We start from the raw sequence: 57,671 nt of genomic DNA, 5'->3' as shown, positions 1-57,671 counted from the left end.
GCGAGCAGCTCGTACCAGCGCGACGGGACCTCGAAGTCCTCGGTCGCGTCGCGCGGGTTGAGCAGGAACTCGAACCGCACCATGTCGTGCGCGATCGGTAGGCAGGTGACCGGGTTCGGCGGGATCGCCTTGGTGAACGCGTCGTTCTCCGGCACGGCGGGGCTCGTCGTGAACGGCGCGATGTCCAGGATCAGGGAGCGGTGCGTGCCGTGCAGGTCCTCGACCTCCGGGCTGACCAGTCCGCGCAGCGTCGAGCGGGCGCCGTCGCAGCCGACGACGAACCGTGCGGTCAGCGTGCGCTCCGCACCGGTGCGCTCGTTGCGGACCGCGACGTCGACCCCGGACGAGGTCTGCGTGACCGACACGGCGCGCCAGCCGAGCAGCGACGCGAAGTACGGCGAGGCGTGCAGACGTCCGCGCAGCAGGTTCTCGAAGTCCGGCTGGAAGAACTGGTAGTCGCCGTACCAGCCCTGGTCGGTCGGCTCGGGCCGCCACGGCATGTAGCGCACGAGCTGGTGGTGGGCGTCGTAGATCTGGTAGCCGCCGTCGGTGTGGCACAGGAACTCCGGCTCCAGGTGTGCCGCCCCGAGCGTCTGCATGATGCGGACCGTCTCGTCGTCGACGTGCGTGGCGCGCGGGTGCGCGACGGCGAGGCGGTAGGGATCGACGAGTGCGACGTGGACCCCCTTGCCCGCGAGCAGGGTCGCGGTCGCCAGGCCCGCGGGCCCGGCTCCGATGACGATGACGTCGGCCGTGTCGGACATCGTTGTCTTCCTCTCGGTCATCCGGAGAGCTCGACGCGGGCGATCCGCCCACGGACCTTCTTCTGCGGCAGTGCCTCGGTCAGCAGCGCGAGCTCCGGGTCGGTGCTGCGTGAGGCGGAGATGAACAACGACGTCCCGTCGAGACAGCAGGAGATCGCGAACTCGCCGGGGGTCGGCACGCGGTCGAGCACCCGCGACCCGTCGACCCGGACGAACTCCTCGCCCGCCGTCGCGGCCACCCAGACCGACCCGTCGGGGGCCGGCCAGATCCCGTCCGGCCGGTGGTCCGGTCCGAGCGACGCCGCGAGATCGGCCCACGTGCGGGGGTTCTCCAGACGGCCGTCCGCGACGATGTCGAACGCCGTCAGCCGGGTCGCGTGCGTCTCGGCGGCGATCAGCACGTCGCCGACGACGGCGAGCCCGTTCGGGAACCGCAGGCCCTCGGCGGCCACCCGGGCCGACCCGTCGGGATCGATCACGAGGATCCGCCCGACCGGGTCGCCGCTGTGCGGGTTCGGGCCCATGTCATCGAGGTAGAGCCGCCCGTCGGGCGTGCCGGTCATGTCCCCGACCGCCTCCCGGACGAGACCGGTGAGATCGGCGTGGGGCTCGAACCCGTCGTCGGAGAGCACGTCGATGCGCTTGTCGTGCCAGCGTGCGACGGCCAGGCGGCCGTCGGGCAGGACCCAGCTGCCGTTGACCGGCCGGTCCAGCGTCCTGCGGAACACCCCCGCGTCGCCGACCTGCAGGAGCTGCCCCGCCTGGGTGTCGGAGCTCCACACGGTGCCCGCGCTGCAGCGCAGGGCCTCACCCCACACGGTGTCGTCGCACAGCGTCGTCGTCCTCACACCGGGAACTCTGACCCGACGCACTTTCGCGTGTCAACCAAACTTTGAAAAGTTGTGACGATCGGCTTCCTATGGTTAGAGTTTCTACTATGGTGAAGCGGGGGTCCAGTTCCGGGACACGTGCCGACGAGCTGTACGAGCGGCTGCGGTCGGACATCTTCATGGGCCGTCTCGAACCGGGGCGGCGGCTGAAGTTTCCGGACCTGTGCGCCGAGTACGGCACGAGCGTCGGCCCGGTGCGCGAGGCGTTGACGCGGCTCACGGGCGAGCGGCTCGTCATGCTGCAGGCGCATCTCGGGTACACGGTCACGCCGCTGTCCGCGGACGAGCTGACCGACCTGACCGCCGCCCGCGTCGAGGTCGAGGGGTTGGCCTTCCGGAGGGCGATCCTCTTCGGCGACGAGCGGTGGGAGTCGGATGTCGTTGCGGCACATCACCTCCTGGCGATCCGTGAGCGTGAGGTGGCCACCACCGGCGTCCGGGGTGACCCCTGGTTCGTCGCGCACGAGGCGTTCCATGCGGTGTTGCTGGCCGGGGGTGGCAACCGCAGGCTGATCGAGATCAGCCGGGAGCTGCGGGCCGAGACGGAGCTCTACCGGCGGTGGGCCGCGCCGCTGATGGAGGAGAACCAGCGCGACCCGGCGGCGGAGCACAAGGCTCTGACCGACGCCGCCGTCGCCCGCGACGCGGACCTCGGGGTCGAGCTGCTGCGCGACCACATCGCCTTCTCCACCCAGATGCTGCTCGCCGGGCTCCTGCCCGACGGCGTGCCGGCGGAGGCCGACGACCGCCGCAGCTGACGGCGAGCAGCTGCACCACCACCCCGGTGGGCCGCGCGATCCGCCCGACCCACCGCGATGCCCCCTGCCCATCGGCCGACGAAGGAGTTGCCATGAAGCTGACCGTGGATCGGGACCGCTGCGAGGGGTACGGGCTCTGCGCCGAGGCGGCGCCGGATCTGATGCATCTCGACGACGACGGTGAGCTCGTCCTCGACTCCGACGACGTGCCCCCCGAGTCGTCCGTCACCGCGGAGGCGGCGGTCCGGGTGTGCCCGGTCGCCGCGCTGAAGGCGCGCTGATGCGTCGCCGCCCGAACCGCATCGTCGTCGTCGGAGCCTCGTTGGCCGGCACCACCGTCGTCGACACGCTCCGCAGGCACGGATACACGGGTTCGCTCACGTTGATCGGCGCCGAGTCCCACCCGGCCTACAACCGCCCCGCGCTCTCCAAGGGGGTGCTGGCCGGCGACGAGGACGTCGCCCTGCCGCCGTTGTCGTGCGAGGTCGACGAGCGGATCGGCACCGCGGCCGTCGGCCTCGACCCGGACCGGCGCGAGGTCGTGCTCGACGGCGGCGAGCGGGTCGGCTACGACGGGCTCGCCGTCACCACGGGCGCGCGGGCCCGCCGCCTCGCGGATCTCGGCGCCGCCGAGGACGGCGTGCGCGAGATGACGTTCCGTGACCTCGACGACGCCCGTCTGCTGTTCGGGCTGCTCGCCACCCGACCGCACATCGTGATCGTCGGCGCCGGGATCCTCGGCATGGAGCTCGCCTCCGCGAGCGTCGACAGGGGTGCGACCGTCACGGTCGTCGACCGCCAGCCACCGCTACGCAGCCAGCTCGGGCCGCATCTCGCGGGCCTGCTGACCCGCGCCGCGCAGCGGCGGCAGGTGCGGTTCGCCCACCATCGCGGCGGCGTGCGGCTCCTGCGCTCGTCCGGACCACCGGTCGTCGAACTCGCGGACGGGCGCCGGTTCGAGGGCGACCACGTCCTGTCCGCGGTCGGCTGCGCCGCGGAGACCGGCTGGCTGGCCGGATCCGGCCTCGACGGGGAGCGAGGGCTCACGGTCGACAGCCGCTGCCGGGTGCGGCAGGACATCGTCGCGGCCGGGGACGTCGCCGCCTTCCCGTCCGCGGACGGTCCACGTCGGACGCCGTGGTGGACCAGCGCGCTCGAGCAGGCCCGCACCGCGGCGATGGCGCTGCTCGACGGGGACGACACTCCCCCGCTCGTCCCCTCGCCCTACTTCTGGACCGACCAGTTCGGCGTGCGGGTGCGGGTCTGCGGCGCCCTACCCGCCGACGGCGAACCCGCCGTCGCCCGCGACGACCCGCCGTCGGACGGCGTACTTCTCCGGTGGCCGGGAACCGCCGCCGCCGTGAACAAGCGCATCCCCATCGGGCGCTTGCGCGCCCTCACCGAACCGACCACCACATCGACGGAGACCCAGCGATGACGCTCACGCACGCACCGCAGTCCGATGTAGACCTGTTCACCGACGACATCCTGATGGACCCCTACCCGGCCTACCGCGACCTCCGCGACCGGGGAGGCGCCGTCCACCTCGGACAGCTCGACGCGTGGGCCCTCCCCCGCTACGCCACCGTCCGGCAGGCGCTCGGCGACTGGGAGACGTTCTCGTCGTCCGGGGTCGCGCTCAACGACACCGTGAACCAGATGCTCGTCGGCACCGTGCTCGCCGCCGACCCGCCCGAACACGACACGCTGCGCGCCGTCCTGTCCGACCGGCTCGGCCCGCGCGCCGTCCGCCCGCTGCACACCGACATCGCCCACCGCGCCGCCCTGCTCGTCGACGAGCTCGTCGAGCGCGGATCGTTCGACGCCGTCACCGACCTGGCCGTCGCGTTCCCGTTCTCCGTCGTGTTCGACCTCATCGGCCTGCCCGACGAGGCCCGGCCGAACATGCTGCGCTGGGCCGACGCCACGTTCACCGTCCTGGGCCCGATGAACGCCCGCGCCGCGGACGGACTCGGCTCGCTCGGCGAGATGTTCCACTGGCTCGGCACCCTGCAGGCGGCCGATCTCAAGGAGGGAAGCATGGGGCGCGACATCTTCCGCGCCGCCGACGACGGCCGCATCCGCCACGAGTCCTGCATCCCGCTGCTGTCGGCCTACGCGGCCGCCGGCCTCGACACCACGATCAACGCCATCGCGAACGCCGTCCACCTGTTCGCCACCCACGCCGACCAGTGGGACCTCGTCCGCGCCGACACCACCCTCGTCCCGGGCGCCGTCAACGAGGTCCTCCGCTACGACGCACCCGTCCAGGTCTTCGGCCGCCGGACCACCACCGACTCCGACGTCGACGGCGTACACATCCCGGCCGACTCACAGGTCCTGCTGCTGTTCGGGTCGGGCAACCGCGACGAACGCCAGTACCCCGACCCCGACCGGTTCGACATCACCCGCAACCCCGTCGACCACCTGTCCTTCGGCTACGGCACGCACGCATGCGCGGGACAGGCGCTCGCGCGCGTCGAAGCCCAATCCGTGATCACCGCGCTGGCCGCACGCGTGAGCAGGTTCGACATCGGCTCGCCCGTCCGGCACCTCAACAACTGTGTCCGCGGGCTCGAGAGCCTGCCGATCACGGGACTCGATCCCGGCCGCGTCGGGACAGCCGGAGCCAGCGGATCCCTGTGACCAGGTGAACGGCCAGCGACGAGGATGCTGACCGCGACGAGCACGTGTTCAGCGGTCTCGACGGCGGCGATCACGCTCGGCGTTTCGCTCGTGCGCCCGCGCCGCTGACGTCCGGCGCCCGCCCTCTGCATCCTTCGATGGCATCGGGCCGGTTCGATCGTCCGCCGCTCGAACGCGACCCGCTCCGGCCAGCAGTGTTCTCGCCATGACGATCACCGAGAACACCCGCGGAACGGAGCGCTCCGGCGGCCTGTTCGGTCCCGTGCGGCGCTACCCGATGGGCAGCTTCGTCGTCCTCGCCCTGGCCATGAGCTGGCTGGCGTGGGTGCCCTACATCCTGTCCGAGCAGGGGCTGGGGCTCTGGGCGTACCGGTTCCCGGAGCTGCTCGGCTCCAGCCAGCTGCTCGGCGTGCTGCCCGGCGCCTACCTGGGCCCGATCGGGGCGGCGCTGTTCGTGACCGCCGTCGCCGACGGGCGGCCCGGGCTGCGGCGCTGGCTCGGCCGGATGTGGCGCTGGCGGGTGCGGTGGCACTGGTACGCGATCACGCTGCTCGGCGTCCCCGCGGCGATGCTCGCCACCGGCTTCGCGTACTCCGGCGGGCAGGTCAACGCGCCGTCGCTGATGGCGATCGCCGTCTACGTCCCGGCCCTGGTCATGCAGATGCTGACCACCGGTCTCGCCGAGGAGCCGGGCTGGCGCGACTTCGCGCTGCCCCGCCTGCAGCGCCGCTTCGGACCGCTGCTCGGGACGATGATCCTGGGCCCGGTCTGGGCGCTGTGGCACGCGCCGCTGTTCCTCACCGAGTGGGGCGGCTGGCCGGACGCGACGTGGGTCCGCCCGGTCGGTTTCGTGATCTTCTGTCTGGCGTTCAACGTCGTCATGACGTGGGTGTTCAACCGGACCGGGGAGAGCCTGCCGCTGGCCATGATGGCGCACGTCAGCGTGAACAACTTCGCGTCGGTGCTGTGGTCGGAGATGTTCCCGTCGCTGGACGCGGACAACGCGATGGCCGCGATGGCCTCCGGCGCTCTGATCGCCGCCGTCGCGATCATGGTCGGGACCCGCGGGCGGCTCGGCTACTCCCCGCGCACGGTCTGACCCGCCGACCCGTCGGCCCAGGAGCCGGGTGCCTGCCTCAGGCACCCGGCTCCGGCACGGACACGACGTGGTTCTGGTAGGCCCACACGACCGCCTGCAGCCGGGACGCCACCCCGAGCTTGGGCAGCATCCGCGCGAGGTGCGACTTCACCGTCGACACCTCGACGACGAGGGCGCGGGCGATGTCCTCGTTGGACATCCCCTGCGCGAGCAGCAGCAGGATCTCGTGCTCACGGCGGGTGAGCAGCTCCTCGGCGCGACGGCCGGTGACCGGCTGCAGGCGGCGCCGCTGCACGAACTCGCGCAGCACCCGGCGGGTCAGCGCCTGGTCGATCGTGCCCTGCCCGGCCGCGACCTGACGGACCGCCGCGACGATCACCTCCGGTTCGGCGTCCTTGAGCAGGAAGCCCGATGCGCCGGCCTCCAGGGCGCCGAACACGTAGTCGTCGAGATCGAACGTGGTCAGCACGAGCACCGGCACGACGACGGCGGCGTCCGGCGCGCACAGCTCCCGCGCCACGTCGATACCGGTCCGCCCGGGCATCCGGATGTCCAGGCAGGCGACGTCCGGCGCGAGGGCCCGCGCCATCGCCAGCGCCTCGTCGCCGTCGGCCGCGACGCCGACCACGTCGACGTCGGGCTCTGCGCCCAGCAGCGCGGACAGGCCCGACCGGACGAGGTGCTGGTCGTCGGCGATGAGCACACGGATCATGCGAGGCCTTCCGGGAGCGGTCCGCCGACCCTAGCCGGGGCGTCGGTGAGCGGGACCGTCAGCCGTACCTCCCAGCCACCGTCCGGAGTGGACCCGTAGGTCAGCTCGGCGCCCACCAGCCGGGCCCGCTCCCGCATCCCGATCAGCCCGAAGCCGCCGCCCGGCCCGGCGTCCGGATCGGCACTCGGTCCGTTGTGGACCGTGATCGCGAGCCGGTCGTCGCCGAGCCGCTCGATCCGCACCGCGCAGCGCGCGCCGGGCGCGTGCGAGCGGGCGTTGGCCAGCGACTCCTGCACCATCCGGTGCGCGACCAGCCCGGCGAGCGGGCCGGGTTCGGGGATCTCGTCCGGCGCGGACAGCTCGACGCCGCCGCCCACCGTGCGGTACGTGCGCACCAGGGCGGCGACGTTCTCGACGGGCCCGTCGGCGTCGGCGTCCTCGCGGAGCAGCCCGACGAGGCGGCGCAGGTCGTCGAGGACCGCGCGGCTCTGCTCGCGGACCTGCTGCGCGGAGCGCTTCGCGGCCTCCGGGTCGGTGTCGACCTGCCGCCCGATCGCGGCCGCCATCAGCGCGATCCCGGACATGTGGTGCGCGGCGATGTCGTGCAGCTCCCGGGAGAGCGCCGTGCGCTGGCGCGATATCGCGGCGGCCAGCAGCGCCTCCTGCTCGCCGAGCACGGCCCGCACCTCCTGGCGCCGGGCCTCCTCGGCGTCCCGCCGCGCGGCCACCACCAGGCCGAACAGCAGCGGCAGGCCGACGACGAGTGCCGCCTGTGCCACCGCCGCGATGGCGAGTCCGACCGAGGCAGCGGACCCCGATCCGACCTGGTTGACCAACGTCGCCACGGCCACCAGCAGCGCGGTGCCGGCGAGGGCGGGCCACAGCCGTCGAAGATCACGGGCGAGAACGGCGAGGAACACGCCGGGCAGGACCGCGACGGCGGTCAGGCTGAACGCGGGCCCCGGCGCCAGCAGCGCGAGCGGCAGCAACAGCGCGGTCAGCCCCGGCAGCAGCACGAGGGGCAGGCGGCGCACCCACGCCACGGCGACCGCCTGCCCCAGCACGACGACGGCGACCGCCGTCCACCCGGGACTCCCCGGCCGGGGCAGGGCGGCCGCCTCCGGGTCGGGGCCGGCCAGCACCGGGAGCAGCAGCAGGAGCCCGACCGCGACCAGTCCGGACACCACCGCCGTCACCGGGTTCGGGGGTCGGTGCACGCTCGCCCCTCCTCGTCGCTCGTCCGTCGCGGCCCGCGTCGTGTCCGCCCGTCGACGATGCCCCGGGCACGTGCCGCGCCGCCTGCATCGAAGGATGGCATCGGCGCCGCTGCACCGTTCGGTGCCACCGGACCGACCACCCAGGGCCAGGTCGAGAGAAGCCGAAGCGATGGGGTTGGGCTTGCCCGGGCGATTGCCGCAGCCGGTCACGCCCGTGCCCGACCGCGAGCAGAGGCTCGAAGGCAACAGCGACCGGGAGATCCGCCGACTTCTCAAGAGATATGAGGCGCGCGAGCCCTACCGGATGCTGAACTCCACCGCGGCCCGAGCCGAGCCAGCCGATACCGGCGAGCAGCGCCGTCGACACTGTCGACCCGGGTGTACGAACGCGATCGAGGTCCGCCCGGGGCTCTCGCCAGGATCCATGACGGACCCGTCGCAGCGATCCCGCGCGAGTGCCGGGACGCGGTCGTGACAGCTGCCCGCACGCCGGGCATCCGGCCGACGACGGCGAGCACCCCTTTTCGATCCTGCGGGGTGACTCGTCATAAGAGCAGCCCCCACTCGAGCGCCCACGGCACGAAGGCCACCCCGGACGCGGCCAGCAAGGACAGTCGGGCCCGGTCGGTCGGGCCGACCGACTGCCGGGCCCGCCAGAGACCGGCCAGCAGCCAGATCGTGGCCGCCACGACAGCTGCGGCCAGCACCTGCATCACCGACCAGACGACGGCGCGTCCCGCCAGCACCGGACCCACGTCCTGCGTGCCGATGATGCCGACGAAGCCGTAGGTGAGCGGACCGAGTACGGCCAGTGGACCCGCTACGCCCAGCAGCCGTGCCGGTGCCCGCAGCGGCGGTCGGGTCCGGCCCCGGAATCGGCGCAATGCCGCGATCAGCAGGTAGGCGAGTGCGGCGAGCAGCATCAGGGCCGGCGCGGTGAGCTGCAGCCACAGCGGCGTCGGGGTGACGGGTGTGCTGGGCCTTGCTTGCCGGGGCGCCGGGTCGTCGGGGCCGGGCTCTCTGGAGGTCACCCAGGTGCCGACCATGTCCGGGTAGGGAGCGGCGAACTCCGCGCCCTCATCGAAGCCGTCGGTGGTGGTGCGCCCGTCGTGTTGACCGCCGGCCAGGGTACGCAGCGTGACGTTCGCGTTGCCGTTGCCGCGTACGGCGCGGGCCAGGATTGCCGCGCTCTCCGCGGGTGGGCTGGACGTGTCGTGCTCGCCCCAGATCGCGAGCACAGGGATCTGGATGCGCGCCAACCGCGGGACAGGGTCGAAGTACGGTTCGGCGAAGCCGCCCGCTGTCGTCAGTAGCCCGTATATCGCCGCCGGGAGACGATCGGCCAGCGATCCGCCGGCGCCGGCGTACCGGATCGACTCTCCGGTCGACCACACCTGCTGCTGCAGCGGCGGGACGCCCGAGGCTCCCAGCAGGACGAGGAAGGCGACGTCGGAGGACCGGCTGGCGGCGTCCTCGCCCACCCAGGTGCCTTCTGAGTGGCCCCATAGGCCCACCTGAGTGGGATCGACGTCGGTCCTACCGCGCAGCAGTCGCACTCCGGCGAGGGCGTCGTTGGCGAGGACGGTGTAGTCGCGTTCGGTCAGGGAGTAGCCGCGTGTGCGCTTGTCGTAGATGAGCGTGACGACGCCGGCACGCGCAAACGCCTCGGCCTCGGCGCGGTGGTCGTCGCGGGGACCTGGACCGGCTCCGGTGACGAGAACGATGCCCGGACGGCGGCCGCCTCCGGCGGGGGCGAGCACCGTCCCGGACAGCTCGACGCCGTCGCCCCGGAACGTCACCTCGCTCTCGGTCAGCACGGGTGCGGCGGCGGCAGGCGACGTCGGAGTTCCCGCCGCGAGACCTGCGATGAGCAGGGTGAGGACTATCAGACGGACGGCGGAACGGCGGCGGGAGGACACCGTCGGACGGTCGAACCCGGGGCACGGGCCCGCGTCGGTGTCAGCGCGCGGTGGTCGGGGCATGCTTGCTCCTGTGGTTCTGGTGCCACGTTCGGGGCAGCTGGTCGAGCTGACCGGGAACCGGTACCCGGGCCGGCTCCGCGTGCAGCTCTGTGCTGGCCGACCAGCCGTTCCCGCCCAGCCGTCTCCCCCAGCGCCGAGGACGACACGATCCCTGTCCACCGATGGGCTCAGCGCGTCCGGCACAGCTCCGGTCGCGGCCCGATTCAGGTGTCCGCGCGGGTCAGCGTCACGTGGGTGACGCCGCTCGGTGAGGAAGTGGTCTCGACCGTGTAGTCCTTCTCGAGGCCCTCGAGTCCGGTCCACAGGCGGACGCCACGGCCCAGCAGGATCGGGACCACGACGAAGTGGGCGTGGTCGACCAGCCCGGCGGCGAGGAAGTCGCGCACCACGGACGGGCCGCCGCCGATACGGACGTCCCTACCGTCCGCGGCCTCCCGCGCGGCGCTGAGCGCATCGGCGGGCGGGGCGTCGAGGAAGTGGTACGTCGTGCCGCCGTCCATCTCGATCGGCGGACGGGGGTGGTGGGTGAGGACGAAGACGGGGGTGTGGAACGGCGGGTTGGGTCCCCACGCACCCGTCCATCCCGGGTCGTCCTGCCAGCCGGGGTGACCCCACTTGCCGGCGCCCATGATCTCGGCGCCGATCCCCGGGTCGTGCCGCTGGACGAAGGCGTCGTCGACGCCGCCGCTGCCGCCGGGCTGCCACCACCCGGTGGCGAACATCCACCGGTGCAGCCGGTCGCCGGCGTGCCCGAAATGCAGCTCGCGGCTCTGACCTTCTCCTGTGCCGAAGCCGTCGAGGGAGACGGCGAAGTTGTGGATACGGACCTGTGACATGGCTGGTGCTCCTCGCGTGATCGAGTCGGGTCGGACCGTGTCGAACGTCGGTCGTGTAGCAGCGGGCGGCGGAGCCGATGCGGGTGCGGCCGGTGCCGTAGACATGGCAGAGGTCAGGCCCGCACCATCGCCGCGGTCGTCGGGACGAAGGTGTGCGCACGAGTGACTCGGTGGTGCTCCTCGATGTCAGTACGTCGCGGCAGGGCGTGGGTCCCAGCCGGAGACGAACCAGTGCACGGTCCCGGTGGCGGGGTCGTAGGACCGGCGCTGGAGCGTGCCGATGTTGCCCCCGTAGACGTGGATCCCGATGGTGGGTTCGTCACCGACGGCCGCGACGGAATGGACGTCGTCGTCGGTCGTGCAGCAGACCGTTACCTGTCCGCGTCGCCACACCTGCTCGCCGGTCGGGGTGAGGGGCGTTCCTCGTTCGTCCGCCGTGGGCTTGACGTAGCGGGACTCGTGTTCGGCGCCGGAGTAGATTCCCGCGACGCCCCATGTCTCGTGCGAGTGCACGGGGGTGCGCTGACCGGCTTTCCAGACGACGGCGGCCACGCACCAGCTGTCGTCGGGAGCCACGTGGAGCGGATAGTTGAGGTGGCGCTCGTCCGACGTCCGGGTGAGCTCCAGCGGAAGCAGGTAGCCGCTGGCCAGCAGCGCGGACAATCGATCGGCGACGCGCTGGGTGATCTCGTGCTCGTCGCGGGTGGCGCTGACCACGAGGCCCACGTCGTCGATGAAGGCATGCAGAGCGTCGGGGGTGGCGACTCCAGCGGCGGCGTTGATCATCGTGAACCTCGTGGTACCTGGTCGGCTGCAGGCCGCTCGTCGTCGAGCGAACGGGTTCGGGTGTCGTCCGCGGCCTCGGGTGGTTCCGCGCCGGACGCGGTCCCGGCCGCGGTCCGGTACGTCAGGTGCGTGACCGAGCTCGCGGCCCGTGATTTCACTTGCCGCAGTGTCAACGGCGGGACGCCCTCGAACAGCCGCGCTCCGGCGCCCAAGGTGATCGGCACGATGTGCAGCCGCAGTTCGTCGACCAGTCCGGCCGCGAGATACTGGTTGATGGTGGCTGCGCCGCCCAGGATCGACACGTCGCCGTCGCCGGCGGCTGTGCGGGCCTGGGCCAGGGCCGACTCGATGCCGTCGGTGACGAACTGATAGGTGGTGCCGCCCTCCATCGGCTGCGGCTCACGAGCGTGGTGGGTGAGCACGAAGACGGGGACGTGGAACACGGGGTTGTCTCCCCACCAGCCGTTCCACCGGCGATCCCATGCTCCTCGTACCGGGCCGAACATGTTCCGCCCCATGATGACCGCGCTGTACGCGGCCAGTTCGTCGACCTCGGCTCGGCTCTCTCCGGGATTCTCGAAGATCCAGGCGTGCAGCCTGTCCCCGAAGCCGTCGCCACCGTCGTCGCCGAAGGGGCGTCCCTCGGTCTGGTCAGGCCCGGCCACGTACCCGTCGACCGAGATCGTGATGTTGCAGATCACCCTGCTCGTGCGCCTGGTCATGTCGCCTTCCTCGTGGTGTCTGCGGACCTCTGGTCAGGGAACGTCGGCTCGCCCCGATCGGCCGACACGGTGGACGGCTCCGCCGCCGCGGGTGTGGTCCGGGGCAGGAACGACGCCGCAATCAGAGCCAGGACCAGCAGCGCCAGTGCCCATCCGAAGGTCGACGCGTACGCGTCGGCCAAGGAAGTGGCGAGCAGGTCCGGCGCCGAGCTGGCAACCGGCGACGTGGTCCCGGGCCGGGCCGATGCCAGCCGGATCGAGATCTCGTGGGACAGGATCACCGACAGCGTCGCGGAGCCGATCGCCGCGGCGCTCTGCTGGATGATGGTCAGGCTCGTCGACCCGCGGGCGATGTCCTGGGGTCGCAAGGTCTTGAGTGCGATCGACATGTTCGGCATCCCGACCATGCCCACCGCGAGACCCAGCACGAACAGCGCTGCGCCGATCGTCCAGTACGGGGTGGTGTCGCTGAGCTGCGTGAGCGTCGCGACCACACCGATGACCAGCACGATGCCGAGCGGCACGAGCCGGGCGGCGTGGCCGCGGTCGACGAGGCGGCCCGCGATCGACATCATGATCATGACGCCGATTCCCTGCGGCACGATGAGCAGGCCCGCCTGCAGCGCGTCCTGCCCCCGCACCTGCTGGAAGTACAGCGGGAACAGCAGCATGGAACCGAACAGCGCGATCATGAACAGCACCATCGTCGCCGTGGCGACCGAGAAGCTCCGGTTACGGAACAGCTTCAGGTCGATCAGCGCGTTCGGCGTGCGCGCCGCGTGCACCAGGAACCCGATCACCAGGACGGCGCCGGCGCCCGCGGGCAGGAACACCTGCGGGTGCGTGACGCCCTGGTGCGCGGGCACCTGCGCGAGGCCGTAGATCAGGGCGGCCAGGCCCGGGGAGAGCAGGAACAGGCCGAGCACGTCGAGCCTCTCCGCCGGCCGCGGCTCGGCCGCGGGAAGGATGCGCGCACCGAGGACCAGCGTCAGGATCCCGACCGGGATGTTGATGAAGAAGATCGCGCGCCACGACACGTCGTCGACGAGCCAGCCGCCGATCACGGGGCCGGCGATCGGGGCGAGTTGCATCGCGATCCCGAGTACGGCCATCACCCGGCCGATCCGCGCGGGACCGGACGCCCCGACCAGGATCGTCGTGCTCAGCGGGAGCAGCATGCCGCCACCGAGACCCTGCAGGACCCGAAACATGATCAAGGACTCGGCCGACCAGGCGGTGCCGGCCAACGCGGAGCCGGTGACGAACAGGAACACCGCGGTGAGGTAGACCCGTTTGGCGCCGAACCGATCCGCGGCCCATCCGGACAGCGGTATCACGGTGGCGAGCGCCAGCGTGTAGCCGGTCACCACCCACTGCATCGTGGCGAGTGAGGTGTCGAATTCGATGATCAGCTGGTCCAACGCGACATTGACCACGGTGATGTCGAGCATCGCCATCATCGCGCCGAGCACGACCACGCCGCCGATCGCGAGGATTCTCCGGTCGAGTTTCTCCGACAGGGTCGTCGCATTACCAGCGTTTGTCGCAGTGACGGATCGAGTCACAGCACTTCCTTAACCGGGCCGCTGAGGGCCCACCCGACTTCCCTTGCTCTGAGTAGGTCGGCGATCCTGCGGCATACCCGGGGTCTTGTGGCAAGCCCCCCAGTGCGCTATACGTTGAGATTGGCAAGTTGGGTGGTAGTGCAGGCCTGACGCCGACAACCCCGGTCCGCCACCAGATTCGGCCTCATGAATGTGGGGCGATTCTTCGTCTCCTCACCGGCACCGGTTTGCCGTCGGGGTCGAGCATGACCGTGTGGCTCCACCCGTTGCGCGGCGGGCGCTCACCGCGGTGCAGGGGTGAAGAGGGCTCGTACGGCGGCTTCGTCGCCGTCGATCTCGACCAGTCCACGGGTGTCGTCGAAGTCGAGCACGCCCGCTGCCAGCCCGAAGACGATCGGGGCGTCAGTGCGCATGACGGCATCGAGACTGCGACCGTCATGCGGACTCACCTCTGCGCCCGAGCGTGTCGTCCGGACCTGGACCAGCACATCGTCGACCGCGATCCCCACCGTCGATGACCGGCGCGAGGTTGCCGTGCCGGCGAGTAGGGCTGAGAGAGGAAGGACGAGCCATTCGGCGCGGAAGTGATCGCCGCTCGGCCCGCGCGTCATGAGCGGCGTGGACCAGCGGATGAGGCCCTCGACCGGCTCCCGCAGCTGGGCGCCCCACGGGGTGAGCGCGTAGACGACGGCGTTGCCCTCCTGGGCCAGTCGTCGCTCGATGACTCCGGCGGCCCCCAGGTCGCGCAGCCGGTCAGCGAGCAGGTTGGTGGCCACGCCGGGTAGCCCTTCGAGCAGCTCGCGGTAGCGGGCGGGAGCCATCAGCAGCTGGCGGACGATCAGAAGGTTCCACCGGTCGCCCACGACATCAAGCGCCCGGGCCAGGCCGCAGTAGTGGCCGTAGCTTCGACTCATCCCATCACTTTACAATCTCAAGTACACCTGACAATATCCAGCCGATGGAGCGGAACGAGGGGAAGCCATGACAGACACGGGGAGACCCGCATGGGTCGACGACCAGCTGTTCCCGTTCGAGAGCCGCTTCGTCACCCTCGACGGACACACGGTGCATTACGTGGACGAAGGATCGGGGCCGACGCTGCTGTTGCTGCACGGCAACCCGACATGGTCGTTCGACTATCGAGACGTGATCCACGCGCTGCGCGACGAGTTCCGCTGCGTCGCGCTGGACTACCCGGGCTTCGGGCTGTCCTCGGCCGGGCCGGGCTACCGCTATCTCCCCGAGGAGCATGCCGGCGTGGTCGTGGAGTTCCTCGATCGCGTGGGCCTGTCTGATGTGACCCTCGTTGCGCACGACTGGGGAGGCCCGATCGGCTTGTACGCGGCCGAGCAGCGACCGGAGGCGTTCGCACGTCTCGTCGTGGCCAACACCTGGGCGTGGCCCCTCAACGGCGACCTGGTCGTCGAACTGGTGTCTCGCCTCATGGGGGGACCGGTCGGGCGTGAGCTGATCCGGCGGTTCAACCTGTTCGTCAACGCGATGATCCCCGTCGGGCACCGGCTGCGAACCCCGAGCTCCGCCGAGATGGCGCACTACCGAAACGCACTCGCCACCCACGAGCGGCGCGAGGCATCAGCTGTATTCCCCCGGCGCATCACCGCCAGCCGCGCGTTTCTCGCTGGTATCGAGGCCGGGCTCAAAGATCTCGGAGCCCTGCCGACACTCATCGTGTGGGGCGACGCCGACTTCGCTTTTCGCGCCAAGGAAAGACAGCGATGGGAGCAGATCTTTGCCGACCACCACACCGTGATCATCGAAGGCGCCGGCCACTTCGTGCAGTCCGACGCGCCCGAGCAGTTCGCGGCGGCGATCCGTGGCTGGCGGTCGGCACCGGACAGGCGGCGAACAGCTCCGGCACGCGAGGAGAGCCAGCGCACAACGCCAAGCGAAACGCCGAGGCGGCCGTAGTGGTCTACGACGTGGATCTCGCTCACCGGGTCTTCTCCTCGCGACCACCGACGCGCGACCGATGGACATGACAGGTCGAGCGATCCAAGCACCGCGAGAAACAAGCCCGCCACGGAAGCGGATCAATGACCGACAGCTCGTACCCTCGGCAGGGCGCGGAACCTGATGCGCAGGAACAGGTTGAGATATGCCCGGCCACAGCACACACCGCTGACCGACCCGAGGCCCTCGCTCAGACCCGTGCGGCATTGCGCGACGTCGTCCCCCGCCTCGTCACACTTGTGCGCCGCATCCCCGACCCCAACTTGGCGTCGATCGGTACGTGGACGGCGGGCGATGTCGCGGCTCACCTGTCCCATTCCTTTCACGCCGACACCGACGCCCTCGCCGGAAGGCCGGTTCCGGAAGCCGTTGTGACGAAAGCGGGCATAGCCGAGGCGACCGCCAAGATTCTGACCGAGGACCGCGAACGGGACCCAGCCGTACTCGCGGATCGCATCGCCACGCTCGCGGAGGGGTTCGACGACGTCACGTCGCGGTCGCGGACGGCCGCGGTCGAGTGGCTGCAAGGCATCCGCCTGCCACCTTCGGCGGTTGCCGGTCACCTGCTCAATGAATGCCTCATCCACGGCCACGACATCGCCACAGCCACGGGGCGACCGTGGCCGATACAGCGTCCCCACGCCCTACTCGCGATCGAGGGCTTCGTGCTTCCACTGATCGCCGCCCTACCGCCCACCGCGTTCGTGAACCAGGAGAAGGCGGGATCCGTCCGAGCGCGCATCGAGCTGCGCCTTCGGGGAGGACAACGCACGGTGATGGTCCTCGATGGCGGTTGCTTGACGCTCGACGCGCCTGGCGCACCGGACGTCGACGCCTCCATCTCCGCCGACCCAGCGGCTTTCCAGCTGCTGTTCATCGGCCGGCGAGGAGTATGCAAACCGATCCTGGAAGGCAAGCTCGCCGCGTGGGGTAAGCGGCCGTGGAAACTCACCCGCCTGCTCAGCGTGATGAGCCCCCCATAACCTGTTCGACCACCACGGTCGGCCTCGCCGAGCACGCGGACAGATGCGTGAAGCGACCATCGCCGTGGTCACCGGCGGCGGCCATCCCGGGTGCGGGTGCGACTGCACCGCCGATGTCGGGCTTCGAACGTCAGCGTGGCGCCGATTTCTCTCCGGATTCTCCGAGATAGGCGCGTCGCTCTTCTGTGCTCCTGAACAGCCGGTCCATATGTGCGTCGATCGCGGCGAGCGCGTCCTGGGGCTCGATGACGTCGAGTTCGATCAGGGAGGTGAAGCCGGTGAGGGCGAGGAGCAGGTTGGTCTCGGTCGCCGGGTCGCGGTCGGGGTCGATGTGCCCGTCGGCGATCGCCTGGCGGACCAACTGCTCGACGAGGGCCCGCCCCTGGACGAGGCCGTGGCGCGCCTGCTCGTGCACGGCCTCGTCGTGCAGTGCCTCCAGGACGTAGGCGGCGCTCATGCGGCTGGTCGCGCGGGCGTCGGCGTGCAGGGGGAGCATCTCCGCGAGGGTCAGTCGCAGTACGTCGCGGGGGTGCGGACGGTCACCGAGCTTGTCGAGCCCCTGGCGTATGCGGTGCGAGGTCTGCTCGGACGCGAGATCCATGGCGAACGAGAGCATGGCGGTCCGGGACGGGAAGTAGTGCTGCAGCTGCCCGAGCGACATGTCCGCCTCCTGCGCCACCGTGCGCATCGTCAGCTGTGTGACGCCACGCTGGTCCACCACCCGCCACAGTGCGCGGGCGATCGCTTCGCGGCGTCCGTGGTGATCGACCTGCTTCGGCATCGCCGGTCCCTCTCCCTCACACCCCGGGGGCTGATCCAACACGGTTGACATAATACACCTGACCCATAATCCTGGGTCCGCTCGACGGAAGGAGTCCTCATGCCCGAACAGCCGAGGGTGCGGACCACGGACGGCGTGGTGGGCGTCGCCGGCGGCGGGGGCACGCGGTGTTCCGCGGCATCCCCTACGCCAGCCCCCGGTCGGGGCGCTCCGCTTCGCCGCGCCCGCGCCGCCGACCACATGGTCCGGAACGTCGTAACGCGGGGACCACGCGTGAGGTGTCCGAGGAACGCTGAGTCGCGACAACGGGGATTGCAGTGGACGAGGTAGTGAGGACGAGATCCGGTGCGGTGAGGGGTGTGCCGGACGCCGGTGTGGTGGCGTTTCTGGGGGTCCCCTATGCAGCGCCACTGCACGGGGCGTTGCGGTTCCAGGCTCCGCGACCGGCACCCGAGTGGGCCGATGTGCGGGACGCACGCGAGTTCGGGGTGTGGGTTCCGCAGCAGGCGATCCCGCCTGCCGTCTCCGGGGCCACCACCGGTGAGCTCGCAGATCTGCGCAGTGCGTCCGGTCCGGAGTGCCTGACGCTCAACGTCTGGACTCCGCGATCACGACACGATGCCGGCGGTGACGGGTTGCCGGTCCTAGTGTGGGTGCACGGCGGAGGTTTCGTCGGCGGCTCGGCGAACACCCCCGGCTTCGACGGCACACAGCTGGCGCGGGCCGGTGTTGTGCTGGTATCGGTGAACTACCGGGTCGGCTACGAAGGATTCGGCTGGGTGCGCGACGCCCCCTGGAACCGCGGGGTGCTCGACCAGCTCGCCGCGCTGCGGTGGGTGCAGGACAACATCGCCGCGTTCGGCGGGGACCCGGGCCGGGTGACGGTGTTCGGCCAGTCCGCAGGCGCAACCTCGATCGCCACGCTCATCGCCGGAGGCCGCGCGGACGGAGTGTTCCACCGCGGCATCGTCCAGAGCCCCGGCAACGTGTTCGTCCCGCCGGAAGAAGCGCGCGCCGTCTCCACGATGATCACCGAGGAGCTCGGTGTCCGCCCGGCTGCCGAAGCCCTCGCCGCCGTCCCCGCTGAGGCGATCCACGACGTGCAGTGGAACCCGGTGGCGGTGATGTCCGCGGATCCGGACGCCTGGACCTATCCGAACAGCCCCTTCGGCGTGGTCCTCGACGGCGAGTTGCTCGACGAGTTGCCGTGGAGGGCGATACGGCGGGGCGGCGGTCGCTCGATCGACCTGATCTGCGGCTGCACCGCGGCTGAGGCCCGCATGTTCACCGCGAACCTGGACCCGGCCGACGCCGATCCGCCCGGCGTGGCCCGTGGTGTCGGCCTGGATCCCGCCGCGGTGGACGCCTACCGACACACCCGACCTGGTATCACCGACAGCGACCTGTCCACGTTGGTGCTCTCCGACGCGTTCTTCCGGCTGCCCGCGCACCGGTCTGCCCGTGCCCACGCCGAGGCCGGCGGTCGCACGTTCTTCTATGAGTTCGCCTGGGTCGGTGATCCGGTGTTGGGCGCCTACCACGGACTCGACCAGTCGTTCGTGTTCGGTCTCCCGACCGGCCCGCTCGGCTGGGACCTCGGCGCGCAACCCGGTGAGTTCGACACGTTGTCCGCGGCGATGCGGTCGGCCTGGACGCAGTTCGCCGCCACCGGGGATCCGGGCTGGCCGCGATACCGGCCCGACGAGTGGCTCACCCGGATCTGGGACGTCCCGCCGACCGTCGGCGCGGACCCGACCGCCGCCTCGGCGGAGATCTGGCAGCGACACCACCGCACAACGGCGTCCCAGCGGTGAGGAGGTGCAGGCCCACATGACCGCGGTGAACGCGACCGTACTGGCCGGACCGGGGGCCGCCGAGCCGCCAGCGGTGTTCGTGCACGGCGTGCTCTCGTGGGGCACCGACGACCGCTACGGGTTCGGCAACCAACGCCCACTGGCCACGCACCGCCGGCTGATCCTGATGGACCGCCGCGGCCACGGCGAAAGCCCGGACCTCGAGGGCCCGTACCGGACCGACTACGCGGTCGACGCCGAGGACATCGTCGCGCTTCTCGGTGACGGCGCCCACCTCGTCGGACACTCCTACGGAGGGGTCGCCGCGATGCTCGCCGCCTGCACCCGGCCCGATCTCGTCCGATCCCTGTGCCTGATCCAACCTGGGGCGCTGCGTGTTGCCGAGGACGAACCGGTAGTGCGAGACATGCTCACCCGTGCCCGCGCCTCCACCGCGACACTCCCCGATGATCTCACCGCCGCGGACTACCTGCGCCTGTCCACCGAGCCGCTCGGGATGCCCATACCGCCGGCGGACCCCGAGCGGCTGCGTGTGGCCTGGACATCCATGGGCGAGCGGTGGCGCTGACCGCGTTGCTGATCTCGGTGGTCGTGGTGGCGATGCGCCGGTCCAGGTGCCGGACCTCGGCGATGAGCTCGGCCACCAGCCGACGCAGTATGCGCGGCCCCGTCTCCCGGGGCCGGACAGTGCGCAGTAGACGAGCGGCCTGCTCGGCGTCCAGCTGGCGGGGCGCCCCGGCAGGTAGGAGGCGGGTGAGCAGCTGGCGTCGCGATCACGCGGAACCTCGATCTCGACCGGGCCGATCTCGGTGAGCACGGTCTTCGTGCGGGTTCCGTTGCGCGAGTTCGCCCCGTCCCGGCCGGCGGGGTCGTGCGCCTCATAGCCCAGGTGTCCGCTCATCTCCGCTTCAAGCGCAGTCTCGAGCACCGTCTAGGTCAGCTCCGCGAGCATCCCGCCCGGCCCGACAAGCTCGACGCCTTGTTCGCGGGCGGTGTCGATGAGCTGCTGGGCGAGTTGCTGCTGGTCAATCCGATCCGGCACAGGCTCGATCGTCTCGGTCATGGCTGCTCCTCCCCGCCGAGCCGCACTCGGCGTGTCGGACCAGTTACGCCGAAGATCGGACAGTCCTGCGGCGTCGTCAGACCTGGCGTGTGGCGTGGTCGGGGGCAAGGTACGCGGTCCAGCCTTGCGGCCGGCCGCGTCGTGCGCTGCCCTCGTGGGGGCCGTCGCAGGGTGACTTCCCTGGCCTCAGCACCACCACTTGCGGGCGCAGTAGCCGCCGGTCAGAGCGCCGTCGGGCATGTTGTAGTCGTCATCGTCGTTGTCGTACGAGTAGCTGTTTCCGTCCGAGCTCGTGGTCGACGGGTAGGGGTCGCCGCACTCGCGGCCAGACGGCGGGTTCGCCGAGTACTTCGTGTCGAGGGCGTAGAGCCGCGCGACGTAGTCGGGCGAGGCGTCGTTGCGGCCCTGGTAGACCCCGGTGTGGTCGTTCTGGACCATGTACTCGCCGAAGTCCTCGTGGTTCGACCCGAACTGCACGTAGCGCAGCTGCCGCCCGTACGGGTCGGTGTCGACTCCGGCCTGGCTGGTGACGGTGACGGGCCCGTCGTAGGTGCTCGTGAGCTTCAGCCGGGCGTCGGAAGTGGCGAGGTCGCCGCCGTAGGTGCCTGCCTCGCAGGAGTCGATCCCGAGGACGCGGATGGTGCGTCCGTCGCTGGTCTTGAAGGTGTCGCCGTCGACGACCTCGCTCACGGTTAGCGGCTCGCCGGCGAACGGCGGTGCCGCGTCGGCTGTGGCACGCGAGTAGTCGGCTGCCGGGGTCGTCGGCGTGTAGGACGGTGAGCTCGCCGAGTAGCTGGGCGCGCTGGCCGTCGTGCTTGGTGCGGCTGCCGGGGTCGGCTCGTCGTCGTTGTTGCCGGCGCAGGCTGCAAAGAAGATGCCGATCACGACGGCGCCGCCGATCAGGCTGCTGCCTTTGGACATGGCGAGGTGACCTCTCGTCGAGGTGGTAGGTGGGGGATGTGGCTGCGGACGTCCGTGACGTCCGAGTTGCCCGGGTTATCGCAGCCGGCGCGGGCCTGTTACGAGTAGCGCCCGCTGCTCCGTTCGCTCTCATCAGATTCGAGGAACGCAGCGCTGCGGTGTCGGTTCCGGGGCCGAGCTCGGCGACTCGCGGGCGGAGTGACTCGATTGGAACGCGAAGCATCTGCCGGACACAATCGCGGGGTCGGGCGGCTCGTGGTGCTCACCGCCGTCATCGGTCGCGGATACGGCGTCTCAGCATGGGCGACGTTCACTGACCCGGCGGTCCACCACACCCTGGCCAGCGGCGTTCAGCCACGCGCTGCGGTTCTACCTCGCCCACGTACCGGCGAGGCACCGGCCCACTCAAGCGGCAGGCGTAGCAAGCCGTCGCTAGTGGCACGATAGTGGCACGAAATGGTTCAGCCCCGGCACTAGACCGGGGCTGAACTGCGAAAACGCGTGTGGGCGATACTGGGATCGAACCAGTGACCTCTTCGGTGTGAAGCAACAAGAGCGAGCCCACTGCCAGAGCGAACATGCAGTTCAAGAAGTTGAAAGGCTCCACCGAGGTCCGGTCATGTCCGGAACAGTTCGTCTCGATTGTCACTCAGTTCGACACGCACGTGGCCCCCGAGGCTTGTTGCTGTAGCAACAGAGCACGACGCCGGGGTAGCGACCGAGGCGTGACGACGCGACGTCCGGGTTCGCGACGAGTGCCGCCGCGAGCGTGCCGGTGCCGTCCACCGCCTACCACGCCTTCCTAAGCCCAGCGCCAGCTCCGCGTCCCTGGTGACGGCCTCCGCGAGCCGGTACAGATCCTGCCACCCTGGGCGATCCGGTCGCCGACCCGATCGGGCACTTCGCGAACGCGGGCGACGCGAGCTTCCCTGTGTCTGTCAGCGCTGGAGGTAGCGACCGCGCAGCTCGGCGCGGGCCGCCGTAACCACGGCCCGGTCGCGTCGCCGCGGCGCTTGGCGCGCAAGCTGACCGAGTCGACTGAAGCGGTCCAGCATCAACCCGACGCGATGCCGCCGGCGCGGAGCGGCGTTTCGACCACACCGTCGACGCAGGCGTGGTCAGAGCGTGGCTGGGTGTCGGCGGACGGCGATGATCCGAACTTATCCGGCGACCTTGTCCTGTCTCCACTCGGACAGTCGCTGCCGAGTCGTCGACCATGGCTGTCATCTCCTTCCGTCCGCTCGGCAACGTCCGGTCGACCGGACGGCAACGTCGACACCGTCCCCCATCGACCTCACCCGAATCGCAGGCGGCTGCGCGTCACGATGCGGTCGCCGGGAGGGAACCCCGAGAGGAAAGCCGGCGGATCGATCCCGGAACGCCCCCGTTCCGGACGAAAGACCCGTTGGGTGGGTAAGGCGGATGCATCGCTTCCGCCATATCTCGCTGCCGCGTTCTGCGTGTCGAACCGACAACCGCGTCCATCATTCGCTACATCGGATCTCAAACGTGCCCTTGGTAAGAGACCGGACGTACGACTCCGCGCCAGCCAGGAGGCGGAGATGCTCTTCACCGCAGCGTCGCTTAGATAGCCCTGGTTGTACGAGGACTGTCCGGAACCGCGGGCGAAGCTGAGGCGCTCGCTCGTGCAGCGTCACCAGCGTGTCGATGTCGCCGACCTCGAAGGGGGTCCGCCCGGTCCGTTGTGCGTAGCGCTCCGCTCGACGCTGTAGGTGGCGGAGCAGAGGGATCGCGCCATGCTGGCGCCAGCGAGCGCCGCGAACGGCTTGGCCACAGAGCTCGTACAGATCGGCGAGACGCGCGCCGGGCTGAGGTGCGGACGAGTACTTGCAGTGGACGAGAGTGACATCGAACCATTCGCCGTTGACGGCCAGGCCGACGAGGTCGGCAGCTTCGCCCGCGCGGTCATCATCGACGAGAACCGCAAAGGTGTGGTGGAGCTGCAGGTACCGGGACATCTGCGCCTGGATCGAATCGGGTCGGCGCTCGACGCCCTGCGATTCCACCGTGATTGTCGTGCCCGCCCAGTCGTGGGAGATGAGCTTGTCCGGGTCGAACGGCAAGAGATCGATTCGCGGGGCGAGCATCCGACCCTGGTCGGTCACGAGGTGGTCGCGCTCGAAGAACAGGGTCGGCCGGTGATTATTGATCCACTCGCCCAACGGCTGTGGAGAGCGCCCGGTCACTCGGCCGTCGCCCGCTCCGTTGGGGCGATACTTCAGGCCGTTCTCCTGGGTGAAGTCCGCTCGGTACGGGATCTGCCAGTGATCACTCACGAGGGAGAAGAGCAGCGGCCCCTCCCTGCCGTGGTCGTCGACGTTGAAGCCGATGTCTATCAACGGGGCCGACTGGCCGTCGTATGTGACTGTCGGCCCCTCGGACACGCCGAGATAGAGCTCCCACGGCCACTCCAGGCCGAGCAGGACGAGGTTGGGCCGCTGGTCGATGTCGACCGGGATGATGAACCCCGCCTGGATGGACTCGAGGTCGAGGTCGGAGTCGAGCAGCTTCTCCGTCTGTTCGTGGCACCAGTCGACCCAGGCCTTCAGCGAGTCCGCAGTGCGGACCGACCAGAACCGGCCCGAAAGCGAGGCACTGATACTGACGCGTTCGCCCGCGTCGAAGGCGTTGGTGGCGATGTGGGTCTGGCTGCGGGTCCCGCGTTCGTGATCGTCGATCGCCTCACTGACGTCGCTACCGACGTGCATAGAGAACCGGTTGAAGTGATCGCGGACGTCGAGCAGGCCGACATTGGTCGGTGTGAGCCGATCGAGCCCGCCGAACACCCGGAACGTGTTCGGTCCGTTGATCGGTGTGGTGTCACCGCCCAGGACTGAGGCCGCGAGCTCGGCATAGTTCCCCGCGTTGCCGGAGCCGTGGATGCACAGAACTCTCGACTCTGGCTGGAAGTAGAGGATCACGAGTTCGTAGCTGGTCTCACAGATCTCGGGCAGCTCTGCCCATCGGACGTCGGTGCGGTGCTCGACGATGAACCACGCCACCGTGTTGTTGGCGCCGACGGTGATGCGCTCGCCGAGGACCCGTTCCGCGCCGTACGTCTGCACGGCACGGTCAGGATCCCAGGATGCGCTCGGGGCGCGATGGGCGATGGCACTCATCTTGGGGGCAAGCAGCCCGGCCGGGACCTCATCCGGGGCGTCGGCAAAGGACGCGTCGAACTCCTGCTGATCTTGCACCCTGCGCCCCATGTCCTCGGTGAGGTCGCGTAGCAGCAGATTCCAGTCGGCGTCCTCCCGCAGAAGCGCGCGCAACGGAGTGGTCGCGAGAGTCGGGTCACGGACGATGAACACGCTCGGTGTGCCGATGGCCGGATCGTCTACGCCACGTGTGAACCGCCCGATGAACTGGATCATCGGGCCGAGGCTCTTCTTTGTGTCGTGGATGGCCGCGATCTTCAGGGAAGGCATGTCGAAGCCCTCCCCGAGCATGTTCACGCAGACCACGACCCTGCTGGTTCGCTCGGCGAGAGCCTTCATCACCGCGCGGCGCGGACGAGGTCGTACGCGATCATGCAGGAGCTGAGGGTGGTGCCGGGAAGCGACTCGCTCGTAGACCTTGTGAAGGGCCTTGGCCCGGTCGACGCTGCCGGCGCGGACCATCAGGATGTGGTCGCGGCCAGCGGCGAGGTCCTGCTCGAGGCGCTCGACGGCGAGCAGCGCGATCGCCTCGTCCGCGCCGGTCAGGCTGAGCACGGCGCGATGGTCGATGCGGGTGAAGTAACCGTCGCGTTGAGCTTCGCGGAGCGGGAACCGGAAGATGACCCGTCCGGGTAGAGGGCGGCCGTCCTCGCGTGCCGGGGTGGCGGTGAATAGCAGGACCGGCCGATCGGCGAAGCCCTCCACAACTGTGGCCCAGGTCGGTGCGGGTGCGTGGTGTGCCTCGTCCACGAACAGATGGGTGGCCCGCTCGATGATCACCGCTCGGGCCTGGTCGCTGCACGCGCGGAGGACGGCGGGAGTGGCGATGACGACGTTGGCTGTATCCATAAGTTGCGCGGCATCGTCGGGCTCGCTCAGGCCGTGCTCGAGGGCAGCTACCTGGGGTCGCAGCGCGTGTGGCGCGACGATGTGTTCGCGCTGCAGGATGCCGAGGCGCAGGAACTTGCTGGTGATCTGGCGCCGAAGAGCCACGCTGGGGACCAAGACGAGCAGTCTCGGAACGCGCTGTGCGATTGCCGTCGCGATCATGGTCTCGGTCTTGCCGGTGCCGGTCGGCATAACCACGATGGCGGGGTCGCCGGTGCCGGAGGCCCAATGGCCCATGATCGCGTGCAGGGCGCCGATCTGCGGCCGGCGCAGACTGTGCTGCTCATCCCAGTGCTGGAACCCGATGGCATCGCGATAGGAGTTGACCACGGCATCGGGCGGAATGGGCTCGGTCGGACCGATCCATCGAGCAATGGGCCTGGTCTGATCGAGAACGGGAACCTGGGCGGTTAGTACACTCGGGTCGATTCGCGCCCGTGTCGCGGGCCATGTGCCCGCAGGCCCCGTCACGTAGAGGTTCTCAGCGTCTTCGACGAGCTCCAGCCGCCCCTCGGGCACGAGCAACTGACGAATCGCAGTGCTGGCAACGGTCTCGGGTCGGGCCCAGACGTTCGAGGTCTGCACCTGCATTAGCGCTCGTGCTCCATTGCTGTCATCTCCGCGGACGAGCCATCGGCTCTGATCCCCGCTGCGACCGACCTCCACCCAGCCCCGACGAGGACACCGAGCTCGATCCGGACAGTCTCTCGCTCACGCCGCATAGCGCGGAGCCATGCTCTCCATCTGGTCGATGACCAGCCGGATCGCGCCTGGCTGCTTGTCGGGCGGGTACCGGTACTTCACCAGCAGCCGCTTGATCGACGAGCGCAGCTTGGCGCGGACGTCGTCGCGGACGGTCCAGTCGGTCTTGACATCACGTTGCATGACGGCCACCAGCTCGCGGGCGATCTGGGCGAGCACGTCCGGGCCCTGCACGTCGACCGCGGACTCGTTGGTGCTCACCGCGTCGTAGAAGGCCAGCTCGTCCTCGGACAACGGCGGGTCGAACGACTTGCCGCGGTCATCCTCGGCCGCCACCTCGTTCGCCAGTTCGACGAGTCGCGCGATGACCTCGGCGGAGGTGAGCTGCTCGTTCGTGTACCGGTTCATCAGATCGCTGATGCGCTCCGAGAACGCCCGCTGGCGGACCAGGTTGTGCCGCGCCACCTTCGCCGACTCCGCGGTGAGCAGGTTGCGCAGCGCCTCGATCGCCAGGTGCGTCTGGTCCGCCTCCTGCGCCTTCGCCAGGAAGTCCGGCCCGAGGTTGGATAGCGTCGGCGTCGGCAACCCGGCCGCGGCGTAGATGTCGACGATGTCGCCGGTGGCGGTGGACGACGCGACGAGCCCGGACAGCAGCCGCGCGATCTCCTCCGGAACCGGTTCGCCGGCGGCCTGGCGCTCCTGCGCGTCCAGCTTCGCCATCCAGACCCGGACCTCGCCGTAGAACAGCACCTCGTCGCGCAGATCAGCCAGGTCGTCGCCTGCGAGCGCCCACCCGCGGGCCAGCTCTCCGGTCAACCGGCGGAAGCGCCGAGCCAGGGTCTCCTCGCCCTCGCCGGGCCGGTTGCCGGGGGTCGACGGCGAGCGCAGGTGGTTGGTCAGGCCCGCCGCCGCCTTGACCAGGCTCGCGTCGCTTCGGTCCCACATCGTCCGCCACGGATAACCCGCGCACAGCGAGTCGATCCGACCGATCAGCTCCCGGACCAGCGCGACGGCCTCCTCGACGTCGCGTCCGACGGGCCTGCGCTCCTGATCGGTTGCCGTGTACTGGGCGAGCGCGCTGGTGAGGTTGTCGATCAGAGGGGCGTATCCGACGAGCAGCCCGTCCTGCTTGCCGCGGAACGTGCGGTTCACCCGTGCGAGGGTCTGCATGAGCAGCGCCCCCTTCAGCGGCCGGTCCAGGTACAGCGTGTGCAGCGGCGGCGCGTCGAACCCGGTCAGCAGCATGTCCTTGACGATGACGATCTGCAGCGGATCCTCGGCGTCCTTCAGCCGGTTCTTGATGGCCTTGTTCTGGCCCTCGCGGCGGACGTGCGCCTTGACCGGCTGCTGGTCGGAGGCGGACCCGGAGTACACGACCTTGATCACACCGCGGTCTATGGCGTCGTCGTGCCAGTCGGGCCGCAGCGCGACGATCTCGTCGTAGAGCCGCGCGCAGATCTCCCGGGTGCCGCAGACGACGAGCGCCTTGCCCGGCGACGACACGTCCTCCGCCGAGAGGTACGGGCGCATCGCATCCGAGCGGTGGGCCCAGTGATCGACGAGGTCGCGGGCCAGCGTCTTGAGACGCTCCGGGGCTCCGTAGACGGCGTTGATGACCGCGACGGACCGCTCGACCCGGTCGCGCTCGACGTCGTCGAGACCGGCGGTGGCCTCGTCGGCCGCCCGGTCGAGCTCCTCCTCGGCGAGGGCGCGCTGCACACCGATGAGGCGGGGGGCGAACCGCACGGGGACGGTCGCGCCGTCGTCGACGGCGCGGGTGAGGTCGTAGGTGTCGATGACATCGCCGAACACCTCGACGGTGTCGCGTCCGGCCATCGAGAGCGGTGTGCCGGTGAACGCGATGAACGTCGCGCGCGGAAGCGCCTGGCGGATGTGCCGGGCGAACCCGTAGGTCTTCTCGTAGTGGCTGCGGTGGGCCTCGTCGACGATGACGACGACGTTCGGGCGGTCGGACAGCGTCGGATGGTCACGACCCGCCTTGCGTTCGGCCTCGGTCAGGCCGAACTTCTGCAAGGTGGTGAAGAAGATGCCGCCGGTGTTCTTCTCCCCGAGCCGCGTGCGCAGCTCGTCGCGCGTGTTCACCTGCACCGGGCTCTCGCCCAGCAGCTCGGAGCGCTGGAACGTGTCGAAGAGCTGCGTGTCGAGCTCGGTTCGGTCGGTGACCACGACGAGCGTCGGGTTCTTCAGCGCCGGGTGGTGCGCGACGAGGTGGGCGTAGAGCTCCATCTCCATTGACTTGCCCGAGCCCTGGGTGTGCCAGACGACGCCGCCCTTGCCGTTGCTGCGCGCGGCGTCGACCGTCGTACCGACCGCCTTGGTGACGGCGAAGTACTGATGCGGTTTCGCGACCCGCTTCTGGTAGCCCCCGGCACCGGCGTCGAACGCGACGAAATTGCGCAGCAGCTGCAGGAACCGCTCCGGATTCCCGATCCCGTCGGCGAGGTACTCGAGCTCCACACCAAGGCTCTGGTCGTCGACGTCGGTCGTCGTGTCGAGCGGCTCCCCGTCCTCGCCGACGTTCCACGGCGAGTAGTGGTTGAGCGGCGTGAACGGCGTGCCGTACCGCGCTGTGAGGCCGTCGCTAACGACGGTGAGCACACAGAAGCGGAACGCGGTGGGGAACTCGTCGAGGTAGGTCGCGAGCTGGCCGTGCGCCTTGCTGAGCGTGGCGTTCGGGTCGCCGGCGTTCTTCAGCTCGATGACGATCACCGGCATGCCGTTGAGGTAGAGCACAACGTCGAAGCGCCGCTCGTGGTCGGTCGACCGGACCGTGACCTGGTTGACGACGAGGAACTCGTTGTCCTCCTCGCGGTGGCTGACCAGCCGGATGGTCGGGCTCTGCTCGATACCCTCGGCGTCGACGTAGCTGATCGCGTTGTACCCGTCGACCAACACCCCGTGGATGCGACGGTTCTCGGTGATGGCGTCCTGCGAGGTCGGAGAGAGGATCTCGGCGAGGGCCTGCTCCACGTACCCGTCCGGCACGTCGGGGTTGAGATCGCGCATCGCCATGAGCATCCGCGCGGGCAACGCGATGTCGGTCCACGTCTCCCGCCCGCGATCGGCACCGGGCGCGATGTCGGTTCCGTGCAACGGCCGCCAACCCTGCCCAGCGAACTGCTCGAGCGCGATCTGCTCCCACTGCGCCTCGTTGAGCACCTACACCACCTCCTCCACGACCTTCTCGGCGTCCTTTACCGGCACCTTGCCCGACATCAGCAGCGGCAACAGTTCGTCTCGCGTCCGTGCCAGTTGCAACGACTCCCGCTCCGCGGCAAGCGCTCGGTTCCACAGCGAGGTCATTGCTACGTCCAAGACCTCGACATTCTCACCTGGCGGAACCGGGACCGGCTCATCGAGATGGTGGCGTTGAATGTGACCCATCGTTGTCGCCTTGTCTGCTGCGACGGCCTTGAACTCGGCAAGCTTCGTCCGCACCGCGTAGTCAACAAGCCACAGAGGACGACCAGCCTCAGGCACTACCTTGAAGATATGCTGGTTGACAATGGCCTCCTCCCGGTACCAGCGCGCCACCGTGAGCGATCCCGACCACGCGAAGAGCAGGTCGCCGGGACGCGTCAGATGATCGTCGACCACCTCGATGTCGTTGTAGACGGTTGACCCCCCGACGCCCGAGTTGAGCTCCGCGATACGAACCACCACGCGCCCGGTGCCTGTGGCGTTCTTAGTAAAGGCCCGGCCGTTGACGAAGCGCGCCAGAGCCGACAACGGCGATACGGTTCCCCCGACCGATGCGGCGGTGACCGAGGCCAGACGAAGGGCGTCCGCTGCCGCGACGACGCGGACGTTCACGGTGATCTTGTCATCGAGCGCGCCGATGACATCTGTGATCGCTGTCCGCACATCAGCAGGCGGCATCGGAATCTTCGCTCGCTTGATATCAGCGAGATTGAGCGTCGCCTGAACTGTCGTGTTGAGAACGCCAGAGAAATAGTCGCGCATCTTGGCGGACTCGAACACGAGCCGGAGCCACTGGGCCGAGACTCCGGACGGACGAAGCACGGCGATAGCGCGCGCAACGTTCCAGCCCTCGAGTGCGGGCGGAACCACAGCGGTTTCTCCGACCGAACCCACTACCGAGAGGAGAAGCTCGCCACCTCGCAATCGAGTGCGCGAATGTCGCTCGGAAATTTCCCGTGCAACCTTCAGTGTACCGATGCCGTCGATCCGGCCACCGGAGAGATCCTTGACTCGTACGATCGGTACGCCGGACGGATCGTCGCGGCCCGGCTGGACGATTCCATACGACAGAGCGCCATCCTCGAGGAGATCTCCGAGGGAGGCTGTCGGCCAACCTCCGCTCACGACAGGCGCTCCAGCTGCTCGCGCACGACCGTGTCCAGCCGCGCAGACTCGTCGAGGGTCTCGCACAGCTCTTTCTTCAACCGGTCGATCTTCGCGTCGGTCGGCTCGCCGTCGTCGGTCACCTCGGCGGCGCCGACATAGCGGCCCGGGGTCAACGCGTAGTCCGCGACCTTGATCTCGGCGACCGGGACCGACTTGCAGAAGCCAGGGATGTCCTCGTACGCCTCGGCTGACGGCGCGCCGCGCCAGGCGCGGAACGTGTCGCCGATCCGGACGATGTCCTCATCCGAGAACGCGCGCTCGGCGCGGTCGACCATGTACCCCATCTCGCGGGCGTCGATGAACAGCACCTGGCCGGAGCGGTCGGTCGCGCCCCACTTTGCACCGCTCTTACCCCGCGTGAAGAACCACAGACAGACGGGGATGCCGGTGCTGCGGAACAGCTGGGTCGGCAGCGCGACCATGCAGGAGACGAGGTCGGCGGTGACGATCCGGGCGCGGATGTCGCCCTCGCCATTGGACTGTGACGACATCGATCCGTTCGCCATGACGACGCCGGCCTTCCCGCCGGGCGCGAGCTTATACAGGATGTGCTGGATCCACGCGTAGTTAGCGTTCTTCGCCGGGGGCACTCCGAAGCGCCAGCGGTCGTCGTCGGTGTCGCGCGTCCAGTCCTTGATGTTGAACGGCGGGTTGGCCATCACGAAGTCCATCGCCGTGTTCGGGTGCTGGTCGCGGGCGAACGTGTCGCCGGCGACCGAGCCCAGTCCGCTGTGGTCGATCCCGTGGATGGCGAGGTTCATCTTGGCCATCCGCCATGTCTCGGCGATCGCTTCCTGGCCGTAGACGTGGATGTTGGTCGGGTCGCCGTCGTGGCGACGGATGAACCGTTCGGTCTGCACGAACATCCCGCCCGATCCGCAGCACGGGTCGTACACCCGGCCCGAGGTCGGCTCCAGCACGTCGACGAGCGTCTTCACCACCGACGGCGGGGTGAAGTACTCGCCGCCACGGCGGCCCTCGGCTCGGGCGAAGTTACCGAGGAAGTACTCGTAGACCTCGCCCATGAGGTCCCGCGCGCGGTGCTCGCCCTGGCGGCTGAACCGGGCGCTGTTGAACAGGTCGATCAGCTCGCCGAGGCGACGCTGGTCGATCCCGTCCCGGTTGTACCGGACAACGAGCGTGCCCTTCAGGCTCTCGTTCGCCTTCGTGACGGCGTCCATCGCCGCGTCGACGAGCTCGCCGATCGACCGCTTCGGCTCGTTGCCATCGGCGGGCTTGCCCTTCGCGTTCTCGGCGAGGTAGCTCCACTGGGCCTCGGGCGGCACGACGAACACTCCGTATCCCTGGTACTCCTCGGGATCGTCGATCAGGTCGGCGATCTGGTCGTCGTCCAGGCCGTCGACGGTGAGGTCGGCGCGGATCGCCTCGCGACGCTCCTCGTAGGCGTCCGAGACGTATTTGAGGAACACCAGACCGAGGATCACGTCCTTGTACTGGTGCGCCGACAGCGAGCCGCGCAACTTGTCGGCCGCCTTCCACAGCGTGTCCTCCAGCTCCTTCATGGTGGACGGCGCCGTGGGGGCCTTCTTCGTGCGTGGGGGCACGTCAACCTGCTTCCGTTCGGGTGAGGGTCGGGTCGAGCGTCACCGCGCCGGCGGCTACGCCCTCGATCAGGCTCGTGACGAGATCGCGCGCGGCGTCGGTGTGTCGCCGCAGCTCGTCCTGATGTGTCGCGATGGCGGCGAGCGCCTCGTCGAGCGCGTCCGCATCGGCCGCAGACAGCAACGGCAGGCTCCACGTCGTCCATGCCGTCCCCGCCGGGGTGAGGGTGTTGACGACGGCGGCGAGCACGTGCGGCCCGACGGGGGCGCCGGGCTGGAGGCGCAGGATCCGGCTCGGCGCCGCGACGAGCGCTCCACCGGACCCATCGACCCGCGCGGTCGGCGAGGGTCGTTCGAGGAAGACGACATCGCCCGGCTCGGTGCGGTGGGCGCGTCGATAGAGACGGGCCGCGTCGAAGGGGTCGAGTCGAACGTGGTCGGCCGCGCTGTCCGCAGCGAGAATCGCGACGGTGCCCGCCGGATCGGCGTGGGCGAGATCGACACGCGTCCCGTGCTTCACGAGGAGCTGTCCGTCCGACACCAACTCGGCGAGCGACCGCCGACGCAACGTGATGGTGGTCGGGGCGGCCGCGACGGCGACGTCGCATCCCGCGAGGGGGCGGCTCGTCGTGAGCGTCGCGGCGTGGACCCGGTCCAGATGACAGGACGGCGGCCCGCTGCCGAGTCGCACTGCTGTGACGCCGCGGGGCACGACCGCCGCCTGGGCCAGCACCGCGGTGAGATCGCGCCGGCGGGCGTAGCGCGGGGCGCGGCTCCCCCGGGTCGCGTCGGTAGCGGGCTCGAGCAGGGCTGCCGTGATGTCGGCGGCGAGATCATCGAGGTCGATCGCCGCGCCTTCCAGGTCCGCGAGCGACACGAACTCGTTGCGGCGCGCTCCGTGCAGCACCCACAGCGCCAGGCTCTGCCGGTGTGCGCTCCTCCACAGGCCTCGGGGCAGCCGGATCGCGGCGGCGAGGACCCGGCCGGACAGGGTGTCGGTGCGGTCCCGGCTCGCGGCGCCGACGAGCGGGTCACACAGCGTTCCGGCGGCGCCCACCACGACGCCGACGTCCGACGAGCCCAGACCGAGCACGAGATCATCGGCCGAGCGCAGCGCCTCGGCCTCGGACATCCCGATCACCGAGAGGACGTGCACCGTAGGGGCGTCGGCGGGACTGTCCCGGACGGCGATCTCCTCGATTTGCGCCCGGCGCCGCAGAGCCCGGTTCTGATCCGGTGCGAGCACGACGCCGGCGAATCCCGCGGCGAGCGTCCGGAACATCGACGCCTCGGCCGGGGGCACGAGAACCACGCCCTCACCGCCGAGCGCATCGCGCGCTGCCCCGGCGGCCGCGGCTACGATGTCGGCAAGGTCCTCCCCGACACCGCGTCGACCCGGGTGCCGATGAAGTCGGCTCGACTCCAGACGGGCGAGCGCATCGGACGGGCCGAACGACGCCGCGACGAGGTCGTCGACGTATCCCGCCATGGCTTCGGTGATAATCAACTCGCGAACCTCGCTGAGCAGGAGATCGTCACCAGGGTCGACGCGGCGCGCGAGGTCGGCCAGGTCGGCCGCCGAGCGGCCGTCGACGTCCTCCCCGGTCGCGGCGTGCAGGGCCAGCAGGGCCACGACGTCCTCGGCGTCGACGCCGTCCGGCACCGAGAGCGCAGGAGCATCCTGCTCAGCCTCGACGTTGTTCCCCCGTCCGGTGGCCTGCAGATACGCAACGATCTCGTCGCGGTCGAAGTGCTCCGCGCCGTCAGCCGAGGACATCGGCTCGGGGAACGGGACGACACGTCCGCGGACCCGCGGGCGCCTACGCCACATCGTCACCACGTGCCGGCGAACGTGCGCCAGGTCGGCGATGTCCTGCAACGTGACCGTCGCGCGCTGCGCCACCATGGTGCACCTCCCTCCCACAATCTGCGCTTGAGATTAGAGCAGCGCGTTCCTGCGGGAAAGGTGGGTCGCTGAGAAGCCCCCTTCTCAGCGAACGGGATCGACCGCAGGACCGCATCGCCGCATCGTTCCTCGCATCGGTCGGCCAACCGGGCCGGCCAGGAGCCAGCGAGGAAGCACATGACCGCGCACTTCGATGCCGATGGTCCCGCATTGATCGTCGAGCACCTGACCATGAACGACCCGAACGTCCTGACGGAGGCGCGCCACTGGCCGACCGGCCGTCGCGGTGCCGCCGTGCCCACTGCGGAAATGGCCGACCGGGACCTGACCGCCTTCGTCAACCAGGCCCTCGTCGTCGGTTCCCAGGCGATCGCCACCGCCGGCGGGGCGCAGGAGGCGTACCGGCTCGACGCACTCGTGGCCGACGTCGGCGAGCGCACCAGCCGGCTCTCGCGCGAGACCGAGCGGGCGACCGGCGCGGCCGTCCAGCAGGCCACTGCGACCATCGAGGCCTCAACCGCCGCCGCGCGCAAGACGTTCGACGAGATCGCCGCGCAGTCCAGGCGCACCTTCACCGAGTCCGTCGAGACCGCAGGCACGGCGTTGCGCGGGGACCTGGCTCGACTGCTGGGCGGCGAGAACCCCGAGCTGCTGGCCCGACTCGGGCCGGTCCTCGAGAAGTTCGGCCGCGACCTGGAGGCCCGTGCCACCGCGCAGACCGGTGAGCTTGTCGCGACGGCCGCCCGGGCGTTCGACCCCGCCGACCCGGCCTCCCCTGCCGCTCAGCAGGCCCGCGCTCTCGCCGAGCAGCAGGAGCGGCTCGCCGCGACGCTGACCGCCGACTCCCAGGCGCTGACCCAGAAGGTCGACGCTCTCGCCGAGGCCGTGAAGGTGGCCCAGGCGGCGTCCAGCGCGCGGGCGGCCGTGGTCAGCACCAGCTCGCTCAAGGGCGACGAGTTCGAGGAGGAGCTGCAGGTACTGCTCGCCGAGCTGGCCGCGGGATTCGGCGACGAGTACCGCGTCACCGCCCGCAAGGCCGGCCGGTTCCCGAACAACAAGAAGGGCGACGGCGTCCTCGCCGTCAACGGCGGCGACGTCCGCGTCGCGGTGGAGATGTCCGACTCCCAACGCAACGGCTGGAGCGACTACCTTCGCGACACGGAACAGAACCGCGACGCCGTCGCGTCCCTCGGCATCGTGCGATCCCCCGAGCAGCTCGGCGGGCACAGCCTGCTCAGCCTCGGCCCGCGCCGCCTCGTGATGGCCTTCGACCCCGGCAGTGGGTCGGCGGACCTGCTGCGTACGGTCCTCCAGCTGCTGCGCCTGGCCGCCCTCGCGGCGGCGAGCCGGCAGCAGGACGGCGACGTCCGCGTCGCCGACGAGAAGATCGCCTCCGCGCTCGCGGCACTGGTCCGGATCGACGAGATCACCAAGTCGGTCGGCCTGATCCAGCGGCACGCCAAGACCATCGGCGGCGAGTCCGACGAGCTGCGCACCGAGATCTCGCGCCTGCTCACCCAGGCCCGCGCGGCGCTCGGCGCCCACACCTCGGGTGCCGACGATGCCGCGGCCTGACGACGCCGCCGCGGTGCTCCGGCTCGCCCTACCCGGGCCGGACCTCGACCTCGCCGTCGACCCGAACTCCGTTCTGCTGACCCCGCACGCGGTCCAGCGCTATCGCGAGCGGATCGAGGGCGTGCCGGCTCGGCTGGCCGTCCGCAGGCTTCGCAGGCTCATCTCCACGGCGCACTGGCAGTCACGGCCCACGTACGGGCCGCCGGTGGTACTGCGCCCTGACGTGATCTACGGATTCAGTGAGACCTGCCCAGACGCTTGCCTACTCCTGCGCGACAAGGTGCTCGTGACGGTCCTGGTGCGTGATCGTCGCACGCGACCGACACGGTCGCCGACCCACGCTCGCGGCACCGCGTGCCGTGGCGTGGGCCACGGTGACAGGCCCCGCCGTACCGACCGGGCCGGGTCGTCACCCGAAAGCGTCGAAGATCGTCGCCAGTGACTGGCCGGCCTCGCTCATCCGCTCCAACCGGCCCGAGTCGAGCCCGACCAGCGAGTCGACCATGTCGTGCGAGCGGCTGGCGCTGTAGCCGATCGGGTGTTCCGGCTCATGCGCCAGTCGCCAGTCACCGCCCGGCGCGAGGCCCTCGTTCCGCCGACCACCGGACGCCGGCGCGGCACGCAGGACGACCCCGGCCCGGCCGCGGTACCGGTCCGCGGCCAGCAGGAGCCGGGGCACGCGCGGGTCCTGCAGCGGGTCGTCGAGCCCGTGGACATGCAGCTCCGTTCGAATCCGACTCGGGTCGCGCATGCGCACGAAACGCAGCTCGGCCAGCCCGAGCTGGTCGGCCATCACCTCGCACCACAGGTCGTCGTCGATGAAGGTGGCGGCGCGGAGCAGGCCGTCGGTCATCCCGGCCGGGGTGGGTGCGGGTATCGGGTCGTCGCCGCGCGCCGTGGCGGCGTGCCGCGCCGCGTTCTCGGTGAGCTGCGGCAGGTTCCGCTCGACGGCCGAGGCCAACGCGGCCTGGTGGCGGACGACCCGCGTGCGCCAGCCGGCGCCAGGCCGGACGCCGAGCCAGCACATCCATGCTGCGGTCTCGCGGACCTGCCGATCGAGCCCCCCGACCCGTGCGTCGGCCTCGGCCCGGGCGAAACGGTCGAGGTAGCCGTCGCGGCGACCGGTCCCGCAGAACGTTGCCAACAGCGACCACCACAGCTCGTCGACGTCATGTGCGGTCAGCTCGACGGCGTACGGTCGCTCGGCCGCGGCGAGACGCAGCTGTCCCAGCACGTTCGCGAGTACCGTGAAGTTGCCCTCGGGGGCGGCCGGGTCGACCCAGGCGAGCCGGGGGTCGGCCACCGCGGACACCCAGCGGCGCAGGACGTTGCGCGCCCGTATGCGCAGCCGCGCGCGGGGGCTCCACCGCACTCCGAGTTCCGGCGACGGGTCGCCGTCAGGCCGTTCGTCGGAGCCCGAGCGATGCCGCGGACCGAGCTCCGGCCGGAGACGCAGCCGTAGCTTTTCCAGGAGGTCGTCCAGCTCGCCCGGGTGGCGGCCAGGACCGGCCAGACCGGGGTACCGGGACGCGCGGGGGTCGGCGGCGAGCTGCTCGCGTAAGAGCCGGTCCCAGAAGTCGTCGTCCCCCGGTGCGCCAGACCCGTCAGGGACGCCGCCCACGGTCGGGCCGTCGGCTAGCTCGGCGGCATCCATTACCAGCTCGCGGTGTAGCTGCAGCAGCGCCTGTCCCAGGTCACTGTCCAGGTCGCCGTCGGTCAGCTCGAGCGGCGCGCTGCGCCGCCCGGCATCGCCCCCGTCGCACAGCTGCGCGGCGAGCGCGACCGGATCGTCCACGACGACGGCGTCCGAGATCGGCGAACCCTCACGGTCGGCGAGCCGGACGAGGCGCGAGGCAACCGGTTCACCGGTGACGACCCGACCGTCGGCGCCGGTCCCGAGCGAGTACGTGCCGATCCGGTCCACGAGTGACCAGCTCTGCTCGGGACGGGGGTCGCTCACGACAACCACCCGCCCGTCATCGAGCGCCTCGGCGCGCACGAGGCGCACCGGCCGGGACGAGGCGTCCTCGTCGTCCGGGTCAGCGGTCAGGGCATCCACCAGATCGGGATCGCACTCGGCGACCGCGACGCCGGGAGGCACGAAACAGCCACGCAGGACGTCCGCCGGCAGCGATGCCAACACTCCCAGCTCGACGTTGCCGCGGTCGCGCGCCGGGGTCAGCAGCCCGGCGCGGGACACGTTCGCCGACCCGCTCAGCAGCCAGCCCCGGTCACCCTGCACGACGCCGACGAGCTTGGCGTGCGTGAACCGGTCCGGGTCGAGCATCCGGAAGCGGGCGTCGGTGCCGGCCACGGCCCTTCGCAGCGCCGGTCCGTCCACACTGGTCGTCGCAGCGACGTACACGACGGTCCGACGCGGCGCGAACCGCTGGACGAGCGTGGCGAGCGCAGTGGCCCCAGGGTCGTGGAACGGCGCCGCGACGACGAGCTCGTCCACCGCGGTGTCACCGACCGCGTCGGCCAGCTGATCCAGCAGTGGGACGTCGAGGTCGTGCGCGAGCCGGGGTGCGGCCGGGTCGGCGGGGACGGCCACGGGCGATGGCAGCCGCCGTTCTAGGTCGCCGAAGCGCTCCGAGACCACCGGGTCGTCGAGATCACGGACCAGCTGCCGCATCCAATTGCGCCATAATGCGATCGCGCGGTCCCCGCCAGGGGTACCGGAGCGGAACGCGGTGAACACCTCGCGGCCCTCGTCGAGCCCGCGCAGCGACAGGTTCCCGCTCCCGACCATTAGCGTCGCCCGCGCACTGGTGACCGCGAGGTAGGACTTCGGGTGGAAGCTCGGGCCGTGTCCACGGGCACCACGCAGCAACCACCGCCGGTTCACCGCGGCCAGCGTGTCCGTGCGGTCCGCCGGGATCCGGGCCAGCGTCCGGCCCAGCGTGCGGTGATCCGCCAGCACGGTCAGGTTCAGCGGCGGCTGGCCGAGGCGGGGCAGGAGGAACTCGTTCACCAGCGCGAGGTCGACGTTGTACGTGGTCGCCCACAGCGCCGAGACGGGTCGGGTGAACAGCTCGGCGACCGGTCGGTAGACGGGCGCGCCCGCCGGCTCCTCGCTCACGTCAGGACCTCGTCCACGAGCGCGGCACCGCGGGCGGTCAGCCGCGGTACATCGCCGTCCTCCCACAGTCCGAGGTCACGAGTGAGCCTGCGAAGCGGGCTGTGCCGAACGGAGGCGGTCGGGAACCGGCCGCGCCCGTGGTCGACGAACCGTAGCAAGCCCTCCTCCCACCGGAAGCGGAAGGTGAAGTCCGGCAGCTTCGAGTAAGCGATCACCTCGTGGCGCTCGATCACGAACCGGCTGAGCAGCCACCAGAGCAGCTCGTCGGCCGTCGCACCCTCGTCGACCAGGCGCCGGACACCGGTCAGCGCCGTGTCGACCGGCCGCTGCCACGCCGAGTCGCTCTCCAGCACCTCCGTCCATCCGGGACCGGTGCGGGCGGTGACGCGGCCGGCCAGCTCCAGGATCACGACCAGGCCGGAGGCGGCCGAGTCCAGGCGGCGCGTGGCCTGCCGCAGGTCCTCCAGGTCGGCGTCGGCGACGGCCACCGGTCGGTCGTCCGCAACCGGGAGCGGCGGGGGATCGGCGGCCAGTTCGCTTGCCGGCATGGCGGGGTCCACCAGAGGCGGACCGGCGAGCAGTTCCGGCACCAGACCGCGCACCGTCCCGGCGTCGAGTCCGAGCCCGTCGGTGCGGCTGCGGGCCAGACCGCGACGGCAGAAGTCCGTCCAAAGCGAGCAGAGCGCCTCCTGCCACACATCCTTGGCCATCACGGCCGCCCACTGCCCGGCTACCCACCGGTGCTCCGCGCCGCGCTCGCCGGACGCACCGGCGGCGGCGCGCCTGTACGCGGACTCGGTGCGGGCGACATCCGGTTCGGAGCGCAGCAGCGTGAGGAAGTGCGCGACGCTGCGCCGCCGCTGATCCAGCTCCCCCGCTGGCTGCGGCGCGCCATCGTCGTCGGTGAACAGCGCGTCGTGGATCGCCTGCCGCTCTCCCGGCCGGGTGTCCAGCCTGCACAGGCAGGCATGCTCGGCGTACTCCTCAACGACGGCCTGCGGCAGCGGCACCTCCGTCCCCAGGTGGTGCTGCACGTAGGCGGTGTCCGCGACCGCGGACCGGAACCCTTCGGCCAGCCGCCGGGCACGCGCGGAGTCAGTGCGTAGCACGTCGACGGTCGTCGGGCGATCGCCGAGCTCGGTCCCGGCGCGCGCGACGAGGCCCAGAGTGGCCATTGGCGACCGGTAATACAGTCCGTACCCGCCCAGTGGGCTCTGCACCGACTCCCCGCGACCGATCTCGCCGTCGTCCATGGTCGCCTGCCGGAGCCGGGTCAGCCCGACGGGGCTGGAGCCACATCGCCGCGGGCACCGTTGAACCGCCAGCCCGAGGTCCCACTCGCAGCGCTTGACGAACGTCGACAGGTTCGCCGTCGTCGCCGGGAGCTTTCGCCGGGCGTACTCATCGAGCAGGAACGCGTGGAACGACATGTAGCGGGCGGTGTCCGAAAGCTCGAGGATCCCGGGCAGCAACGACGGCATAAGCCGGTCCTGGGTCATCGACTGCAAACCCAGCGGATCCTGGCCGGCGTTCAGCTGCAGCGTGCGGGCGATCCATCGCGGTTGGGCGGACTCCATCGGCCAGTCCATGACCCGACGATAGTGACGGGCGGCCAGAACACCCCGGCGCGGGGCATGAACTTCTGCCGATGCCCGCGTCCGTGGTTATCCACAGGCTGACCGCGCGTCTCGCTGGTCCGTTGCGTGGTCGGCCACGCTGCTCGTCGTGCGATCGAGCTCCGGCTTCTCCTGCCCCTTGTCGCGACAACAGCACGGCCACGGGGTTCCGCATCATCGGCGTCGGTGCCGTCCGCACCGTCCACCTGGCCCGCCGGAGACTCCCATGGCTGTAAGGCGATCCGCACGCCCCGACGGTTCGTCACGGCACGACGCCGTACCCAAGGCACTCTATTCGGTCGACGAGGCGGCGGTCTTGTTGTCGCAGAGCAGGAGTCGACTGTACGAACTGCTGCGCAGCGGCCGACTACGATCCGTCCACGAGGGCCGAACCCGGCTCATCCCCGCCGGGGCGATCAACGCCTATGTCGAGCTCCTCGAACACGAAGCCGCTGCCGAGCCGCATCCGGGGCCTCGACGGTGACAGCCCGGAGACGGCACCGCTCTCGTCGGCGAGAGTCGAGCGGATCCGGGCCGGCTCCAGCATGACTGCGCGGCGTAGCCGCGGCGACGGCGGCCTGCACTGGGACGAAACCCGGCAACGTTGGATCGCCTCGGTGACCGTGGGTTACACCGCAGCGGGCAAGCGGATCGTGCGCCGAGGCTCCGGCCGGACCAAGACCGCCGCCAAGGACAAACTGCGCGAGATCCGGCGGGCCACCGAGGACGGTCACACCGTCGGTGCGCACGGCTACACCGTCAAACAGGCCGTCGAGGACTGGCTCACCTACGGGCTGACCAACCTCGCGGCCAGCACCGTGGAGACCCGCCGCATACTCGCCGAACAACACGTCATCCCGGCCCTGGGCGCTCGAAAGCTCCGCGAGCTGTCCACCGACGACGTGGACCGCTGGCTCGCCGACAAGGCGCGCACCCTGAGCACCCGCACCCTGCAGGACATCCGCTCGATCCTGCAGCGCTCTGTGCACCGCGCCCACGCCCGCGACAAGGTCCGACGCAACGTCGTTCTGCTGTGCGGCAACCCGACCGGCCAATCGGGGAGGCCGTCGAAGGCCCTCACCCTGGCCCAGGCGCACGCCCTGCTCGACCAGGACGACCGGACGACCTACGGGGCTACACGCTGCTGGGTCTGCTGACCGGCGCCCGCACCGAGGAACTGCGCGCGCTCACCTGGGATCACGTCGACCTCATCGGCGAACCCGACGCCGACCCGCCGGTGCCGCCGCACATGCGCGTGTGGCGCTCGGTCCGTGCCGGCGGCGACACCAAGACCCGCAAGTCCCGCCGCACGATCGCCCTCCCGGCCCGGTGCGTCGAGACGCTGCGCAACCGGCGCGCGGACCAGCAGCGCCAGCGCGAGCAGGTCGGTACCGGGTGGACCGACAACGATCTCGTGTTCGCCTCGGCCACCGGCACCGAGCTCAACGCCGCCAACGTGCGGCGCGGCTTCCGCCGGGTTCTCGACGCCGCCGGACTCCCCGCCGCCGACTGGACGCCGCGGGAACTGCGACACAGCTTCGTCTCGCTGCTCTCCGACAGCGGTGTGACCATCGACCAGATCGCCCGCCTGGTGGGCCACACCGGCGGCAGCAACGTCACCGAGCTGATCTACCGCAAGCAGATCCGGCCCGTGATCGACGACGGCGCCACCGCGATGAACCGCCTGTTCCCCGAGGACACCCGGGACGGGTAGTCACTCAGATGGTCACGCGGTAGCCGAGGAACAACGAAAGGCCCTGGTCCGACTCGACGGTTTGAGTCGCTGACCAGGGCCTTTGCTGTGGGCGATACTGGGATCGAACCAGTGACCTCTTCGGTGTGAACGAAGCGCTCTCCCCCTGAGCTAATCGCCCTCAGCGGTGAACAGAACCCTACATCACCCGAAGAACGGGCTCTGCAACCAGGTCCACTGCTCCAGCCCCACCCACCCGGCGAGAAGGTAGAAGGCGTTGAGCAGGTACAGCGTCGTCACCACGATCACGCCGGTGAGCCCCAGTACGAGAAGGCGCACGGCCGTCGACTGCCGACCGAGCCACGCCGTCCACGCGTCGTACTTGCGGCGGGCGAAGCGCAGCACCCGTCGTGCCCACTCGAACTCGCTGGCGAGGATGCCGAGTCCGGCGAACACGATCAGCCAGCCCGGGCCGGGGTACGGGATCGCGATGATCCCGACGATCAGCACGATCGTGCCGAGGGTCCCGACGACGATGCGGTACGTCGACCGCATCGTCGGGTTGGTGTCGATCCTCGCCCGGAACCCGCGTAGCCCTCCGCCCGCCCTGCGCACCTTCGGAGGACTCGTGCTCATGGTCTAGGTCTCCACCTGCCCGCTCGCGATCACCGACGACGGCGAGGCCGGAGCCACCCGGCCCTGCTCGAGCGAGACCGCGTACTGGCTGAACGACCCGCCCGTCGCAGATCCTACTGACACCGGGCGATCCGGAGTCGGACGCACATCGAACGTTCCGACGGGCTGAGGCTGCGCGCCGTTGTTGAGCCCCCAGAGGACGTAGGTCTGGTCGCTGACGGCGTTCGGGGTGAGCCCGACGGCCAGCACCTGCCGCTGCTCGCCGTGCACCATCACGGCCGCGACCGGCTGCACACCGGGCGACGCCGCGAGGAACGCGTGCTGCGCGCCCGGTCGGTCGAACTGAGCGACCATCTGGAAGATGTCCTGGCTCTGGGCGATGCTCGCGTCCCGCTCGGCGCGCATCTGCTGGGCGTAGGCGGCGAGCCCGCCACCCCCGGCGAGGACGGCGACGGCGGCCACGACGGCCAGCAGGCTCCGCGGACGCCGGGACCGCGACGTCGAGCGACCGCCCGGACGTCCGGTGTCCGGCCCGGTCGTCGCACGATGACGCGGCGCCGACGGGGCCGAGGTCCGCACCGGCGCCCCGCGGTCCTCCCGGACGGGCTCCGGGCGCGACGGCGGCGCCTGGGGCACCTGCTCGGTGCGCTCCGCCTGCTCGACGATCGACTCGCGCAGCCGCGCGGGCGGCTCGCGCTGCTCGACGGCCTCGGCCAGCCCGCTCGTCACCTCGGCCACGTCGGCGGCCAGCTGCCGGCACTCGTCGCACGTGTCGAGGTGCTCGAGGGCCGCCATCTCCTCGTCGGGCTCCAGGGAGTGCAACGCCCAACCGACCGTCTGTTCACTCATCGGGCACTCCCCTCCGTCCTCGTCCCTCTCGTTCCTCCGGTCGTTCCCGCTCACGACAGTCCCCCTGCGAACTCCCCCACGACCGGCCCGAGCAGGCTCCGCAGCCGCGCGATCCCCGTGAACATCCGCGACTTGACGGTCCCCAGCGGGACTCCGGTCAACGCCGCCACCTCGCGCTGCGTGTAGCCGCCGTAGTAGGCCAGTGCGAGTACCTGACGCTGCTCGACGGGCAGCCGGCCGAGCGCGTCCCGGACCTGGCCCGCGACGAGCGACCCGATCGCGTCCTCGTCCGCGCCCGGCCCGGGCGGCGCCGACCATTCCTCGCCGTCCTCGGCGGCGGGCACCGTGCGTCGCCGGATGGCACTCTCCCGGCGGACGGCGTCCACGGACTTGTGGTGCACGAGGGTCAGCAGCCAGGTACCGAACCGGCCCTTCGCCGCGTCGTAGCGCGACGGGTCCTTCCAGAATGCAAGGAATGCCTCCTGCACGACGTCCTCGGCGAGGCCGTCGTCCGCACAGATGCGGCGGGCGAGGGAGTAGGCGGGACGGCCGAAGCGGTCGTACAGCTCCCCCAGCGCGCCGGAGTCACCCCGGGCGATCCGCCGCACGAGGCCGACGTCGGCCTCCTGATCTCGGCGATCAGGCGCACGACGGGCGCCACCACGAGGCGGATCCGCCTCGGGCGGACCCGGCGTATCGGTGGCGTCCGGCACCAGGGTGGTCCTCACATAGTCGTCTTCGGGATCGGGGCCCGATCGGTTCAGCGTAGTAGCGACAGCGAGCGGCGGCTCACACTCTCGGTTGCCTGGGGCAGTGCTGCTCGTCCGTTCGGCAGCAGCGAGTTACACCTGTGTGACTCGACCGGGTGTCATCCAACTGTGACCGATGTTCATCGACGCCCAACCCGTCACGCCCGGGCCGCTGGCTCGTTTTTCCGATCGACGCCCCAAGGCACCGCCCCAGAAAGAGGATCACCGATGCGCGACCAGTCCAAGACGATCCGGTCGACGGCGACGTTCGAGCTCATCGCTCCGGACGCTGCGCCGGTGCCCGTCAAGGTGGAGCTCTCGTACAGCAGCCGGGACCCGTACGCCGTGCAGGCGTCGTTCCGTACCGGCCACGACTCCACCGTAGACTGGGTCTTCGCCCGCGACCTGCTGGCCGACGGCCTCGTCGACTCCGCGGGCACCGGCGACGTCAAGGTCCAGCCCATGCCGTCGGACCCGACGCGGGTCGAGCTGGAGCTCACCTCCCCGTCCGGGCACGCCCTGTTCACCACCTCGACGCAGTCGCTGTCGGACTTCCTCGACCGCACCTACGAGGCCGTCCCGCCGACCAGCGAGTACTCCTGGCTCGACTTCGACGCCGCCCTGTCCGACCTCCTGGACACGACCGCCCGCGACTGAGTCGGCCCGCCGTCGGGCGAAGATGACGATCTTCGCAGGTGAGAGAGCACCCGACGGCGAGCAGGGGGCCGGTTGCAGGCCCCCGGGGCGGTTACGCTAATGTTCTCTCATCGCACCGGGGACGACAGCGAAAGTTCCGAATCCGGTGCACATGCGGACGTAGCGCAGCTGGTAGCGCATCACCTTGCCAAGGTGAGGGTCGCGGGTTCGAGTCCCGTCGTCCGCTCGGAGGAAGTCGGCCTGCGCCGGACCTCCCGGTCCACGAGACCCGGCGGAGTGGCCGAGTGGCTTAGGCAAGGGCCTGCAAAGCCCTGTACGCGGGTTCGATTCCCGCCTCCGCCTCGCGCGATTAGCTCAGCGGGAGAGCACTACCTTGACACGGTAGGGGTCACTGGTTCAATCCCAGTATCGCGCACCACATCCGAAACGCCCTGGTCAGAGGCTCAATCAGAGCCAGCCGACCAGGGCGTTTTCTGATGTTCGTGCCACGATCCGGAGCATTTCCGGAGCACGGACCGTCAGACCGGGATCGGAGCGGGCGGCGGGTCGTCGTCCGGGTCCTCCTCGCCCCGGGTCGTCGAGCGCCCGCAGGATCCGCTCGCTGTCGTCCGTGCGCCGGGTGCAGCGGTCCAGCGTCGTGGTCGCCTTCTCGTGCCCGAGCACCCAGTGACGGCGGCCAGACCCGGGTGCGGAACAGCGACCGGCGTAGCGGTGCCGCGACCTCGTTGGCGAACAGCGGAGCCCTCGACGCCATCAGCCACAGCCGCACATGATCGCGGACGAACGGGATCACCCGACCCGGGAGCGGGATCGAGCGGCGCCAACCAGATCCGGGCCGCGATCAAGCTGGGCAGGTCGACGGCGGGAGAGAAGCTGCTGGTCCTGCTGCGCGTGGCCTGCCAGCACTCCCCCGAGTTCGGCCACGACGTCGAAGCGTTCGTGATCCGCCACGATACCGAGGCCGCACACTCCGCTACCCCGACGGCGGGCGCCCACGACACCATCACAGCCCTGTCCGCGATGCTGGGGACCGCGACGCTCCTGATCCTCCCCGACCAGGACCACTCGGCGTTCTGGACGGCGCCCGAGCCGGTGGCGGAACAGGCACGCACGTTCCTGCTCGGCTGGCCTGTGATCGACAACGGTCCCGAGACCCGGCCGCGAACACCTCAGCACCCACCTGCCGGGCCCGTCAGAACTTTACTAAGCACACGGCTCTGCAGTAAGGTATCTCTCGTTCCTGGCCGTCGGCGACATGGCGCGACGACGCGACCTGCCACCCGAACAGGAGTCCGATGACCGTCAGCACCCCCGCACCGCCCGATCTCCTCTCGCAGGGCCACATCGCGGACCCGTGGCCCGGCCTGGCGGTCTTGCGCGACCACTATCCGGTGCACTTCGACGAGGGCCTCGGCGTCTGGCTGATCAGCCGCTACGAGGACGTCCGGCGTCTCGCGAACCTCGACATCGGCGGCCTGGCCCAGGAACTTCTGGGCCAGTACCTCGCCGACACACAGGCGTTCTTCGCGATGGACGGGATCGACCACCGACGTCGCCGGGCACTCGTCACCCCGGTACTCGCCCGCTCCAGCGTCCAGCGCTTCGCCGACCAGGTCGACAAGCATGCGCACGCCCTGCTCGATCCGATCTTCGAACGGGAGCGCGCGGCGGTCAAGGCTGGCGAACGAGACCGCGCGGAGATCGACTTCGTCACGGAGTTCACGGCCAGCTTCTCGGCGAACGTGATGATCCAAATTCTCGATCTCCCGATTCCCGACCACACCCGGATGTCGGCCTGGTTCGCCGCGTGGATCAACGCCGAGGGGAACATCACCGGCGATTCGGAGATCATCGCGAAGGCTCAGCAGGCGAAGGCCGAGTTCAGTGAACTGATCCTTCCGGTCATCCAGGAGCGTCGGAACGGCACCGGTGAGGACCTGATCACCAGGTTGTGTCGGGCAGAGCTCGACGGGATATCGCTGTCAGACGCCGAGATCCAGTCGTTCGTCGCCACCATGTTCCTGGCGGGCGGCGAGACGACAGACCACCAGCTGGGGTGGGTTATGCACGAGCTGGCCGTCAATCCGGACGTCCAGCACGCGCTGGCCGCGGACCGCGGCCTGATGGCGAACGTCCTCGCCGAGAGTATGCGTTTCCACGCGATCATCCCCTTCGGCAGCCGCCCCGCCCCCGCGGGCTTCGAGGTTGGCGGCGTCCACATCGAGGAAGGCGCGCAGCTCGCCGTCATGTACGCCGCCGCCAACCACGATCCGCGCCGCTTCGAGAATCCCGACACGTTCGACATCCATCGGGCCGACCTCGACCCGAGCAAGGCGTTCAACGGCGCCGCGCAGCACTTGGGATTCGGGTCCGGGCCACACTTCTGCATCGGTTCCCACCTCACGAAAGCCGAGATGGAGACCGCGCTGAACGTGTTTCTCGAGCACGCCCACGACGTGCGTATCGCCGACGGGTTCGAGCCGACCCCGAACCCCGAGTCGCCGTTCGTCAGGTCCCTGCCGAGCCTGAAGCTGTCGTTCGAGCTCACCTGAGGACGCGACTGATCCCACCTGAGGGCGCCCCCTGTGGCTCACCCGGACACCACGGGCGTGCGACAGGGGGCCGATCGGCATGCACACCTCCTTCAAGTCAGCTGACATGCAGTGGACTTTTCTCAACCGAGGCCACACGAAGGGGCGTGACGGTGTCCGGTACCCACGCCGCTGAAGCCCTCTTCCGGGTGCTCCGCGCGGCCGCCGCCCGCGGCGATCCCGAGCGGCTCCGGTCGCTCCTCACCGAGGACAGCACCGTGGTCGACGACCATGGATCCGCCCGCGATCATCGCCGTCATCGAGAGCCCGGGACCTGCTGGCCGACTCGAGATGGACGTGCTGTTCGTGGACTCCGCGCGGGTCCGGGCGGGCCGTGTAGCACGCTCGACACCCGGAGACGGCAGATCGGCCCCGAGAGCTCGACTGCCCAGAGCTCGGGGCCGGTCTGCGTGGAGTCAGTCCTCGAACGGGACGAAGTCGCTCTTGCGCGCCCCGCAGACCGGGCACATCCAGTTGTCGGGGATGTCCTCGAAGGCCGTTCCCGGGGGGATGCCTCCGTCCGGGTCACCCTCCGCGGGGTCGTAGACGAACGCACACGACACGCACACCCACAGCTGGGCAGTGCTCGCTGTCATCGGAAACCTCCACCCCGCCGGTACGCGGCCGTCAGCGATCTGGGAGACCGGTGTTCGCCTCTGCTCCGTCCCGTGACGCGCCGGGCCGCGCGCGCACCGCTCTCGATCGCGCCGGTGAGCAGGCCGGGGAACTGGGGTGCGATGTCCGCTCCAGCGAAGATCAGCGAGCCGACCGGCCTGTCGAGCACGTCGACGAAGCGCAGTGCCTGGCCCCGCCGGAAGGATCCCCACCCGCCCAGTGCGTACGGATCAGTCGGCCAGTCGTGTCCGACGACGTCGACGAGCTCGACCTCGGGCAGCAGGCTCCGCACGGCGTCCTGCACGTTCTCGTGCCCGTCCGCGACCGAGACAGCGCCGGTCAGGCTGTAGGCGGCCAGCAGCTGCCCGTCGTCGAGGACCGAATGGGTAATCATGATCTCGAACGGCCGGCTGCCCACCGGCAGGAGTGCAACCACCGGCTCCGCCGGGCCACGGACGTGCATCATCACGTTGCTCACGTCGCGCATGGCCACCCCCTCCTGCGTGGCAGCCCGGTGCACCTGCCCGAGTCCCGGCCTGAACTCGATGGTCTTCCAGACGTTCGTGGGCGTCGCGACCACGACCGTGGGCGCCGAGACCTGGTGGCCGCCCGCCAGCGTCACGGTAGCGCCGGCGTTGTCGTGCTCGATCGCGGTGACCGGCGACGAGAGCCTGACCTCGAAGCCGCCGTCGTGCACCATCTCGCTGATCAGCCCCGCCATCCCGCCCTCGAGCCGGTAGACGGCGAGCAGCGCGTTGAACGCCTCGTGGCCCCAGACGCCGTTGGCCATCCGCTGCAGCACCCAGGCCAGACTGACCTCCTCCGGCGGGCCGAAGTCGGCCAGCACGCCGCGCAGCACCCGTTCGTCACGGGGATCGAGCGCGAGTTGCCGGAACCGGTCCTCGATCGACAGCGCGTCCAGCGCCCGCGCACGGGGATCTGTCTGCAGGGCGAACGGACGGACGAACGCCTCGGCGTAGCCGGGATCGCCCCAGAACGACGCGTAGCCGCGACGCAGGCGTTCGTCGAACTCCGTGGCGGAGATGGTGGTGACGCCGGTGTCGTCGACGGTCAGGTAGCTGTCGGCGACGGTCAGCGCGCTCTCGACCACCGGCAGCTCGTAGCGCATGACCTCCCGCCAGATCGCGGACTGGAACCAGTGGAACCAGGTGCCGCCCGTGTCGACCTCGTGACCGCCGATCGTCTGGGACGCCGTCCGCCCGCCGAGCCGGTCACGCGCCTCGACCAGCAGCGTGCGCGTACCGGAATGCTCCAGGTCGCGCGCCGCCGTGACACCGGCGAGCCCGCCGCCGACGACGACCGCACCGAACGGTTCCGCCGTCACGCGATCCTTGTCCCTCACGTCCGCTCCTCACCACACATCGGGCACCACACCCGCTCCCATCCGGCGACCGCGGCCCCGTCGGGTGCGGACGGGCCGGTGCGCCTGTGACCCGGTCGCCGTCGACGAGCGATCCGTGCGTGCGCCGACGGCGAACGGGACTCGGCCTACCCAGTGATCACCGCACCGTCGGACGGCGCCGACGGTGCCTGCTGCCGCTCTCCCCGACCGAGGAGCTGGACGGCGACACACAGCACGAACGACGCGATCGCGATCGCGACGAACCCGGCGCCGAAACCGCCGGTCGCGTCCCGGACACCACCCAGCACGAACGGGTAGACGATGCCACCGATCAGGAAACCGCTTCCCAGGACGAGGCCGTTGGAGGCGGCGACGTGCTCCGGCGCCACCGACTCGTTCGACCGCGCCAGCACGAGAGGCATTCCGCCGTAGCCCGCCAGACCGACCAGGGGCAGCGCGACGGCCGCCAGGGTGTAGTTCCCGACGCTGATCCCGACGGCGAGGAGGACCACCGCCGCGGTCGTCGCCAGACCGGCCACGAGGATGTACGTCCAGCGCTTCGCGACGAACCTGTCCGACATCAGCCCGGCGGCAACCGCGGTGATAACGCCGAAGACCGCCGGAAGCGACGCGAACAGACCGGCGAGCGACTCCGACCAGCCCGCGCCCTCCACCAGAACGGTGGGCATCCATGCCGCGATGAGGCTGAACAGCCCCCAGACACCGACGTAGAAGGCCATCCCGAGCAGGACGTTGCGTGATCGGAGGGCACGGAGGACCACACCGGTCGCACCAGTTCGCCGCTCATCGGCCTCAGGCGTCGCCTGCTCCGGCTGCGCGACGACCGGGTCCCGTAGAAAGACCAGAGCCAGCACGAACAGAACCGCGAGGTAACCGGCCTGCCACAGCAGCCCGGAGCGCCATCCGACTGCGGTGAGCACCGCACCGAACAACACGAGCCCGAGCAGGAAGCCCGCGCCGTCGCTGGAGACCATCACGCCCGTCGCGCGACCGGCCTGCCGGGATTCGATGAACCAGCTGATCGCCATCGTGAAGGGTGCCACCATCATCAGACCGACGGCGACCCCGCTGATCGCGCGGGCGAGCATCGCAACCGGGTAGCTGTCGGCCGACGCGAACAGCACCTGGCCCGCGATGCCGATGACCAGAGCGACGAGGATGACGTTCTTGGGTCCCGTCCGGACGACGACAGCTCCTCCGAGGAGCAACGCGATCCCGCCGGCGAGCGCGGTCACCGAGGACAGCGCACCCGCCTGCGTGTAGTCGAGCCCGAGGTCCTCCGAGACCGACAGGAGCGCGGGCGTCCATCCGTAGTACGGGAGAGACAGGCCCACTACGACCAGATAGGACACCACGAGGATGACCCACTTGTTGTCCGCCAACTTCCACACAGCCGCTTACCTCCGATCGACCGACGTGCACGATTTGCTGACCGTTCGATTCACCGCGCAGGCGACGGGCGCCGTCAGAGCGGCCGTACGAGCGACGATTCACGCAGGCGCACCAGCTGGTTGAGGGTCTGGTGTGCAGCCTTGTGGCCGCACTCCACCGCACCCTCGATCGTCATCAGCCATTTCGGCGCGACGTCGGCCGTCGCGAACGCGATCCGTCCCTCGGCAGCACCAAGGGCCGAATGCGACTTGGTGACACGGCCCGGCTTCCAGCTCACCCAGTCACCCTTGGAGTACGGGTCGGCGTTGAAGTTGTGAGCGTCGTATTCGACCAGTTCCGCGCCCGGCAGAAGCGACTGCAATGCGGCGTCGACGGACTCGCGGCTGTCGTAGTCGAGATTCCATTCGTCGGTGTCGAGCGATAGCATTCCGAACATCGCCATCAACGGGTCGCCGTTGTCGAACTCGCCCTCGGAGGCGAGCATGAACGCGCCGCCGGTGGTCTTCGGGGACCCGACGACGAGCGGAACGACCGGAAGCTTTCGCAGCCGCAGCATGGCTTTGCCGGATCGGTCGGCACCGTGGCGTTCGTCGGAGGTGACCCGCTTGGTCTCGCTCAGCTGCGGCAGGAACTCGATGTCGTTCCACGTGTTCATCGGTGTCGCGACGACGACGGCCGAGGCCGTGATCGTCTCCCCGTGCGCGGTCGTGACGAGTACGTCTGCGCCAGACTGATCCACGCGCGCGACAGGGGTGTTCAACCGCACCTCGGTGATGTCGGCCGTCATCCGCTCGAGCAGCAGGCCCGTCTCCAGGTAGGCGCCCAGCGCACCGTAGAGACCGAGGGGACTGTTACCGAAACAGGACATCATGTTCAGGAACTGAAGGGCCGACACCTCCTCCGCCGGGCGGAACGACACGAGATTCGCAACCGTCTCGACGAACTCGCGCGTTTCCACTGGGAGATCAAGCGGAGCCAGGAAATCGGCCATCGGGATATCGAGATCCTCGACTCCCTGGTGATCGAGGGGGATCCCCTGTGTGATACGCGACGACGCCAGCACGCAGTGGACCAAAGCCTTCTCGAAGTCGAGCAGCTGTTCGATCGGCACCGGGAACGGTCCGGGATTACGCTTACCGTTCAGAATGGTCGGATACTCGCCGGGCTCGGCTACGTACACCGTCTCGACGCCGTACCGAGCCATCTCCCGTTCGACCGCCGGATTGCTACCGGGCATGATGAACTGGCCGCCCATCTCGACGTTCATGTCGGTCCCGGGGAACTTCTTCGTCCAGGTACGACCTCCGAGACGGTCGCGGGCCTCCAGCAGCAGAACTCGGTTTCCCTGCTCGGTCAGGTCGCGCGCCGAGGTGATCCCGGCGAAGCCGGCACCGATCACGACTGCGTCGTAACGGTTCTCTTCGGGGTTCATGCAGCTTCCGTCCTTCCGCCTGCGTCATGTCTGATTCCGTGACCGTGCCGGTCAGCCGTCGCACGACGCCGTCCTGCCGAGCGGCGACCTGGTCACACGCCGTTGCTGCTGCCCGGCGCGGACGGTTCACGCCGGGGAACACGGTCGAACCGGCGGACTCGATCGGAGTCCGCGGGTCCGCCGACACGTACCAACCGGAGGTTCCACCTCAGTGATGCGCGTTACCTTACAGAAAATCTGCAAGATTGCAAGCATGTCTAGAACTCGTCAGGAAGCGATCGAGACGACGATCCGGGTCGCATCAGACGCGGTGAACAGGGATTATGCGGGGACGACTCGCGCGCTCCTTGGTTCGATTGGGCCGGTGTCGTCGAGTTCATTGCGGGATGGGTGCTGGCTTGAAGAGCGTGGGTGCCGCGGCGTGGGCTTGTCACCGCGGTGGAGGCAGGTCGACCAGTCCGGCGAGGTGTGCTCGGTGCACGCCAGGGATGCCGAGCGCGATCTGGTCGGCCTTCGCGCGCTTGAGATAGAGGTGCGCCGGGTGCTCCCAGGTCATGCCGATCCCACCGTGCAGCTGCACGGCCTCCTCGGCCGCGGCCACCGCCACGTCACTGCAGCAGGCCTGCGCGACGGACGCCGCGATCCCGGCGTCCGGGTGGTCCGCCGCCAGCGCGGCCGCGGCGTAGCGGGCGGCGGCAGTTGCGGCGTCCAGGTTGACGGCGAGGTCGGCGAGGCGGTGTTTGAGTGCCTGGAACCCGCCCACCGCGCGACCGAACTGGCGGCGCTGCTTCAGGTAGCCGACCGTCTCGTCCAGGCACCAGCCTGCAAGACCCACCTGCTCCGAGGCGAGCAGCGCCGCACCGACGCGTAGCGCCCGGCGCACGGCGGGCTCCGCACGGTCGACGACCGGTGTGCCGATGGCGCGCTCCAGTGTGACGTCGGCCAGCTGCCGGGTCATGTCCAGGGACACGACGGGTGTGACGCCGGCGGCGGCGGCCGACACCGCGAACAGCTGCGCGCCGGCCGGCCCGCCGTCGCCGTCCACTGCGGGCACGAGCAGGACGTCGGCCTCCAGCGCCCCGGCCACGGCGCCGACGGCGCCGGTCAGCAGCCCGTCGTCGGCACGCACGGCCGGTGGTGTGTCGTGCGGCGTCGTGGACAGCGGGACCGCGAGCGCGGCGGTGCGTTCGCCCGCCGCGACCTCGGCAAGCACGTCGCCGTCGCTGTCGAGAAGCGCGGTGGCGGCGACGACCGCGCTGGTCAGGAATGGCACCGGGGCGGCGGCGCGGCCGAGCTCTTCCAGCACGACGGCCGCCTCCCGCGCCGAGGCGCCCGCGCCACCGCGCTCCTCGGGTACCAAGAGGCCGGCCAGATCGAGGTCGCAGGCGAGCGCCTTCCACAACCCGGTCACCACGGATCGGTCCCCGTCGTAGAGCGCCGTCACCGCGGTCGGCGGGCAGTGGTCGGTGAGCAGATCCCGCACCGAGGCACGCAGGTCGTCCTCGACGTCGGTGTAGAGCAGGTCCAGTTCGCTCACTTGGCGAGGTCCTTCCAGGGGACGTCCTTGTCCACGCGCGGCTCGGCGGGCAGGCCGAGCACGCGCTCGGCGACGACGTTGCGGAGGATCTCCGAGGTGCCGCCCTCGATCGAGTTGCCCTTGGCGCGCAGGTAGCGGTAGCCCGCGTCGCGGGCGGTGAAGTCGACCCGGTCGGGCCGCACCATGGCCCAGTCCGAGTAGCGCAGGCCTTGCTCGCCCAGCAGCTCCAGCTCGAGCCCGGAGAGCTGCTGACTGATCCTCGCGAAGGTGATCTTCATGGCCGCCCCCTCGGGTCCGAGGGTGCCGGTGGCGAGCTTCTGCCGTAGGCGCTGCGCGCTCAGCCGGGCGACCTCGGCGTCCACCCATAGCCTCAGCAGCCGGTCGTGCAGCTCCGCGGTGCGCAGGCCGGGGTTGTCCCGCCATGCCTGCGCGACCACGCCGATCATGCCGCTCTCGCGCGACGGCGCGCGGTCGCCGATGGCGACGCGCTCGCCGTTCAGCGTCGCGGTGGCCACGGCCCACCCCTGGCCCACCTGGCCGAGCCGCTGGGTGTCCGGGATCCGCACGCCGCTGAGGAACACCTCGTTGAACTCCGCCTCACCGGTGATCTGGCGCAACGGGCGCACGTCCACACCGGGATCGGTCATGTCGCACAGGAAGTAGGTCAGCCCGCGATGCTTGGGCAGCTCGGGATCGGTCCTGGCGACCAGGATCCCGAACCGGGCGAGGTGCGCACCCGAGGTCCACACCTTCTGTCCGTCGACCACCCAGTCCTCGCCGTCGCGCACCGCGCGGGTCGACACCGCGGCCAGGTCGGATCCGGCGCCGGGTTCGCTGAACAGCTGGCACCAGATCTCCTCGCCGGTCCACAAGGGACGAAGGAACCGCTGCCTCTGCTCGTCCGTGCCGAAGGCGAGGATCATCGGTCCGGCCATGCCGAGCCCGACGCCGTTGGCCTGCGGGTTGTTGTCCGGTGCGCCCGCGTCGGCGAACAGCCGGTCCAGCTCCGCCTGCCACTCTCGCGCTGCACCGAGACCGCCGTGACCGGCCGGGAAGTACACCCACGCCAGCCCTGCGGCGTAACGGGCGCGCAGGAACTCCGTCCGCCCGATCGTGGCAGGATCGTGCGCGGCGAGGAACTCCGCCACCGTCCCCCGCAGCTCATCGATGGTCATCGTCATTCCCTTCAGGTCTGGCCCGTCGAATCGCCACCGCGTCGGGGCCGGTGGTCACGGCACGCAGCAGGTCGGCGCGGTCCGGTCGGCGGGGGACGCGACGGACAGGTCCGCGCGCGCCGCGACCGGCAGTCCGTGCCCCTCCAGTACGGACCGCTGCGCCGGGTCCTCGGCCAGGAGGCGCACCGACCGCACTCCGAGCTCGCGCAGGATCTGGGCGCCGACGCCGTCGTGGTCGCGGGCGTTTGCCCGAGGATGCGCGTCGGGTGAAGTGCTTCCGTGAGCTCCGCCGATGTCGTGCCGCTGGTAGGCACTCAGCTCGTGCAGCCGACTCGCGCCGGGCCCCTCGGGTCGTAGGTAGAGCACGACACCGTGCCCCTCGTCGGCGACGCGCTCGAGTGCGTCCCGCAGCCGCGGCCCGCACCCGCAGCGTCGCGATCCGAACACATCCCCGGTGAGGCACTCGCGGTGGACCCGAACCGGGACGTCCTGGCCATCCTCGACCTCGCCGTGGACGAGCGCCACGTGCTCCGCGCCGTCCAGCGCGTCCGTGTAGCCGACCGCGCGGAACGTGGCCGCGGCCAGTGGCAGGCAAGCCTCCGTGACACGTACGACCTGGGTCTCCGTGCGTCGCCGGTGGGCGGCCAGGTCGGCGACCGTGACCATCTGCAGGTCGTGGTCGGTGGCAAGTAGCTCCAGCTCGTCGCGGCGCGCCATCCCCTGCTCCCCCGGTCGCTCGGAGACAACTTCTCCCAGCACGCCGGCGGGACGCAGCCCTGCGAGGCGCGCCAGGTCGACGGCGGCCTCGGTGTGGCCGGGGCGCCGCAGCACCCCACCGTCCTCGGCGCGCAGCGGCACCACGTGGCCGGGCCTGCGGAGGTCAGCGGGGGCCGACCCGGCGTCGGCCAGCACGCGGACCGTACGTGCCCGGTCGGCGGCGGAGATCCCGGTCCCGACACCGTCGTCGGCGTCGGCGTCGGCGTCGGCGTCGGCGTCGACCGAGACGAGACGAGACGTGCCGTGCCGGTCCCGGCCGGTCGGGCACGTGGGGGTCAGCGCGAGCCGGTCGCAGTCCGCCCGGTCCAGTGCGGCGCAGACGAAACCCGAGGTGTGGCGCACGACGAACGCCATCACCTCGGGGGTCGCCCGCTCAGCCGCGACGACCAGGGCTCCGGAGCTCTCCAGGGCCTCGTCGTCGACCACGACGATCGGGCGCCCCGCCGCCAGGTCGGCGAGCGCTCGGCCGAGCCCGTCCGTACCTGCCGACGCCTCCGGTGCGCACGGAACGCGAACGGTCATGATGATCGCGCTCCCTACAGCGAGAAGCCGCCGCCGCAGACGAGCGTCTGCCCGCTGATGTAGTCCGACTCGGGGGTGCAGAGCAGGTAGACCGCGCCGGCCGCCTCGGCGGGTGTGCCGCCTCGGCCGAGCGGGATCATCTGCTCCATGGTGGACAGGAGCTCGGGGTTGACGCCGACTTTGATCTCCCGGCCCTCGATGTCGATCGTGCTGTCCGAACCGGCCGCCGCATCGCTCAGCCGCGTCTTGATCAGTCCGAACGCGACGGTGTTGACAGTGACGTTGTAGCGGCCCCACTCCTTGGTCATGGTCTTGGTCAGGCCGGTGACGCCCGCTTTGGCGGCGGCGTAGTTGGCCTGGCCCGCGTTGCCGCCGAGCCCGGCGATGGAGGAGATGTTGACGACCTTGCGGCAGGGCACCGGGTCTCCTGCCGCGCGAGCCTTCTTGACCGCGGCGGAGATGACCGGCTGTGCGGCTCGGAGGATCCGGAACGGTGCCTTGAGGTGGACGTCGAGGATCGCGTCCCACTGCTCGTCGGTCATCTTCTGGACGACGTTGTCCCAGGTGTAGCCGGCGTTGTTGACGATGATGTCGAGTCCGCCGAACGAGTCGACCGCAGTCTGCACGAACCGGTCGGCGAAGCCGTCCTCGGTGACCGAGCCGATGCAGGTGTGTGCCCGCCCGCCCGCGGCCTCGACGGCGGCGACGGTCTCCTTCGCCGGTTCGGCGTCGAGGTCGTTGACCACGACGGACGCGCCTTCGGCGGCGAGCTTGAGTGCGATCTCACGGCCGATGCCCCGCCCGGAGCCGGACACGATGGCGGTCTTGTTCTGAAGGTTTCCCACGATTCGGCTGACCTTTCAGCGGGGGTGTCGGTCGACGGCGACGGTGGCGTCGCCGGTGACGGTCACGGTGCCGTCGGCGAGCGTGACGGCGAGCTCGAGGGTCGCCAGGCCGTCCTCGACGGAGGCCACGCGTCCGGTGCAGGTCGGCGTGGCGTGCACCGGCGTGAGCGCGGCAAAACGCACCCGTAACGAGCGGATACGCTCCTGCGGTACCCAGCCGGTGAGGAGCCGCCCGAGGTAGGCCATCGAGAGCATGCCGTGGGCGAACACGTCGGCGAGCCCGGCCGAGCGGGCGAGGTCGATGTCGATGTGGATCGGGTTGTGGTCGCCGGATGCCCCGGCGTACAGCGCGAGCGTCGTGCGGGAGATCGGCGGCAGCGCGAGCGGCGGCAGCTCGGCGCCGGGCTC

Annotated in this window: 46 protein-coding genes, 4 tRNA genes and 1 pseudogene (2 of these 51 cut by a window edge); 18 read left to right on the top strand and 33 right to left on the bottom strand. The window is 70.3% G+C overall.

Annotated features, from left to right (window positions below; all coding sequences use genetic code 11):
* Positions 1-764, bottom strand: the 5' portion of a protein-coding gene (locus EV378_RS29575) for a bifunctional 3-(3-hydroxy-phenyl)propionate/3-hydroxycinnamic acid hydroxylase (RefSeq protein ID WP_165922545.1). It extends 748 nt beyond the left edge of the window; 764 of the gene's 1,512 nt are visible here — the first part of the coding sequence; it begins with the start codon at positions 762-764; its stop codon lies beyond the left edge, outside the window.
* A gap of 17 nt (positions 765-781) precedes the next feature.
* Positions 782-1,612, bottom strand: coding sequence for an SMP-30/gluconolactonase/LRE family protein (locus EV378_RS29570; RefSeq protein ID WP_165922544.1), 831 nt, complete (start codon positions 1,610-1,612; stop codon positions 782-784).
* A gap of 89 nt (positions 1,613-1,701) precedes the next feature.
* On the opposite strand from EV378_RS29570, the gene EV378_RS29565 reads away from it, so the two are divergent.
* The 5 genes from EV378_RS29565 to EV378_RS29545 all read left to right on the top strand — a co-directional run bounded on the left by EV378_RS29565 (position 1,702) and on the right by EV378_RS29545 (position 6,157).
* Positions 1,702-2,412: a GntR family transcriptional regulator gene (locus EV378_RS29565; RefSeq protein ID WP_132430643.1), complete on the top strand. Its 711-nt coding sequence runs from the start codon at positions 1,702-1,704 to the stop codon at positions 2,410-2,412.
* A gap of 92 nt (positions 2,413-2,504) precedes the next feature.
* A complete protein-coding gene (locus EV378_RS29560; RefSeq protein ID WP_132430642.1) occupies positions 2,505-2,693 on the top strand; it encodes a ferredoxin in 189 nt (62 codons plus the stop codon).
* Entirely contained in the window at positions 2,693-3,850 is a 1,158-nt protein-coding gene (locus EV378_RS29555) for an NAD(P)/FAD-dependent oxidoreductase (RefSeq protein ID WP_243653827.1), read from the top strand. Before EV378_RS29560 ends, EV378_RS29555 begins: the two co-directional genes overlap by 1 nt.
* A complete protein-coding gene (locus EV378_RS29550; RefSeq protein ID WP_132430641.1) occupies positions 3,847-5,058 on the top strand; it encodes a cytochrome P450 in 1,212 nt (403 codons plus the stop codon). Before EV378_RS29555 ends, EV378_RS29550 begins: the two co-directional genes overlap by 4 nt.
* 205 nt (positions 5,059-5,263) lie before the next feature.
* Positions 5,264-6,157 carry a CPBP family intramembrane glutamic endopeptidase gene (locus EV378_RS29545; RefSeq protein ID WP_132430640.1) on the top strand — a complete coding sequence of 298 codons (894 nt, stop codon included), beginning with the start codon at positions 5,264-5,266 and terminating at the stop codon, positions 6,155-6,157.
* Positions 6,158-6,194: 37 nt separating this feature from the next.
* On the opposite strand, the gene EV378_RS29540 is transcribed toward EV378_RS29545, so the two are convergent.
* From EV378_RS29540 to EV378_RS29505, 8 genes are all read right to left on the bottom strand, one after another.
* Positions 6,195-6,869 (bottom strand): response regulator, encoded by a 675-nt coding sequence (locus tag EV378_RS29540; protein WP_132430639.1) that lies wholly within the window; start codon positions 6,867-6,869, stop codon positions 6,195-6,197.
* Entirely contained in the window at positions 6,866-8,086 is a 1,221-nt protein-coding gene (locus EV378_RS29535) for a sensor histidine kinase (RefSeq protein WP_132430638.1), read from the bottom strand. Before EV378_RS29535 ends, EV378_RS29540 begins: the two co-directional genes overlap by 4 nt.
* Positions 8,087-8,631: 545 nt before the next feature.
* On the bottom strand, positions 8,632-10,068 hold the full coding sequence (locus tag EV378_RS29530; RefSeq protein WP_132430637.1) for an alpha/beta hydrolase family protein: 1,437 nt from the start codon (positions 10,066-10,068) through the stop codon (positions 8,632-8,634).
* Positions 10,069-10,271: 203 nt separating this feature from the next.
* Entirely contained in the window at positions 10,272-10,904 is a 633-nt protein-coding gene (locus EV378_RS29525; RefSeq protein WP_132430636.1) for a dihydrofolate reductase family protein, read from the bottom strand.
* A gap of 186 nt (positions 10,905-11,090) precedes the next feature.
* Positions 11,091-11,690 carry a cysteine dioxygenase family protein gene (locus EV378_RS29520; protein WP_132430635.1) on the bottom strand — a complete coding sequence of 200 codons (600 nt, stop codon included), beginning with the start codon at positions 11,688-11,690 and terminating at the stop codon, positions 11,091-11,093.
* A complete protein-coding gene (locus EV378_RS29515; RefSeq protein ID WP_132430634.1) occupies positions 11,687-12,412 on the bottom strand; it encodes a dihydrofolate reductase family protein in 726 nt (241 codons plus the stop codon). Before EV378_RS29515 ends, EV378_RS29520 begins: the two co-directional genes overlap by 4 nt.
* Positions 12,409-13,977, bottom strand: coding sequence for a DHA2 family efflux MFS transporter permease subunit (locus EV378_RS29510; RefSeq protein WP_243653825.1), 1,569 nt, complete (start codon positions 13,975-13,977; stop codon positions 12,409-12,411). Before EV378_RS29510 ends, EV378_RS29515 begins: the two co-directional genes overlap by 4 nt.
* 281 nt (positions 13,978-14,258) lie before the next feature.
* Positions 14,259-14,891 carry a winged helix-turn-helix transcriptional regulator gene (locus EV378_RS29505; protein WP_132430633.1) on the bottom strand — a complete coding sequence of 211 codons (633 nt, stop codon included), beginning with the start codon at positions 14,889-14,891 and terminating at the stop codon, positions 14,259-14,261.
* Positions 14,892-14,958: 67 nt separating this feature from the next.
* Here EV378_RS29505 and EV378_RS29500 point away from each other — a divergent pair, with 67 nt between their 5' ends.
* The gene (locus tag EV378_RS29500) at positions 14,959-15,906 is read left to right on the top strand and encodes an alpha/beta fold hydrolase (RefSeq protein ID WP_132430632.1); all 948 of its coding nucleotides are present in this window, start codon (positions 14,959-14,961) and stop codon (positions 15,904-15,906) included.
* A gap of 125 nt (positions 15,907-16,031) precedes the next feature.
* Positions 16,032-16,931, top strand: a complete 900-nt coding sequence (locus tag EV378_RS29495; protein ID WP_132430631.1) for a maleylpyruvate isomerase N-terminal domain-containing protein — start codon at positions 16,032-16,034, stop codon at positions 16,929-16,931.
* Between the two features lie 130 nt (positions 16,932-17,061).
* On the opposite strand, the gene EV378_RS29490 is transcribed toward EV378_RS29495, so the two are convergent.
* Positions 17,062-17,712 (bottom strand): TetR/AcrR family transcriptional regulator, encoded by a 651-nt coding sequence (locus EV378_RS29490; protein ID WP_132430630.1) that lies wholly within the window; start codon positions 17,710-17,712, stop codon positions 17,062-17,064.
* A 317-nt stretch (positions 17,713-18,029) separates the two neighbouring features.
* Here EV378_RS29490 and EV378_RS29485 point away from each other — a divergent pair, with 317 nt between their 5' ends.
* Positions 18,030-19,526: a carboxylesterase/lipase family protein gene (locus EV378_RS29485; protein ID WP_132430629.1), complete on the top strand. Its 1,497-nt coding sequence runs from the start codon at positions 18,030-18,032 to the stop codon at positions 19,524-19,526.
* Positions 19,527-19,542: 16 nt separating this feature from the next.
* The gene (locus tag EV378_RS29480) at positions 19,543-20,094 is read left to right on the top strand and encodes an alpha/beta fold hydrolase (RefSeq protein WP_132430628.1); all 552 of its coding nucleotides are present in this window, start codon (positions 19,543-19,545) and stop codon (positions 20,092-20,094) included.
* 183 nt (positions 20,095-20,277) lie between these two features.
* Here the strand turns inward: EV378_RS29480 and EV378_RS29475 are convergent.
* The 7 genes and pseudogenes from EV378_RS29475 to EV378_RS29445 all read right to left on the bottom strand — a co-directional run.
* Positions 20,278-20,589: pseudogene (locus tag EV378_RS29475) on the bottom strand (transposase); the annotation flags it as partial.
* Between the two features lie 186 nt (positions 20,590-20,775).
* The gene (locus EV378_RS29470; RefSeq protein ID WP_132430627.1) at positions 20,776-21,510 is read right to left on the bottom strand and encodes a thermonuclease family protein; all 735 of its coding nucleotides are present in this window, start codon (positions 21,508-21,510) and stop codon (positions 20,776-20,778) included.
* Between the two features lie 1,484 nt (positions 21,511-22,994).
* Positions 22,995-26,168, bottom strand: coding sequence for a DEAD/DEAH box helicase (locus EV378_RS29465; RefSeq protein WP_132430626.1), 3,174 nt, complete (start codon positions 26,166-26,168; stop codon positions 22,995-22,997).
* Between the two features lie 120 nt (positions 26,169-26,288).
* Positions 26,289-29,459, bottom strand: coding sequence for a type I restriction endonuclease subunit R (locus EV378_RS29460; protein ID WP_132430625.1), 3,171 nt, complete (start codon positions 29,457-29,459; stop codon positions 26,289-26,291).
* Positions 29,460-30,626, bottom strand: a complete 1,167-nt coding sequence (locus EV378_RS29455) for a restriction endonuclease subunit S (protein ID WP_165922543.1) — start codon at positions 30,624-30,626, stop codon at positions 29,460-29,462.
* Entirely contained in the window at positions 30,623-32,233 is a 1,611-nt protein-coding gene (locus tag EV378_RS29450; protein ID WP_132430623.1) for a class I SAM-dependent DNA methyltransferase, read from the bottom strand. The genes EV378_RS29455 and EV378_RS29450 overlap by 4 nt, the downstream gene beginning before the upstream one ends.
* A gap of 1 nt (position 32,234) precedes the next feature.
* Positions 32,235-34,136 carry a hypothetical protein gene (locus tag EV378_RS29445; RefSeq protein ID WP_132430622.1) on the bottom strand — a complete coding sequence of 634 codons (1,902 nt, stop codon included), beginning with the start codon at positions 34,134-34,136 and terminating at the stop codon, positions 32,235-32,237.
* Positions 34,137-34,313: 177 nt separating this feature from the next.
* Between EV378_RS29445 and EV378_RS29440 the strand changes: the two genes are divergently transcribed.
* Positions 34,314-35,711: a Fis family transcriptional regulator gene (locus EV378_RS29440; protein WP_132430621.1), complete on the top strand. Its 1,398-nt coding sequence runs from the start codon at positions 34,314-34,316 to the stop codon at positions 35,709-35,711.
* 409 nt (positions 35,712-36,120) lie between these two features.
* On the opposite strand, the gene EV378_RS29435 is transcribed toward EV378_RS29440, so the two are convergent.
* Both EV378_RS29435 and EV378_RS29430 read right to left on the bottom strand, forming a co-directional pair.
* A complete protein-coding gene (locus tag EV378_RS29435) occupies positions 36,121-38,793 on the bottom strand; it encodes a phospholipase D-like domain-containing protein (RefSeq protein WP_132430620.1) in 2,673 nt (890 codons plus the stop codon).
* Entirely contained in the window at positions 38,790-40,382 is a 1,593-nt protein-coding gene (locus EV378_RS29430; RefSeq protein WP_132430619.1) for a hypothetical protein, read from the bottom strand. Before EV378_RS29430 ends, EV378_RS29435 begins: the two co-directional genes overlap by 4 nt.
* Positions 40,383-40,635: 253 nt before the next feature.
* Here EV378_RS29430 and EV378_RS29425 point away from each other — a divergent pair, with 253 nt between their 5' ends.
* The 3 genes from EV378_RS29425 to EV378_RS36560 are packed head-to-tail and all read left to right on the top strand — an operon-like array spanning position 40,636 to position 42,123.
* Positions 40,636-40,893 (top strand): excisionase family DNA-binding protein, encoded by a 258-nt coding sequence (locus EV378_RS29425; protein ID WP_132430618.1) that lies wholly within the window; start codon positions 40,636-40,638, stop codon positions 40,891-40,893.
* A complete protein-coding gene (locus tag EV378_RS36565) occupies positions 40,835-41,566 on the top strand; it encodes an N-terminal phage integrase SAM-like domain-containing protein (protein ID WP_243653824.1) in 732 nt (243 codons plus the stop codon). Before EV378_RS29425 ends, EV378_RS36565 begins: the two co-directional genes overlap by 59 nt.
* Complete coding sequence (locus EV378_RS36560; RefSeq protein ID WP_341540467.1) at positions 41,551-42,123, top strand: site-specific integrase; 573 nt, start codon at positions 41,551-41,553, stop codon at positions 42,121-42,123. Before EV378_RS36565 ends, EV378_RS36560 begins: the two co-directional genes overlap by 16 nt.
* 88 nt (positions 42,124-42,211) lie before the next feature.
* Here the strand turns inward: EV378_RS36560 and EV378_RS29415 are convergent.
* The 4 genes from EV378_RS29415 to EV378_RS29400 form a co-directional block, all read right to left on the bottom strand.
* Positions 42,212-42,283, bottom strand: a tRNA-Val gene (locus tag EV378_RS29415).
* A 23-nt stretch (positions 42,284-42,306) separates the two neighbouring features.
* On the bottom strand, positions 42,307-42,738 hold the full coding sequence (locus EV378_RS29410; protein ID WP_132430617.1) for a TIGR02611 family protein: 432 nt from the start codon (positions 42,736-42,738) through the stop codon (positions 42,307-42,309).
* A gap of 3 nt (positions 42,739-42,741) precedes the next feature.
* Positions 42,742-43,587, bottom strand: coding sequence for an anti-sigma factor (locus EV378_RS29405; protein WP_132430616.1), 846 nt, complete (start codon positions 43,585-43,587; stop codon positions 42,742-42,744).
* A gap of 50 nt (positions 43,588-43,637) precedes the next feature.
* Positions 43,638-44,195 carry an RNA polymerase sigma factor gene (locus tag EV378_RS29400; RefSeq protein WP_243653823.1) on the bottom strand — a complete coding sequence of 186 codons (558 nt, stop codon included), beginning with the start codon at positions 44,193-44,195 and terminating at the stop codon, positions 43,638-43,640.
* Between the two features lie 369 nt (positions 44,196-44,564).
* Here EV378_RS29400 and EV378_RS29395 point away from each other — a divergent pair, with 369 nt between their 5' ends.
* The 5 genes from EV378_RS29395 (at position 44,565) to EV378_RS29375 (ending at position 47,545) form a co-directional block, all read left to right on the top strand.
* Positions 44,565-44,993, top strand: coding sequence for an SsgA family sporulation/cell division regulator (locus tag EV378_RS29395; RefSeq protein ID WP_132430615.1), 429 nt, complete (start codon positions 44,565-44,567; stop codon positions 44,991-44,993).
* 153 nt (positions 44,994-45,146) lie between these two features.
* Positions 45,147-45,219: transfer RNA gene (locus EV378_RS29390), tRNA-Gly, on the top strand.
* Positions 45,220-45,263: 44 nt separating this feature from the next.
* A tRNA-Cys gene (locus tag EV378_RS29385) sits at positions 45,264-45,335 on the top strand.
* A gap of 1 nt (position 45,336) precedes the next feature.
* A tRNA-Val gene (locus tag EV378_RS29380) sits at positions 45,337-45,411 on the top strand.
* 877 nt (positions 45,412-46,288) lie between these two features.
* On the top strand, positions 46,289-47,545 hold the full coding sequence (locus tag EV378_RS29375) for a cytochrome P450 (protein WP_132430614.1): 1,257 nt from the start codon (positions 46,289-46,291) through the stop codon (positions 47,543-47,545).
* A 455-nt stretch (positions 47,546-48,000) separates the two neighbouring features.
* Here EV378_RS29375 and rd read toward each other — a convergent pair whose 3' ends face one another.
* The 9 genes from rd to EV378_RS29330 all read right to left on the bottom strand — a co-directional run.
* A complete protein-coding gene (gene rd, locus EV378_RS29370) occupies positions 48,001-48,180 on the bottom strand; it encodes a rubredoxin (RefSeq protein ID WP_132430613.1) in 180 nt (59 codons plus the stop codon).
* Positions 48,177-49,562, bottom strand: a complete 1,386-nt coding sequence (locus tag EV378_RS29365) for a flavin monoamine oxidase family protein (protein ID WP_207908895.1) — start codon at positions 49,560-49,562, stop codon at positions 48,177-48,179. The genes rd and EV378_RS29365 overlap by 4 nt, the downstream gene beginning before the upstream one ends.
* 146 nt (positions 49,563-49,708) lie before the next feature.
* Positions 49,709-50,974 carry an MFS transporter gene (locus EV378_RS29360; protein WP_132430612.1) on the bottom strand — a complete coding sequence of 422 codons (1,266 nt, stop codon included), beginning with the start codon at positions 50,972-50,974 and terminating at the stop codon, positions 49,709-49,711.
* Positions 50,975-51,048: 74 nt separating this feature from the next.
* Positions 51,049-52,407, bottom strand: a complete 1,359-nt coding sequence (locus EV378_RS29355) for a flavin monoamine oxidase family protein (protein WP_132430611.1) — start codon at positions 52,405-52,407, stop codon at positions 51,049-51,051.
* Between the two features lie 430 nt (positions 52,408-52,837).
* Entirely contained in the window at positions 52,838-53,944 is a 1,107-nt protein-coding gene (locus tag EV378_RS29350; RefSeq protein WP_132430610.1) for an acyl-CoA dehydrogenase family protein, read from the bottom strand.
* On the bottom strand, positions 53,941-55,119 hold the full coding sequence (locus EV378_RS29345; protein ID WP_132430609.1) for an acyl-CoA dehydrogenase family protein: 1,179 nt from the start codon (positions 55,117-55,119) through the stop codon (positions 53,941-53,943). The genes EV378_RS29350 and EV378_RS29345 overlap by 4 nt, the downstream gene beginning before the upstream one ends.
* A gap of 54 nt (positions 55,120-55,173) precedes the next feature.
* Positions 55,174-56,418: a 3,4-dihydroxy-2-butanone-4-phosphate synthase gene (locus EV378_RS29340; protein WP_132430608.1), complete on the bottom strand. Its 1,245-nt coding sequence runs from the start codon at positions 56,416-56,418 to the stop codon at positions 55,174-55,176.
* A gap of 14 nt (positions 56,419-56,432) precedes the next feature.
* Positions 56,433-57,263, bottom strand: coding sequence for an SDR family NAD(P)-dependent oxidoreductase (locus EV378_RS29335; protein WP_132430607.1), 831 nt, complete (start codon positions 57,261-57,263; stop codon positions 56,433-56,435).
* Positions 57,264-57,278: 15 nt separating this feature from the next.
* A protein-coding gene (locus tag EV378_RS29330) for a MaoC/PaaZ C-terminal domain-containing protein (protein ID WP_132430606.1) crosses the window boundary here: on the bottom strand, positions 57,279-57,671 show its 3' portion. It continues 30 nt past the right edge of the window; only the last 393 of its 423 coding nucleotides appear in the window; its start codon lies off the right edge, out of view; it ends in the stop codon at positions 57,279-57,281.

Origin of the sequence: Pseudonocardia endophytica (assembly GCF_004339565.1) — a bacterium.
Taxonomy (GTDB): domain Bacteria; phylum Actinomycetota; class Actinomycetes; order Mycobacteriales; family Pseudonocardiaceae; genus Pseudonocardia; species Pseudonocardia endophytica.
Note: the sequence above shows the minus strand (reverse complement) of the source record. Positions and strands in the feature narration are given on the sequence as shown.

What these genes read in the sequence shown, in the direction of transcription:
- EV378_RS29565 (WP_132430643.1), top strand. Translation starts at nt 1,702, where the DNA reads ATGGTGAAGCGGGGGTCCAGTTCCGGGACACGTGCCGACGAGCTGTAC.
- EV378_RS29560 (WP_132430642.1), top strand. Translation starts at nt 2,505, where the DNA reads ATGAAGCTGACCGTGGATCGGGACCGCTGCGAGGGGTACGGGCTCTGC.
- EV378_RS29555 (WP_243653827.1), top strand. Translation starts at nt 2,693, where the DNA reads ATGCGTCGCCGCCCGAACCGCATCGTCGTCGTCGGAGCCTCGTTGGCC.
- EV378_RS29550 (WP_132430641.1), top strand. Translation starts at nt 3,847, where the DNA reads ATGACGCTCACGCACGCACCGCAGTCCGATGTAGACCTGTTCACCGAC.
- EV378_RS29545 (WP_132430640.1), top strand. Translation starts at nt 5,264, where the DNA reads ATGACGATCACCGAGAACACCCGCGGAACGGAGCGCTCCGGCGGCCTG.
- EV378_RS29540 (WP_132430639.1), bottom strand. Translation starts at nt 6,869, where the DNA reads ATGATCCGTGTGCTCATCGCCGACGACCAGCACCTCGTCCGGTCGGGC.
- EV378_RS29530 (WP_132430637.1), bottom strand. Translation starts at nt 10,068, where the DNA reads ATGCCCCGACCACCGCGCGCTGACACCGACGCGGGCCCGTGCCCCGGG.
- EV378_RS29525 (WP_132430636.1), bottom strand. Translation starts at nt 10,904, where the DNA reads ATGTCACAGGTCCGTATCCACAACTTCGCCGTCTCCCTCGACGGCTTC.
- EV378_RS29520 (WP_132430635.1), bottom strand. Translation starts at nt 11,690, where the DNA reads ATGATCAACGCCGCCGCTGGAGTCGCCACCCCCGACGCTCTGCATGCC.
- EV378_RS29515 (WP_132430634.1), bottom strand. Translation starts at nt 12,412, where the DNA reads ATGACCAGGCGCACGAGCAGGGTGATCTGCAACATCACGATCTCGGTC.
- EV378_RS29505 (WP_132430633.1), bottom strand. Translation starts at nt 14,891, where the DNA reads ATGAGTCGAAGCTACGGCCACTACTGCGGCCTGGCCCGGGCGCTTGAT.
- EV378_RS29500 (WP_132430632.1), top strand. Translation starts at nt 14,959, where the DNA reads ATGACAGACACGGGGAGACCCGCATGGGTCGACGACCAGCTGTTCCCG.
- EV378_RS29495 (WP_132430631.1), top strand. Translation starts at nt 16,032, where the DNA reads ATGACCGACAGCTCGTACCCTCGGCAGGGCGCGGAACCTGATGCGCAG.
- EV378_RS29490 (WP_132430630.1), bottom strand. Translation starts at nt 17,712, where the DNA reads ATGCCGAAGCAGGTCGATCACCACGGACGCCGCGAAGCGATCGCCCGC.
- EV378_RS29480 (WP_132430628.1), top strand. Translation starts at nt 19,543, where the DNA reads ATGACCGCGGTGAACGCGACCGTACTGGCCGGACCGGGGGCCGCCGAG.
- EV378_RS29470 (WP_132430627.1), bottom strand. Translation starts at nt 21,510, where the DNA reads ATGTCCAAAGGCAGCAGCCTGATCGGCGGCGCCGTCGTGATCGGCATC.
- EV378_RS29465 (WP_132430626.1), bottom strand. Translation starts at nt 26,168, where the DNA reads ATGCAGGTGCAGACCTCGAACGTCTGGGCCCGACCCGAGACCGTTGCC.
- EV378_RS29445 (WP_132430622.1), bottom strand. Translation starts at nt 34,136, where the DNA reads ATGGTGGCGCAGCGCGCGACGGTCACGTTGCAGGACATCGCCGACCTG.
- EV378_RS29440 (WP_132430621.1), top strand. Translation starts at nt 34,314, where the DNA reads ATGACCGCGCACTTCGATGCCGATGGTCCCGCATTGATCGTCGAGCAC.
- EV378_RS29430 (WP_132430619.1), bottom strand. Translation starts at nt 40,382, where the DNA reads ATGGACTGGCCGATGGAGTCCGCCCAACCGCGATGGATCGCCCGCACG.
- EV378_RS29425 (WP_132430618.1), top strand. Translation starts at nt 40,636, where the DNA reads ATGGCTGTAAGGCGATCCGCACGCCCCGACGGTTCGTCACGGCACGAC.
- EV378_RS36565 (WP_243653824.1), top strand. Translation starts at nt 40,835, where the DNA reads ATGTCGAGCTCCTCGAACACGAAGCCGCTGCCGAGCCGCATCCGGGGC.
- EV378_RS29410 (WP_132430617.1), bottom strand. Translation starts at nt 42,738, where the DNA reads ATGAGCACGAGTCCTCCGAAGGTGCGCAGGGCGGGCGGAGGGCTACGC.
- EV378_RS29405 (WP_132430616.1), bottom strand. Translation starts at nt 43,587, where the DNA reads ATGAGTGAACAGACGGTCGGTTGGGCGTTGCACTCCCTGGAGCCCGAC.
- EV378_RS29395 (WP_132430615.1), top strand. Translation starts at nt 44,565, where the DNA reads ATGCGCGACCAGTCCAAGACGATCCGGTCGACGGCGACGTTCGAGCTC.
- EV378_RS29375 (WP_132430614.1), top strand. Translation starts at nt 46,289, where the DNA reads ATGACCGTCAGCACCCCCGCACCGCCCGATCTCCTCTCGCAGGGCCAC.
- rd (WP_132430613.1), bottom strand. Translation starts at nt 48,180, where the DNA reads ATGACAGCGAGCACTGCCCAGCTGTGGGTGTGCGTGTCGTGTGCGTTC.
- EV378_RS29355 (WP_132430611.1), bottom strand. Translation starts at nt 52,407, where the DNA reads ATGAACCCCGAAGAGAACCGTTACGACGCAGTCGTGATCGGTGCCGGC.
- EV378_RS29345 (WP_132430609.1), bottom strand. Translation starts at nt 55,119, where the DNA reads ATGACCATCGATGAGCTGCGGGGGACGGTGGCGGAGTTCCTCGCCGCG.
- EV378_RS29340 (WP_132430608.1), bottom strand. Translation starts at nt 56,418, where the DNA reads ATGACCGTTCGCGTTCCGTGCGCACCGGAGGCGTCGGCAGGTACGGAC.